We start from the raw sequence: 42,966 nt of genomic DNA on the forward strand, positions 1-42,966 counted from the left end.
GGCGTGTAGTGAATTCCCATTCCATCAGTGGGAATTCACTACACGCCGCTTTGCGGCGTCTACCGCTCGCAGTTCGTCACCGGGACCAGCAACGGTGGACTTACCGCCTATCCAGGTGGTGACCGGTGGCGCTGGGAGAGCCGGATCTTCAACGGGACGTACGACGAAGCACCTGCTCATGAGCGGCCGGTCTACGGGGCGTTGAACTACCGCCGCAAGCCAGGCGGCGGGGCGCCGCGGTTCGGTTCCGCCCATTTCCGGCTGACGGCTGACGTGCTGGTACGGACCACGTTCTGCTACCCGGACAGCTCCGCTGACCCCACGGACTTCGGTGTCGCGGACCGCATGGGCCTCATCGAGCTTGCCCTCGCCGATCGCCAGGACGATCTTGACGACCACATCGAGGCGCAGGTGCACGGGCCGGTGCGGCCGGGCAGCCATGTGGAGGCGCTGGTCCTGGACCCCTGCTACCGAGGCACGCCCGTCGAGGCCACGGCCCTGCGCCTTGGCTGCCCCGTGGAATGGCACCCCGGGTTCCGTCTCAGCGTCGAGGAACTTCGCCGTCATCCCGGCTACCGCGGCCAGGAGTACGTCGAACTGGGCGCGCAGATCGCGGTCGACGGCGTACTCGATCCCCGCATCGTCGGAGATGCCGCACGCGCCGGCCACCATGACCCTCAGGCGGTCAAGAAGGTGTGGCACTACCTCGCGCGTTTCGGGGCGCTCCGGAAGGACGCCGGCGCATACCCGGCCAGGGCGGCGGCGCCGTCGTCAACCGCTTCTCCCTCGCCGGAATCTCTGGTCGCCCCTCGGACAAGGCGCGGCCCAGGAGTGGTTTGCCTCCGCCGTGACCGGTGGTACCGATGAGCCACTGCTGACGGAAGGCCGCACTGTCTCCGGGACCCGGGTGCGGAGAGGGAGGAACGATGACATCTGCTGCGGACGAGGCGCGCGATGTGGTGCTGGTGGTCGGAGCCACGGGGCAGCAGGGAGGAGCGGTGGCACGGCATCTGCTGGCGGCGGGTTGGCCGGTGCGGGCGCTGACCCGCGACCCCGGCAAGCCGGGTGCCCGTGCCCTTGCGGAACAAGGCGCGCAGGTGGTGGCCGGGGACCTGGCGGATCGGGAGTCACTGCGTCGGGCCTTGGCGGACACGGGCGCGGTGTTCTGCGTGACGCAGTTCTTCGAGGCGGGCTACGACGGAGAAGTGGCGCAGGGGAAGCTCATGGTCGACCTTGCGGCAGAGGCCGGGATCGGACACTTCGTGTTCAGCTCCGTGGGCAGCGCCGATAAGGACACCGGCATTCCGCACTTTGACAGCAAATACGAGATCGAACGGTATCTCGCGCGGAGCACGGTCCCCTTCACGGTGCTGCGGCCGGTGTTCTTGATGGAGAACTGGGAGGGCTCCCGGCAGCAAATCACTGACGGCTCTCTGGTAACGCCCCTGTCGCCGGAGCGCCCCGTACAGCAGGTCAGTGTCGAGGACATCGGTGCCTTCACTCTGCTGGCCCTGAATGACCCTGATCAGTGGAAGGACCGATCAGTGGATCTGGCCGGGGACGAGCTGTCAATGGCACAGACCGCCGAGACGTTCACTCGTGTCCTGCGGCGACCGGTCGCGGTTCAGCACATCTCCTGGGACGACTTCCGCGAGCGACAGGGTGAGGAGATGTACGTGATGAACCGATGGTTCGAGACCACCGGCTACGAGGCAGACCTGGGCCGGTTGCGTGAATCGCTTCCCGGGCTTCTGTCGCTGGAAGACTATCTTCGGCTGCGTCGCTGGCAGGCATGAGGGAGGGGAGCCAGGGGTCCGGCCGTGCTGCGGTCACCCGGTGTCCGTGGTCCAGCAGCGGTGGAATGACCCTCGGCCACACCCAGCCGTCGAACCATGCTCCGTGCACGAGGACCAGGTGAGTCATTCGGTCTCGCTACTTCGGGCGGGTCGACAGCCTGCGGTCGCTCACGCGGCGGCGCCCCGGCGGAAGCGTTGCCAGCCGACAGCCGGCCTCTCGCCCGGCAACCCATTCAACGACGTCGTGGAAACCGACCTGCCAGGGCGTTCCGGAGCGCTGCTGACGACGTTTTCCGCCACCGGTCCTGCCACTTTCCACGCTGGCGACGAGCATGGGTACACGGACTACCTGTCCCTTGACGGGCCATCGAGCGCCGTGCGCGGGCCGTGCGGTGCTAAGACCTGACGGCTAAGACCTGACGGCTTACCGGCCGTGCGGGCCGGAACGTCGCCGCACGGGCCCTGGCCGAACCGAGGAGCGGGCGTGAGGACGTTCGCTCCACGCTTCCTTCAACCTCGGACGGAGTGCAACAACCATGGGAAAACTCACTGGCAAGGTCGCCCTCGTCACCGGAGCCGGGCGTGGCATCGGCAAGGCCGTGGCCGAACGCCTGGCAGCGGACGGAGCGGCGGTCGCGATCAACTACCGCAGTAGCGCCGCGGACGCCGAACAGCTGGTCGCGGAACTCAGGGAGAACGGCACCGACGCGATAGCGGTCCAGGCCGACGTGTCCGACCCGGAGCAGAGCGGACGCCTCGTCGACGCGGTCATCGAGCACTACGGCAAGCTCGACATCCTGGTGAGCAACGCCGGGATCGAGCACTTCGGCCGCCTAGACGAGATCACACCAGAGGACTTCGACCGGGTCTTCTCCGTCAACACCCGCGGCCAGCTCTTCGCCGTACAGCACGCGGCCCGGCACCTGCCCGAGGGGGGACGGATCGTACTGACCTCATCGGTCAGCGCCAGCCGGGCGATCTTCTACCACACCCTGTACGCCGCCAGTAAGGGAGCCGTGAACAGCATGGTTCTCAACCTTTCGCCGGAGCTCGGTGCGCGCGGCATCACGATCAACGCCGTCGCTCCCGGCGGAACGGTCACCGACATGGCCAACACCCACGCCCTCAGCTACAAGCACCCGTTGCTCGACGTCCCGCTGGACGCCTGGTTGAAGACGCACGGCGCCCTGGGCCGTCTCGCCCGTCCGGAGGAGATCGCGGCCGTCACCGCCTTCCTCGTCTCCGACGACGCCTCGTACATCACCGGCCGCACCATCGAGGCGGACGGCGGCTTCTTCTGACCCACCGCACCGGTCTCTTCGTCTGACCTGGGCAGGCGCGGGCGTCGTCCATGTATCTGCTGGTGGAAGGGGCGACACGCGGCGGCAGTGAGCGGGGCCGATGAGGCGCCCCGCCGGGCGGTCCCTCCCGGCGAGGCGCCTCTGCCTGCGACCGCGCCGGCGATGCGCTCGGCGTTCTGTGGGGCCGGCAGCGGCGGACGTCGGCTGTTCAGACCCCCTGACAGGGCCTCTCCCGTTTCCGATCCACAGGCAGCGGCCGGTGGACTTGTCAGGGGGTGCTGCCGTTGACCGCTGAAGGGTTCAGTGACGTCAACAGCTTCATCAGCAGCGAGTGCGCGCGTTCCTGCTCCTCAGGCGTCAGTACCCGCAGGGCTTCCGCGTGGGCGGTGTCGACCGCTTCGCCCGCCTCGCGCGCGAGGCGCCGGCCCGCCTCCGTGGCGTGCAGTCGGTGAGTGCGTCGATCACCCGGAGTGCTCCGACGCTCGATGAGTCCCCGTTCGACCAGCCCGTTGACCGCGGTTCCCATGGACTGCGGCGTGATCGCCGCTCGGCGTGCCGCGGTGGCGCTGGTGACTCCTGGATCAAGGGTGACCTGCGTTAGAGCGCTGTTCTGGGCGAGTGTCAACCGGAACGGGCGCAGGGTGCGCTCGATCCGCGACGCCATGATCTGGCCGATCTGCCAGGCGACGTAGCCGGTGCGCCGGTCGAAGGGGTTCACGTGGCAAGCCTCGTTTGTCAGTCAACTGATTATGCTGTACAGATATTATCAGTTAACTTCCAATCGGAGAGCCTTTTCCATGTCCCAGCGAGTCGGCACCCGCCCACCACACAAACACGCCCTGGACGTGGCCCATAGGCCTCCTCGTCCAGGCGTTCCACGCGCCGTTCTGCTGCCCGTGGCGGTCGTTCTGCTGATCGGCACTGTGTTCGTCAGTGTCTATCTCGCCGCCTTCCACGCGCCGCGCCCTCATGAGCTGCGCGTGGGCACGACGGAGGTCGGCACGCACCAGGCGCACATGCGTGAGGGCCTGGCCCGCGCGATCCCGGGCGGCTTCACGCTGGAGACCTACCCCGACGAGTCGGCCGCCCGGCGAGCGGTCCAGGACCGGTCCGTGTACGCCGCCTACCTCGGCCGGGGCCGCCTGCTCTACGGCAGCGCCAACGGAGCCTCCGTCACCGCGACGGTGACCACCGCCTTCGGCTCCGTGGCACACGCGGAGCACCATGATCTCTCCGTGCAGGACGTGGCCCCGGCCGCGGCGGGAGACACACGGGGACTGTCGGTGTTCTACGCGGCTTTCGGTCTGGTCCTGGCCGGCTACCTCTTCGGGATGACGACGTACCAAGTGGCGCCCCAGCTGCAGTACCGCTGGCGTATGGCCAGCCTTGCACTGTTCGGTGCCGTGGGCGGCGTTCTGGTCACGACCATCGCGGGAAGCACCGGCTTCGGCGCGCTGCCCGGCCCCTTCCTCCCGCTCGCCCTCGTCGCCGCGCTGACGGGCGCAGCGGTGGGTGGCACGACCATGGTGCTCCTGCGCCTCTTCGGCTCCGCCGGAGTCAGTCTCGCCTCGATCCTCCTACTGATCCTCGGCAACAGCAGCAGCGGCGGGATCATGCCCGCGGCCTACCTGCCGGGCTGGCTGCGCCCGTTGTCCGAGATCCTGCCTGTCGGTATAGGCGTCCGCGCGATGCAAGGTCTGTCCAGGTTCCAGCACGACGGCCTGACCCGCGCCCTGGTCATCCTCCCGGTGTGGGTCCTGGGCGCCGCTCTGGTGCTCTACCTGAAGGACGTGTTCCGGCGAGCGACTCCGACCGTCGTGGCGGAGCAGGCCGAGCCGCAGCCCGCCGCCACCTGATGCTGAGGGCTTGCCCGTCCGGAGCGATCCGGGGTCCTTGTCGGCACGCGACCTTCCTGGCGGCCTGTGGGGCGGCTGGTCGACCGGGACGACTGCGATGATGCCGCCGAAGTGACTCTCCAGGTCGGGCCCGAGAACGCCAACGTCCGGCACGAGCGGGAGTACGTAATGCCAGGGCGGCTGAAACACCTGACTCCGTGCACCAGCCGCCCCGCGTGCCTGCGATCTGCTTCTTCCTGCTTCACCGCCCGCTCCGCCCGGCGCTTGCCCTCACCCTGCCCGGCGCCCCGCGCACCGGACTCCGCACAGCACCGATCCGCCTGCGGACCGTACTGGCTGACGGATGATCACGCCTGCCTGCCGCCCGTAAGAGATCTCCCTACTGCACGAGCAGGGTGCACCAGATCTCGTTGCCGTCGCCGATACCGCAGTCGGCGATCTCTCCGCTGCGGATCTTCGTCCACACGCCCTTCTGGCGCCAGTGCCAGGTGCCGACGCGGGAGAAGCGCTCGTGGTAGCCGTAGGACGCGAAGGTGAAGGCGTCGACGTCCACGCCCGTGCCGTTACCGCCCTTCGTTCCGTTACCGATCGTCTTCTGGTCGCATCTGGCGTGCTTGAAGCTTTCCGAGGTGCCGCCGTCCCAGTTCCAGACGTCGCAGTAGCCGCCGCCGGCACCGAGGTTCAGCGTGTAGCTCATGGTGCGGCCGCTGCGGTTCTTCGCCGCGCCGCACAGGTAGTCTCCGGGGCCGCCGCACACGTCCGCGGAGGCGGTCGGCGCGCCCGCGACCAGCGCTCCCGATGCCAGGGCCAGGACGGCGGCCGCGCTTGCCGCCCTACGGCTCAGATGCCTTCGACTCATGCTTGTTCTCCTTCGATCTCACCGCATGGCGCATCCCGGTCGGTCTGTCCGGGTGCGCGCGAGAAGCGCGAGGTCCGCCTGCCACTTCGCGGCCCGTCGCGGACATGGCGTCGTCACAAGCCCCGTGCTCCTCCCTGGAGAATCGAGAATAGGCCAACTTCTCTCTTTGGCAACCGAGTTGATGGCTACTTCATGCGGACTGGCGCGGTCCCCGGGCCGGGGGCGTGCAGGACTTCCACGCCTTGGTTCCGCTGCTCCTACGGGATGAGTCCCGCCGCGTGCGAGACCCGAGAGGTCCAGGAGAGACGGCCTTTTGCCCCGCCGACTCGGAGGACGCGGCAGGTCGAGCGCTCAGTCGAGACAGAACTCGTTGCCCTCCATGTCCTGCATCACGATGCATGACTCGTTCTCGCCGTCCGCAAGCATCGTGCGCACATGTACCGCGCCGAGCGCGACCAGCCGTGCGCATTCGGCTTCGAGCGTGGTCAGGCGCTCCTCGCCGACGAGCCCGATACCGGCCCGCACGTCGAGATGCAGCCGGTTCTTGACGACCTTCCCTTCAGGGACGCGCTGGAAGAGCAGGCGCGGGCCCACACCCGAGGGATCACTGCACGCGAAGTAGACCACCTGATCCTCGGGCGGAAGCGAGCGATGGTAGTCATCCCAGGTGGCGAACCCCGTCGGGATCGGAGGTACGACATACCCCAGCACCTCGCACCAGAAGCCGGCGAGACGCGCGGGGTCCGCGCAGTCGAAGGTCACCTGGAACTGCTTGATCTTTGACATCGGCGCACGATAGCAAGGGCCCCGCTCATCTCCCGGACGGGTGGGGCCACCCGCCGTCGGGAGGACTGCCCCTGCCATCCGCGTACGGGGGCCCGGCACCCCACCCCGGCCAACGACTCTCGTGTCATTCGCGTGAGCCGAGCACCCGCGCCGCCGCCTGAGTGGCCTGCTGCTCCCTCTACCGCCTGGTGGGAGGGGGGACAGCGTTCTCGGGCGGTCGTGGGAGGAGTTCGTCGCGTGCCAGCGCCACGGCGGTGCGTGCGGCGACCGCCAGGTAGGAAAGAGAGATGACGATCAGAAGTGCGTACACGTAGGCCTGGTGGCCGGGGGGCCGCTGCTGGTCGATCCAGTGCAGCGTCGCGTTGACGACGGCTGCCCAGGAGAAGGTGAAGGCCCAGAAGCCCGGCATGAAGGGGAGTCGGGCGAACAGGGGGATCAGTCTGATCTGCGCGGCGACCATCAGCGCGCCGTATCCGGCGAGTCCCGCCGCCACCCCGTCGATGCGGGGGCCGTGGAGGGCGAAGTAGGCGACACTCGCCACCGCGGCGGGTGCCACCTCGATGGCCAGGGTGGGCACCAGAGGAGTGGGCAGGGGCGGTCCGAAGAACAGCCGGCCCAGGATCATTGAGCCCAGGATCACCCAGCAGACTAGGCCGAGGCCGAACATGACCCACGCGAGCCGATGCTGCCCGACGGCTCCCGCACTCCCCGCGGCCACGAAGCCGCCCGCCACGGTGGGGAGGAAGTAACCGGGGTGGAGGTTGTCCACAGCGAGGGGGCCGTAGATCCACTGGCCGGTGAACCACGCGCCCAGGACGAACGTCAGCGCGAGAAACACGTCTACGAGGACGGTGGCGGGCGGGCGCGCGTAAGGGGTGAGGGCTTCCGCGGCGAGCAGCATGGGGGTGACGGCGAAGAGCGCGGCGAAGGGTGAGAGGACCGGGTCGGTCAGATCCGTGCGCAGGGCCCGGGGCGCGCCGCATACGTAGCGGACGTAGCAGACGCTGACCACCACCCAGGCGACGGCGCTCAGGCCGGCGAGCACCTCGCCGACCACGACGCTCGCGTACTGTTCGTCCGCCGCCGTCAGCCACACGCCCGCGAGGCCGGCGAGGCCGAAGGGTATGCCGTAGAGGTTCAGCGGGATACGTCGAGCGGACATCGCTCCTCCACGCGCGGCTCACCGGGTGGGCGCCGGGGCCCGGGACGCGCGGCGTGCGGTGGGCCCCCGCCTTGCGTCAAGTCTGTGAGTGCCGAGCCGTCCGTGCCACTCGTCGGCGTCCGTGGTCCCGAGGGCGCTGACATGCACCCCCATGGATGCGTGCGTAACGTGGCAGGGGTGGGGCCGGTGCTCTGTCCGGGGGGACATCCGGACCGAGCGGGCCGGTCATGTCGGCGCCGCGACGGGCCCTGGGGGCAGGTCACGCAGCCGATCACCCGGAGGTTTCGCCATGGGCACGGTGACAACACCCGACGGCATCGAGATCTTCCGCATCGGCCAGTTGTCGAGCGGGCACGAGATGGACACCTACGCCGCCGACGTCATCCATTACCTGGCGCGGGCGAAGCCACACCGTGTGTCCAAGGCCGTCATCTCCGACGCCGCACCCCCGGTCATGGTCAAGAAGGACAACAATCCGTTTACGGGTTTTCGATGCTGGGAGCCTTTGTCATGGAACGTAGGACGAAGAACTCGGGGAAGGTCGCGATAGCTTCGATGCTGGCGGCGTGCACACTGGGCGCGTCACCCATGCTCGCATCGGGCAGCACACATTCATCCAGCGCCCATGAAACCACGTCGCCGCGTTCGCTCCAGTCGGGCAGTACTCCGTCGCCCAGCGAACCGCACAAGCAGAGGAATCCCTACACTGCGATCAATACCGCCGCTGCCCGCGATCCCATCACCGTGACGCCGCTCCGGGGCGGCGTGTATCTGCTCCAGGGATCGGGCGGCAATATCGGTGTGCTGCCGGGCAAGGGCGGCGCTCTCATGGTGGACGCCGGTGTGACCGTGTCTCGCCACAAGCTGGAAGACACCCTGAAAAAGCTCAGGGCTTCCCGCGTCAGGTACCTCGTGGACACCCACTGGCATTTCGACCACACAGGCGGAAACGGCTGGGTCCACGAGCACGGAGCGGAAATCATCTCCACCCCGAACACGCTGGACAATCTCAGCAAGACCATCCGGGTGAACGAATGGTCGCACACATTCACCCCACTCCCAGCCGCCGCTCGTCCCACGGTGACCGTCTCCTCGGAAAAGACGCTCACCGTAAACGGCCAGTCGGTGCGACTACGCACTTACAGCCCCGGCCACACCGACGGCGACCTGTCCGCTGATTTCACCAGGGCGAACGTGCTGTTCACCGGTGACACTTTCTGGAACAATCTCTACCCGTTCATCGACTACGAGGTCGGCGGCAGCATTGACGGAATGATCCGGGACGCAAACCAGAACATCGCCATGGTGGGCGGCGGCACGATTGTCGTTCCTGGGCACGGGCCGGTCGGACGGCGTGCCGACCTGGTGGAGTTCCGTGACATGCTCGTCGGCATTCGCGCCCGTGTCGCCGACCTGAAGCACAAGGGCCTCACGGTTGACCAGGTCATCGCGGCCAAGCCCACCAAGTCCTTCGACGCCAAATGGGGACAAGGACTCATCGGACCGGACCTCTTCACCAAGCTCGTCTATCGCGGCGTATGAGGCAGGTCGGGGAAGCCGCACCGTAGCAGCCACCAGGCGTGCGATGGAGTGCGGCTATCCGCTGCGTAGGCCAGTCCGAGCGAGACTGGTGGAGGTCTCTTGAGATGGGCCCGCCGCGGATGCGTTCAGCGCACTCGCCCTCGTGGGTGGCTAGCGCCTTGGACATGTGGTTCGTGTGCACCGTCCTGTACGGACTTCGAGACCTCAATCCGATACGGCGCCCCATGCTGGGCGTGGGCTTCAGGTCACCCTCGGCTGCCACCTTCCCTGTTCGCTTCGGCGCTTCATCGTGGCGGTGTCGGGCCCCTTGGATGCCGTACCAGATGTTCGGCCGCGCCTTTGCCGGGATGCGAGCACGTTTCTTCCCCGGGGCCGCCGGGAGGTCGTTCTGCTGGCCGGCTACGGGTCGGTCTCGATCTGCTCTTTCGGCCTCCCGAACCCACCGGGGACTCCGAGGTCAGCGCGAGCACGCCGATCGGCGAGGCGTGCTGGACGTGCGTGCCGCCGCACAGTTCGCGCGACCAGGCGCCGCCGATCTCGACTACGCGCACCATGTCGCCGTACGTCTCGTCGAACAGGGCCAGCGCGCCGAATTCCTCCGCTTCCGGCAGAGTCATCCAGCGTACGTCGACGGGGAGGCCCCGGCGCAGGGCCGCGTGCAGGACCTGGGTGCCGGAGTGCGTCTGACGGGCGCCGAGTTGCCACCGGCGCATCGCTCTGCTGGTAGGTCGCACGTCTGGTCGGGTGCCGGCCGCATCCGGTGCAGGCTCCCTTCCATGCACGCTGCGGAACGGCAGCCCCACGCAGTGCGAGTCCTCCTCGACCACTCCACCTGCCAATGCCTTCGTTCCCGTGCCGGGCTGTTGGATCGGTGCCTTTTTGACGACCGTTGCCCGCGAGGCAGGGCACACCACGGAACGGCGTAGTGGTGACGAAACGGCTCCGCCGGCCAGTTCGACGAAGGTGGAGAGCCGCTGCGACTTGCTTTACCCGCCGTGTTCCGCGACCACCCGTACGGTCTTCAGGCCGGGGGCGGCCGCGTCCGGCAGGTTCATGCCCGCCCGGACGCCGGTGACGAGGTAGCGGAGTACGGGCTCGGTGAGCCGTTCACCCGGCAGGACGGACGGGATGCCCGGCGGGTACGGCGTGATCATCTCGGCGGCGATGCGCCCCGCCGCCTGCTCCACCGGTACGTCGGTGTGGTCGTCGAAGTAGGCGTCGCGCGGCAACGCGGGCTGGTCCATGCGGAGTTCGTCCGGGACGGGCACGTCGATCCCGGGTGCGTCGTGCAGGCCGTCGGCGTGCCGCACCACATCCTTCAGTGCCGTCAGCAGCCGGTCCGCGGCAGGGCTCCGATCGAGGCCGGCTGGTCGACCATGACCAGCACCGTCCTGTGCACGTGTCGACCGGTCCGGTGGAGGGCGTGACCGGTCCTGAACGTGCGTACCCCGGATATCGTCCGCGCGTCCCATGTACCGTCAAGCCACCCGCCGATCCTCGCGGTCATCCCCGCAGGCACGAGCTGCGTGCCACCGGTCCGGAGTTGGCTTTTGTCGATGTCGCCATCGGAACAGGAGCATGTTTATGCGTCTCTACGCCCAAAGCCCAGCGCGCCGGGGTCGTCAGCTGATCGCGGATCTGATCGCTCTGCTCCTGATCGCGAGCACGGTGAAGTTCGCCCTGGTCGTCCGTGATGCGATCCTGACGTTGGCCGAGCCCGGCCGGAAAGCCGAGAGCGCGGGCGACAGCCTTGCCTCCAGTCTCTTCGATGCGGGCAACGCGGCCTCGAAGGTCCCGTTCGTCGGTGACTCGTTGAAGAAGCCGCTCAAGTCCGCGGCCGAGGCCGGCACGAGTCTCTCCGCGGCCGGACAGTCGTTGCAGGACACCGTGGGCCATGTCGCCACGCTCACGACGATCGCCCTGATCGTCCTTCCGACCGCCCTGATCCTGGTGTTGTGGCTCGTTCCACGGCTGCGGTGGATCCGGCGGAGCGCCACCACTCGTCGCCTTTTCGATGCTCCCGGTGGCGCCGACCTCCTCGCGCTGCGTGCGCTCACCGGGCCGCAGCGGCCGCTGGTCGCGCTTGCCACGCCGCTGGGCGGCCTGGCCGACGCCTGGCGTCGCGGGGACCCTGACGTCATCGCCGACCTGTCGACGCTGACGTTGCGACGCGCGGGTCTTCGACCCTGACCGGGGGCGGTGAGCAAGAGGCGGAACCGGTCGCACCTGTGCACCTGGTCCCTGGAACATCATCCAGGACGCCGTCGGGACTCGGTCGGCGTCACCGGCCAGAACGTCTCCTGCGTGGCCGCCAGGCACGCTCCTACCTCGCCGACGTCGCCCACGCTCTGCGCGCCCGCGGCTGGGCCCCCCCGACGCCCTCGGCGTACTTCACCGCCTGCCACGCGAAAGGCAGCACAGCGGAGAGCTACACCCTCTGTCCGGGGTCCGGGGGGCGCGTTGCTCCTGGACCAGATTCGCTGTCCAGCAGACGAGGGAGTCGTGGAATCCACCGAGACCACCCAGTTGAGGTCCTCATCGGTGTCGGCTACGGCCATCAGCGCGGTGAAAACCCCCTCGCGGGTGCCGTCGACCGCCCACATCCCCAGCCGGTTGCAGACACCCCGCCAGTGCCGTACCTCTCAGGCAGACGCACCCGCTGAGTGCCGGTCCGGAACGTGAAGGAGATCGCGTTGATCACCTCCCGGTCATCACACCAGCGACCACCCCACTGCGGCGTCCGGTTCGGGAGCAACGACGCGATCCGCGCTCACTGCACATCATTCAACGGCACACCCGCACCAACGACCAACTGATCCACACGAGACTGCCGAGGTGTCGAGCGCGGTCGTCGGTTCCCCGCGCGCAGCCACCTCCGGTGAGCAGGCGGTGGACCAGCTGACCGTCGTGTGGCTGCGACGCCGGGGACCGGCTACTTGAGTTCCGCGACAGCGGCCGAGGCGAGCGTGCGCGCGGCCTTGGACCGGTCGGTCTTCTTCGCCTTGGAGTCGCTCAGGGTTTTGGCCGCCTGTGTGAGGGTCTTCTTGCTCGGCTTCTTCGCGGGCGTCTGGGAGAGCGCGCTGGCCGCGGCCTTCTTCTCCGTCTTGCTCGCGCTCCTCGCGGCGACGGTCTTCCCGGCCCCGGTGGCGGCCTTGCTCTTGGTCTTGCCCGATGTGCCCTTCTTGCCGGGTGCCTGTGACAGGGCACTGGCCGCGGCAGCCTTGGACGATCCGGACTTGCCCTTCTTCGTGGCCTTGGCGGCGGCCGAGGCGGCCTTGGGCTTCGTGCTCTTCTGCGTTGCCATGTGCGTCTCCACTCTCCTGTCGCCACCAGTTGTGCGACCTTGGTGCTCCGCCTACCCCAACCACCGCTGAATGCACGGGGTATGGGCATTGACTGATCACTTCCTTGCCGCAGCCCTGGTGCGATCTCTCGGGTTGGTGTCGGTGGTGGTGAGAGTCGGTCCAGCGGGCCCAGGGGGTGGTGTTGCGCGGCTGGTCAGTGGGTGTTTGCGGGTGGCCGGCCCGCTGTCATGAGATGAGAGGTTGAAGGGTGGGATCGCTGTCGTAGGGCTTTATCGCACAGCGGCCGATGGTGTCTCAGCTTCGTGAATGCTTATGCGGTGAGGTGGGCCCGGTGGATGTGATCGTGGGGTGGACCGAGAGGTAAGGGCCGGTCGTGGGCCTGTGCTACCCAGGGGGTTGGTGGTGCGTCGTCTGCTAGAGCGGCAGCGGACGGGGGAGCCGGCCATGCGGCATGTGTGTGCGGCCGCTGAGACGGTGGGTGTCTCGGAGCGTACGGTCTGGCGCTGGCTGGAGCAGGCCAAGACGACCGGGCAGCAGGAGGCGCCGGTCCCGCAGGGATACGCGGTGTCGGACGAGGTGTAGGCGCTGCTGGGCGACGTGGGAGGGAATGTCGCTGAGCTGAGGCGTCGGCTGGCCGCTGTCAGTAACGGGGCCTCGGTTCCGTCGGCGTCGACCTCGCACCGGGTGATCCGCAAGGACCGCCGGGCGGGCCTGGCTTTGATGGTCGGTCGGGGGCCTGTGGTGGCCGGGCCGCGCAGGCCCGATCCGCTCAGCGAGCTGAGCCTGAACGTCGTGGCCGGCCACGGTACAGGCGGGCAGGCTTTTCTGCGTGAGCAGAAGCATCCGGCGCAGGTCCCGGCCCTGGTGCCGGGTGCGCAGGTGGTGCACACATCCGCTGTGCGGTCAGTGCTGCGGACGGTCGCGCACGCGGCTGCGGTCGGGGCGGTGGTGTGTCTGTACGGCGACGCCGGCTTCGGCATGACCCTCGCCGTCAACACCTGCCTGCACGCACTCGAACCCGGCGAGGACGTCCGCCGAGTCGCCTTCCGGGCCCGGCCCACCGCCCGCGCGGTGCGCTACGAACTGTTCACCGCGCTCGACCTGGCCGGCGAACCACCGCGCCACCCCAGCGAGTTCGACCTTCGCCGGCCCGGCCCAGGTGGGCCGGGCCGGATGTCTTCCCATCTGCCTGTATCAGCCCTGGCGGGCCTTGAGACGTGGGTTCTTCTTGTTCACGACGAAGACCACGCCACGCCTGCGCACCACCTGGGCGCCGGGCTTGGACTTCAGTGAGCGAAGCGAATTGCGTACCTTCATGGTGGCTCTCTTCCTATCGAACGCGACGTTCTGGGGTGACTCAGGTCCGGCTCGTCGCGGTCCGGTTGTAGCGGCGCTCGAAGCGCTCCACGCGGCCAGCGGTGTCCAGGACTCGTGAGGTCCCGGTGTGGAATGGGTGACTCGCCGACGAGATCTCTACGTCGATGACGGGGTAGACGGCGCCGTCCTCCCACGCGATGGTTTTCGTCGACTCGGCCGTTGATCGCGTCAGGAAGGCCGTGTCCGCGGCACGGTCACGGAAGACGACCGGACGGGATGCGGGATGAATGTCGGTCCTCATGGGTTCTCTCCTCGGGTGCGGCAGAAAGTTCTGCGAGAACGCCGGCCACGCGTGGCCGGCATGAGGTCAGCGCTCCTCGCGGAATGTGACGTGCTTGCCCGCCTTCGGGTCGTACTTGCGCAGGACGAGGCGATCGGAGTCGTTGCCGCGGTTCTTGCGTGTCGCATACGTCGCGCCGGTACCGGCCGTCGATTTCAGCGTGACCACCAGGCGTGCGGTGCTGCGTGCCATGAGGTCCTCCTCCACCCACCATGCGTGAGCCTTGACTCGCGCATGCCAATCAGTTACGTGTGGTGTAACAGCACACCCCCCGTCTGCATTCCGCGGGCCATGAACAACTTTGTGAGCTGCGCCACCGCGGACCGGTCCAGGCCGCAGGAACAGTCCGACGAGCCGGGCGTCGGTCGCGACGACCTCTGCGTCTCAGCAGCCATGAGGGGGCACAAGGCGTCCCGCTCTCGTAGCCTCCGTGCTGCACAAGCGAGGTCGAGCCGCAGCGGCACTGCCGAGGTCGACATCGCCCATCCACACCATCCCCGTGATCTGCACGTGCAGGATGCATACGTCTCGATGCTCCAGCGCGCTCCTCAGTACAACTGCCCGGTGGAATCGGGAGATCCCCGCCCTGAGGATCCACCCGGCAAACTGTGGAGGACAGGCAGTTGGCCGCACCTGCTTCGCTGTCCCCGGCCATGACGTCCGGCCCCGAAAGATCGCGAGTAGTCCCGCGGGCGCGTGGCGAACCGTCGTACCCCAGAAGATCGGGGGCACATGCTCCAGGCGGTACCGGCGGCGCACGGTCCTCTCGTACGGAATGGACCGCGACGTTCCAACCACTGGGCGACCACACGGCAGGGGATGACGCGGTGACGATATCCGACGGGGTGTTCATGGCGCTGGGGGTCGGCGCGCTGCTTACTGCGGCCCTGCCCCGGCTGGTCGCCGGCCGCCCGCTGTCGATGCCTCTGGTGTTCCTGCTGTGCGGGATCGCTGTGTACCTGCTGCCGCTCCCGCTGCCCCGCATCGACCTGATGGCGGACCATGGGATCACCGAGCACCTCACCGAGGTATGCGTGATCATCGCTCTGATGGGTGCCGGTCTGGCGCTCAACAGGCCGGTGGGACTGCACCGTTGGGGGACTACCTGGCGGCTGCTGGGGATCACGATGCCGCTGACCGTGCTGGTGACCGCCGCCGTCGCCTGGTGGTGGCTCAACTGGCCGCCGGCGGCCGCGCTGCTGCTCGCCGCGGTCCTCGCCCCGACCGACCCGGTGCTTGCCGCGGAGGTCCGCGTGGGCGAGCCGACGGAGGAGGAGCACGACGAGGACGAGGTGCGGTTCGCCCTCACCAGCGAGGCAGGGCTCAACGACGGGCTCGCGTTCCCGCTCACGTACGCGGCCGTCGCGTTGGCCGCCGCGGCCGGTGCGGGATGGTCCGCGGACTGGGTCGGCGGGTGGGCGGCCGAGGACGTCGCGTACAGGGGGGTGACCGGCGTCCTGTCCGGGTTGCTGGTCGGACGCGGACTCGGCTGGCTGTTCTTCCGCACCGGTTCGCCCGTTCTGCGGCTGTCCCGTCACCGGGAGGGGTTCGTGGCACTCGCCGCGACCTTCCTCGCGTACGGGCTCACCGAACTCGTCGGCGGCTACGGCTTCCTGGCGGTGTTCACCACCGCCTGCGCGATCCGGGCCGCGGAGCGCGCGCACGGCTTCCAGAACGTCCTGCACGACTTCGTCGAGCAGATCGAGCGGCTGCTGACGGCCGCGATCCTCTTCCTCCTTGGTGCGTTCATCGCCCAGGGTGGCTTGGCCGCGCTGACGTGGCGGGGCTCCGCCACCGCTCTGGTGCTGCTGTTCGTGATCCGCCCGATGGCCGGCTGGGTTGGGCTGACCGGTTCCCGCATCCGGGGGCGGGAGCGCTGGGTGATCGCCGGGTACGGCATCCGCGGCATCGGCTCGCTCTACTACCTCGCCTATGCGCTCGACCAGCAGGAGTTCCCCGTCCCGCCGCGCGAGATATGGGCCGTGGTCACCTTCACCGTGCTGGCCTCCGTGGTGCTGTACGGGATCACCGCAGGACCCGTCGTCGGCCGCCTCGACCGGCTCCGGGACAGGGGTGACACGCCGGACGCGGCGAGCGAGAAGCGCGAGGCGGCCGAGGCCCGGACAAGCGCTCGCAGAGACGGCGCGAATGGGGGCGGGACCTCCGGCGGCAGCGACGGCCCCGCCGAGGACCCGACCCCGCGCACCCGGACCTACCTGCGACGGGAAGCCGAGGACGGGACCGGGTGACCTGCAAGCGGGTCTCCTCGACGTACTCTGGCTCACGCCGCGCATGCCGTCAGGTAAGCAGCCCCTCTGGCGACCCTCGCCCTGGACCCAATGCCGCCCCCTCCCCGGATCTCGAGGCCGCCGCCCCCGGCACACCAACCATTTTCGGCACGGAAACGAGCGCCGGCGGAGGCAAGCCCATGGAGGGCGCGCCGCGTCCCGCTCCTCCAAGGGAGTCCTCAGGCATGTCGATCGTCGAGTCGCCGACATTCACAACGCCATGATGGGCCTGCGGGCCTAACGCCAGCGCCGCCTCCACCTCGCCGATCGCGTACGACGGCTCGCGGCGGCACGCGCCAGCGCGAAGCCACCATGCCCGCCGTACTCGACTTGCCGTGGGTGCCCATCACGGCCACCGACCTGGTGTGCGCCTCCATCAGCGCGTTCAGGACGGCGGACCGGTGAACGACGGGCAGACCGAGTTCGCGTGCGGCGACGATCTCAGGGTTGTCCTCCGCGACGGCGTGCTTGAACACGACCGCCGACGCGTCCGCCGGGACGTGCCCGGCCCGGTGACCGGCATGCACCCGCACACCCAGGCGGGCCAGCTCTTCCAGCCCCTCCGGCGACCGGACGTCAGAGCCGGACACGGTGTAGCCCTGCTCGGCGCACACCCGCGCCACCGGCAGCGTTCCGATGCCGCCGGTGCCGACGAAGTGCAGCCGGCTCAGGTCGAGCGCCCGCGCGGACAGGTCCGGCCTGATCGTGGGGACTGCGGTTTCTGCCATGGAACAGCCTCCTTCAAGACAGCTCTCGCCGCCTCGTCTGACGGTCATCGCCCCCGAGTTGAAGGGGGCGCCACAACCGTCGCGCGACTGCCCGCACACCGTCTACGACCTGCGGGGTTGCGAATCGTCTGCCGCTGTTCGCGGTTTCTCTTTGCGCAGCCGCCGCGGTTCCTCGCACTCCGCGCTGGTCAGCTCGCCCGGGGCGCCCTCACCCTGGTCGGCCTTGGCCCGGCGGTACCAGCCGCGCAAAGACTCCGAGCTGATGCCGAGTTCCCGGGCGACCGCAGTGACCGTCTTCCCTGAGAAGTCGACGAGCGCGATCGCGTCTCGCTTGAACTCCTCGGTCTACCTCTTCGCGCACTTGCTTCCCACCCGGTGCTACTTCCTCTGGAACCTCAAGATCCCAGTCTCCAGGTGTCCACGATCAAGGGGAAGCTTCAATGAGCGAGTACCCCCTTCCGCAAGAACCTGACTGAATGTCAGGAAAGTCGGCATTGGGTCAGCATCAGTCCGAGCAAGGGTAATTAAGCCTGGCGAGACTTGCGCTTCGGGGATGGGTGGAACGAGTGGCCGGATAGATGTTTGCTTATGCACTGTGAACGGGCCGGGTGGGCGGCGTGTCCCCTCACCCGGCTGCGCGTACCCCCGCTCGGGAAGTGTCAGTTCAGCGCACTCGACCCCGTGGTTTCAGTGGCACGGACGGCAGTTCAGGCGCGAGCAGTCGATCCCCCTCATACTCCTTCACCTCCCCAAATCGCGAACCCCTCATCCACTCCTCCCGAGCCCCCTCGATCTCCTCCTGCGTCCGCCCCACGAAGTTCCACCACATGATCAGCTCCTCCGCGAACGGTTCGCCGCCCAGGAGCATGAGCGAGGCGGCGGAGTCGGCGTGGAGGGGGAGGTCGGTGCGGCCGCAGCCCAGGTAGAGCATGGAGCCGGGGGTGACGGGGACGCCGTCCACGTGGACCTCGCCGGACATCGACAGGACGCCGTACTCGAAGTCGGGGTCCAGGGGGAGCCGGGTCCGGGTGCCCTCGGTGAGGGTGAGGTCGGCGCCGACGATCGGGGTGTACGCGGTGCCGGGAGACCTCGTGCCGTCCAGCGAGCCCAGGATCACCGTCGCTGTCAGGCCCGGTGCGGTGACCGTCGGCAGGTCCGCGTGGTACTCGAAGTGCGGGTCGGTGTGGCGGTGCTCGTCGGGCAGTGCCACCCACAGCTGGGCCCCGTGCAGATAGCGTGCGTGGGGCCGCGGGCTCTCCTCGGAGTGGCTGATCGCCCGGCCCGCCGTCATCAGGCCCAGCTCGCGCGGGCGGATCGTCCGCAGGCTGCCGGTCGAGTCCCGGTGCAGCACCTCGCCCTCGTGCAGCCAGCTCACCGTCTGGAGGCCCATGTGCGGATGCGGGGGCACCTGCATACCGGGCTCGTCCGCGATGTCGTCCGGGCCGTAGTGGTCGACGAACGCCCACGCGCCGATCATGCGGCGGCCCAGGTTCGGCAGCAGGCGGCGGACCTCGGTGGACTCCCCGAGCTTCACGGTACGGGGGCTCAGCAGTTCGCGGACCGGTTCGGCGACGACGAAGCCACGGCCGCCGCACGCGCTCGGCTCCGGCGCGAGGTCAAGGTTGCTCATGCGGCCAACCTAGCGCCCTGTGGACCGGTCGGCGGGGTTGCGTCCCTCACCCCGCCGGCTCACGCGCCCCTTCGACGGCCGAGTCCCTCACCCCGCCACCACGTCCGCCGTGCCCCGGAGCACCTGGCCGGTCATGACCAGGGCGTCCGCCGGGGTGAGGCCCGCCCCCTGCGCTAAGTCCGTGGACGACCGGGCCGGCTACGCCACCAGGGCCGGGCCGCTGCCCTCCCTTCGGATACCGGCAGCGGTACCGAAAGGGGCAGGACGGCCCCCGTACGGGTCACCACAACGCGCCGACCCGCTGCCCCGGCCGGTGCAATGGACGGGTGACCGCCGCCCCCGACGACTGCCTCGCGCGCAACGAGTGGATCTGCGGCGACTACCTGAGCACCCGCCGACAGATCCTCCTCGACGCGGTCGGGCAGCACCTGGAGCTGACCGCGCTGTCCGTGTTCATCGGGCTGGTCATCGCCGTGCCGCTCGCCGTGCTCGCCCGCCGCTGGGGCTGGGCCGCCGGGCCGGTGCTCGCCGTCACCACCGTCCTCTACACCATCCCGTCCCTGGCGATGTTCTCCCTGCTGCTCCCCGTGTACGGGCTGTCCGCCACCCTCGTCGTCGCCGGGCTGGTGCTGTACTCGCTCACCCTGCTGGTGCGGAACATCCTCGCCGGGCTGCGCGCCGTGCCCGAGGAGACCCGGCAGGCCGCGCGCGGGCTCGGCTTCGGGCCCGTACGGCTGCTGCTCACCGTCGAGCTGCCGCTCGCCCTGCCCGCCGCGATGGCCGGGCTGCGCATCGCCACCGTCTCGGCGGTCTCCCTGGTCACCATCGGCGCGATCGTCGGCTTCGGCGGGCTCGGCAACCTGATCTACGCGGGCATGAACACCTACTTCAAGGCGCAGGTCCTCACCGCGTCCGTGCTGTGCGTACTCATCGCCGTCGCCGCCGACCTGCTCCTGCTGGGCGTGCAGCGGCTGCTCACCCCCTGGGCGAGGAAGGGCCGTACATGAACGTGCTCGGCTCCACCTGGGACTGGCTCGCCGACCCCGCCCACTGGTCCGGCGACGACGGCGTCCGGCACCGGCTGCTGCAACACCTGCTGCTCACCGTCGTCTGCCTCATCGTCAGCTGTCTCGTCGCGCTGCCCGTCGCACTGGTCCTCGGCCATCTCGGAAAGGGCGGCGCGCTCGCCGTCAACATCTCCAACGTCGGCCGGGCCGTGCCCACCTTCGCCGTGCTGGTGCTGCTCCTGCTGACCCCGGTCGGCAAGTGGGGGGAGGGGCCTACCGTCGTCGCGCTGGTGCTGTTCGCCGTGCCGCCACTGCTCACCAACGCCTACGTCGGGATGCGCGAGGTCGACCGGGGCGTGGTGCGTGCCGCGCGGGGCATGGGCATGACCGGATGGCAGACGCTGGTCCGGGTCGAGGTGCTGCTCGCGCTTCCGCTGATCCTCAACGGGGTGCGGATCGCCGCCGTCCAGCTCGTCGCCACCGCCACCATCGCCGCGCTCGCGGGCGGCGGCGGCCTCGGCCGGATCATCACCGCGGGCTTCAACCTGGCCAGCACCCCGCAGGTCGTCGCGGGCGCCATCCTCGTCGCGGTGTTCGCGCTGCTCGTGGAGGGCGTCTTCGAGGTCGTGGAGCGGCTCGGCCCCGCCTGGGCACGGGGCGGACGGTGAAGCCGCGCGCGGGCGAGCGGCGCCCGGTCGTGCCCTGGCTGGGTGAGGGGCGCCTGGCTGCGCCCCGGCCGGGCGAGCCGCGCACGATCAAGCCCAGACCGGTGGCACGGCCGCCGCTGCGAGTCCGCGCCGCCCTCGCCGCCGCCACCCTCGCCACCCTCACCGCCTGCGCCTCCGGTCCCTCGCTGGAGAACCAGGGCGCCGTCACCGCGTCACCGGGTGACAGCCATCACCTCGTCATCGGCTCGGCCGGCTTCACCGAGAGCGACCTGCTCGCCCAGCTGTACGCCCAGCTCCTCGACCAGGCCGGTTACCGGACCTCGCTGATCACCGTCGCCAACCGGGAGCTGTACGAACCCGCCCTGGAGTCCGGGCAGATCGACGTCGCCCCCGAGTACGCCGCCACCTTCGCCGACTGGCTGAACGCCAAGGAGAACGGCCCCGACGCACCCCCGGCCGGTTCGCCGGACCTCGCCGAGACCATGAAGAACCTGCGTGCCCTGGCCGCCCCGCGCGGACTCACCGTGCTCCCGCCGGGCCGGGCCGTCGACCAGAACGCCTTCGCGGTCAGCGCCTCCTACGCCCGCCGCCACCACCTCAAGACCCTCAGCGACCTCGGCGCCTCCGGACTCGAGGTGCGCCTCGCGGCGGGCGACGAGTGCGTGCAGCGGCCGTACTGCGCGCCAGGCCTGAAGAAGGTGTACGGCATCGACATCACCGCGGTCGATCCCAAGGGCGTCGGCACCACCCCGGCCAAGCAGGCAGTGCAGTCCGGGCGGGACCAGCTGGTGCTGACCACCACCACGGACGCCACCCTCTCCGCCTTCGGCCTGGTCCTGCTCGCCGACGACAAGCACCTCCAGAACGCCGACTACATCGTCCCTGTCGTCAACCGCGCCCGCGCCGGCGGCGAGCGCGTAGCCAAGGCGCTCGGCAAGCTCAACGACGTACTCACCACCCAGGACCTCGCCGACATGAACCGCCAGGTCGACAGCTGGCGCCGGCTGCCCTCCGACGTGGCCCGCACCTACCTGAAGGACAAGGGGCTGACCGGGTAGCTCAGGCGTCCGACACCGAGTCGAAGGGCACCTGACCCCGCGCCACCCCCAGCACGTCCGCGTCCACCGACCGCCGCAGCGCCTCGTGCAGCTTGGCCGGGGTCAGCACGCCCAGCAGCCGGGAGCCGTCCAGCACCGCGACCCACCCGGCGTCGTACTGGAGCATCACCCCGAACGCCTGCTTCAGCGGGGCGCCCACCGGCACCCAGGCCGTCATCCGGTGGGCCAGCTCGCCGACCGTGCCGCCCGCCGCCAGCTCCTCCAGGCCCACCCAGCCGTGCAGGTCGCCGTCCGCGTCCAGCACGACCGCCCAGCGCGCGCCCTCCTCGCGCAGCCGCCGTGCCGCGCTCCCGGCGGGCTCGTCCGGGCGGGCCACCGGCGGCTGCTCCAGATCGTCCGGCTCGATCGCGGTCACCGACAGCCGCTTCAGGCCCCGGTCGGCGCCGACGAACCCGGCGACGTACGGGGTCGCGGGGGCGCCCAGCACCGCGCCGGGGGTGTCGTACTGCTCGATGCGGCCCTCGCCGTACACCGCGATACGGTCGCCGAGGCGGACCGCCTCCTCGATGTCGTGCGTGACCAGCAGCACCGTCTTGCGCACCGCCTGCTGCATGCGCAGGAACTCGTCCTGCAACTGCTCGCGCACCACCGGGTCGACCGCGCCGAACGGCTCGTCCATCAGCAGCACCGGCGGGTCCGCCGCGAGCGCCCGCGCCACCCCGACCCGCTGCCGCTGGCCGCCGGAGAGCTGCTCCGGGTAGCGCGCGCCGAACGTCCCAGGGTCCAGGCCGACCAGGTCCAGCAGTTCGGCGGCGCGCGCCCGCGCCCTGGCCCGCTTCCAGCCGAGCAGGGACGGCACGGTCGCGGTGTTGTCGAGCACCGTGCGGTGCGGGAAGAGGCCGACCTGCTGGATGACGTACCCGATCCGGCGGCGCAGCCGGACCGGGTCGACCCGCGCGATGTCCTCGCCGTCCACGACGATGCGGCCCGCGGTGGGCTCGATCAGCCGGTTCACCATCATCATGGTGGTCGTCTTGCCGCAGCCGGACGGGCCGACCAGGGTGACCAGTTCGCCCTCGGACACCTCGAAGGAGAGGTCGTCCACGGCCGTCGTACCGTCCGGGTAGCGCTTGCTGACCTGCTCGAACCGGATCATTCCCCCACGCTAGCCGGGGTCCCGTCCGGCCGCCCGGCCCCGCCGACCGAAGGGATGACCCCGGCGAGCACGACCCCCAGCGTGCGCGGCGCGTGCACGCCCCCCACCCGGTCCAGCTCGATGCCGCTGGTCGCCGACGGGCCCGAGATCCAGGTCAACGGGCGGGTGGCGGAAAGGCGTTCGAGGGCCTGCGGTACGGAGGCCACGACCTGGTCGGGGACCCGGACCACGCGGATGTGACGGTCGGGCACGAGGGTGATCCGGCGGCGGCCCTGGCCCGGCCCGCCGTCGAGCACGAACGTGCCGGTCTCGGCGACGGCCACCGCGCAGCCGGTCACCACGCTGTCCACGGCGTCCAGCTCGTACGGGGTGCTGTCCGCGAGATCGGGGACCGGCACCGGATCGGCGGCCGCGAGCCATGCCGACCGGTAGCCGGGTACAGCGTGTCGTTGACACAGGTCAGGAACAGGCGACCCGCATCGCGGCTCCTCGGGCTCGAAGATCGGACAGGGGCAGCGTGGCCGGTGCACGTACCCTGGCCACGATGTCTGATCACATACCCCTCCTGCGTGCCGACTGCGCCGACTGCTTCGGTCTCTGCTGCGTCGCCCTGCCCTTCGCCCGCTCGGCCGACTTCGCGCACGACAAGCCCGCCGGGAAGCCCTGCGCCAACCTGCGCGAGGACCACGCCTGCGGCATCCACACCGAGCTGCGCCCCAGGGGCTACGCGGGCTGCACCGTCTACGACTGCTTCGGCGCCGGTCAGCGCGTCTCCCAGGTCACCTTCGGCGGCCGGGACTGGCGCACCGGTGGCAAGAAGCACGCCCGGCTGATGTTCGAGGTGTTCCCGGTCGTCCGGCGCCTGCACGAGCTGCTCTGGTATCTCACCGAGGCGCTCGCTCTCGACGCCGCCCGTCCCCTCCACCCGGAGCTGCGCCGCGCGCTGGAGCACACCGAGCGGCTCGCCGCGCGGCAGCCCGAGGAGCTGGCCGCGCTGGACCAGGCCGAACACTGGCACGAAGTGACCGAACTCCTGCTGCGCGCATCGGAGTCGGCTCGCAGAGGCCGCAAGAAGGGCCGGGACCGGCGGGGTGCGGATCTGGCGGGCGCGAAGCTCAAGGGGGCCGACCTGCGCGGGGTCAGCCTGCGCGGCGCCTGCCTGATCGCGGCCGACCTGACCGGGGCCGACCTGCGGCAGGCCGACCTGATCGGCGCGGATCTCCGGGGCGCCGAGCTGACCGACGCCGACCTCACCGGCGCGCTCTTCCTCACCCAGCCGCAGGTCAACGCCGCCCGAGGAGGACCCGGTACGCGGCTGCCGGGGTCACTCGTCCCTCCCGTGCACTGGGCAGCGGCCCGCTGAACCGGCCCCCGGCTCGGGGGTGCCGGCCGGTGCGGCGGCGGGGGCCTTCCGGCGCTCCAGACCGAGGCGCAGACCCTCCGGCATCAGCGTCAGGCGCTCGGTGACCTTCAGCCGGTAGCCGGGGTCGGGGATCAGCTCGTAGCGGCGCAGCAGCAGGCCGAGCACCAGGACGGCCTCGTGCAGGGCGAACTGCCGCCCCACGCAGGCCCGCGCCCCGGTCCCGAACGGCTTGAAGGTGTGCGGCGGGCGGGCCCGTACCGCCTTGGCGTCGAAGCGGTCCGGGTCGAACCGCTCGGCGTCCCCGCCCCACACCTCGGGGTCGCGGTGCAGCATCGGGGTCAGTACCAGCGCCCAGCCGCCCCGGCGCATCGGGTGCTCCCCGGCCAGCACGGTGTCCTGCGTGGCCTCGCGGGCGAAGGCGGGCGCGGTCGGCCACAGCCGAAGCGACTCGTCCAGCACCCGGCGCAGATAGCGCAGCCGGGCCACCTGGTCGTAGCCCGGCTCCGGGGTGTCGCCCCAGACGCGGTCGACCTCGGCGCGGGCGCGGGCGGCGATCTCCGGGTGCTGGGCCAGGTGGTGCAGGGCGAAGGAGAGGGCGCCCGAGGTGGTCTCGTGGCCCGCCACCAGGAACGTGATCACCTGCTTGCGGACGTTCTCCGCCGACAGCCGCTCCCCGGTCTCGGGGTGCGCCGTGTCCAGCATGCGGTCCAGCAGGTCGCCGGCCCCGCCCCCGGAGCGGCGGCGCTCGGCCACCAGCGCGTCGACCGTGTCGTCCAGGCAGGCGATGTCGGCGGCGTTGCGCCGGGCGGCGCCCCGCCCGAGCAGCGGGGGCATCGGCACGCCGTTGAGCCGCTGCGCGTACGCGAGGGTGCCGACCATGGCGGTGACGAAGGGGTGCGGCCGGTCGCGTTCGAAGGAGCCGAAGTCGTGCCCGAAGCCGGTGCGGGCGATGGTCTCCAGCGTCAGCCGGGTCATGTCACCGGGCACGTCCACCGTGCGTCCGGCGCCCAGCTCGCGGTCCCAGTGGGCGGTCAGCCGGCCGGCGACCGCCAGCATCATCGGGTGGTACCCGGCCATCGCCTCCCGGCTGAAGCCGGGCGCCAGCACATCGTGCGCCAACTGCCAGTTGGGCTCGTGGTTGTACGCGGTGAACAGCCCGTCCCCGGCGACCGGGCGCAGGTTGGCCACCCCGAGCCCGACGTGCTTGGCGAACCGGGTCTCGTCCGCCATGTCGGCGGCCAGTCTCGCGCCCCACAGGAACACGAACTCCCGGTTCAGCACCCGGCGCCGGAAGATCGGGCCCAGCTCGCGCGCGAGGCGCATCGAGTCCTGGAGCGGGGTGCGCCGGTCGACGCCCAGTACGTCCCCGAGCAGCGGCAGCCGGCGCGGCGGGCGCGGGATGCGCTCCAGCTCCGGCCAGCCCCGCTCGGCACCCCGGAACCCCTTGGGCAGCCCCGCCCCCGTCGTCTCGGCCATGACGCGATCTCCCTTGATCCGGTGCCCTGCCGACCGTTCCGCCACGCACGTGTTGAACGCGAGTTCAATAGTGTCGGCAGTCTGGTCCGCCTGCTGAACCCACGTCAAGCAACGGGTCCCGTAGGGTGATGGCATGCCCGCGAACCAGGGGGAACGCGCCCGGCGCAGCAGACTGAGCACCGAGGAGCGCCGCGGGCAACTGCTGGCGGTCGGGGCCCGGTTGTTTTCCGAGAGCCCGTACGACGAGGTCTGGATCGAGCGGGTCGCCGAGATCGCCGGGGTCTCCCGGGGGCTGCTGTACCACTACTTCCCGACGAAGCGGGACTTCTTCGCCGCCGTGGTGGGGCGGGAGAGCGAGCGGATGCTGCGGATGACCGCGGCCGTCCCCGGCGTACCGGTCCGCGAGCAGCTAGGCGCCGGTCTCGACGCCTACCTCGGGTACGTCGAGACGCACGCCCACGGCTTCCGTGCCTTCCACCGCGCCGACGCGGCCGGTGACCAGGCCGTGCGCCGGGTCTACCGGCGGGCGCTGGCCGCGCAGGAGCGGCAGATCCTCGCCGCGCTGGCGGCCGACCCGGAGTTCGGGCCCGCCTTCGAGAGCGCCCCGCAGGCCCGGCTGGCCGTGCGCGGCTGGCTCGCCTTCACCACCGCCGTCTGCCTGGAGTGGCTGCGCGAGGGCGAGCCCGGCCGGGACCAGGTGCGGGAGCTGTGCGCGCGGGCGCTGCTCGGCGCCATCGCCTGACGTCTCGTTCCACGGAACCCGGTCCGGCCGCAGAGACTGCACGCCGTGACCCGGGTGGCGCCGCTCGCGGTGGACCGGTACGGGTTCGCCCTGCGCATCGAGCGCACCCGGGCGCACGGCGACGTACGGCCGGCGTTCCACACGCCCGCCGACGATGTCTCGCGGCTCACCGAGCGCATGCACGCGCTGCTCGCCCAGGCCGGTGCCGCCGCCTGCCCGCGCGCCCTACAGCGGCACCGCGCAGACGGCGACGGGTGACGCGTACGGCTCACCCGCGCTGCTGAGCGCTCCGGTGCCGGTGTCGACGTGGAACACGCTCACCGTGCCGGAGCGCTGGTTCGCCGTGAACAGCAGGCGGCCGTCCGGGGAGAGCGCGAGCTGGCGGGGGAAGTTCCCGCCCACCGGTACCGTGCCCAGCAGCCGCAGCCGGGCGCCGTCCCCCTCGACGGCGTAGCGGGCGACGCTGTCGTGCCCCCGGTTGGCGAGGAACGCGAAGCGGCCGTCCGGCGTCACCGCGAACTCCGCCGGGTAGTTGGTGCCGGTCCCGGCCGAGCCCGAGGGCTGCGGCTCGCCCACGGTCAGCCGGCCGCTGGCCGGGTCGTACGCGCAGACGGCCACCGTGTCGTCGACCTCGTTGGCGAGGTACGCGTACCGCCCGTTCGGATGGAACGTCAGCTGGCGGGGGCCCGCGCCCGGCCGGGTGTGCGCCTGGGACACCTCGGTCAGTGTGCCGTGCTCGGTGTCCAGCCGGTAGGTGTAGACGGTGTCGGTGCCCAGGTCGACGGCAAGGACATGGCCGCCGTCCGGGCTGGTGATGAACTGGTGTGCGTGCGGCCCCTGCTGGCCCGGTCCGGGCGCCGGGCTCGAGTGCGTCACCAGCGCGGTGCGCTCGCCGGGAGCGCCCGAGGCGTCGACCGGGTGCACGGCGACACTGCCCGAGCCGTAGTTCGCGCTCAGCAGCCAGCGGCCGCCCGGGTGCACCGACAGATGACAGGGCCCCGAACCCCCCGTGCTCCGGCTGCCCAGCACCGTCCGGTCGGAGAGCCGTACGGCGCTGACCGCGCCGTCCGCGCGCTCGTCGACCGCGTACAGCGTGTGCCCGTCCGGATGTACGGCGAGGTACGACGGGTCGGGGAGGCCGGCCAGCGACTCCGCGCCGGTGATCGCGCCCGACACCGGGTCGTACGCCGCCACGGACACGCCCTTGCCGCCGCCTTCGACGGAGGTGTACGTGCCCACGTAGAGCGGCCGGGGCCCCGGATCGGCCCGGTGACGGCGGGGCGCCGGTACGGGGTCCGGGGGCTGCCCGGCAGGTGCCGGCACCGTCACTACGGCGGCCGTGCCCGCCACGGCGCCGACGAAGCGCCGCCTGCTCCAGCCGTCCCGGTCCGCCTGCGCCGCGTTGTCCATGTCGCCCCTTGAACGCTCACCGTCACCGTGGTCCCGGCCACCCTGTCGCGGACCGGCCGCCTAACGCAAGGCCGGGCCGGCGAGCGGTCACCAGTCCCCGTCCGCCACCGGGCCGCCCGGCGCGTCCCCGAGCGGGACCACCTGCCCCGGCGCCGGCTGCTGCCCGGGGTCGTGTTCCGGCACCGGTGCCGCCCGGTGTTCCCCTCACCCAGAACGCCGGCCGGCCCCCGTGCGGTTGCGCCACAGGTCCTCCTGGATGCCCAGCCGCTGGCGGAGCCGGTTGACCCGGGGCATCTTCGCGCGATGCTGGCGGGACACCCGGTCCAGCTCCTCCAGCAGGCGCCGGCTGCGGTGCTCGGTGTCCAGCTCGTCGATGATCCGGCTGACCTCGGTCAGGACCGCGCCGAGCAGCTGCCAGTCCTCCCAGTCCTCCCCGACATGCTCCTTGAGCTGTTCCGCGAGCCGGTCGCGGGTGGCGGCGGCCGTGTGCAGCTCGGCGGTCAGCCGGGACTCGGCCGACTCGGCGTTCGCGCTCAGGTCAGTGGTCACCAGCACCGCGAAGCTCACCACCGCGTCCGCGACCTCGGACAGCACCTGTTCGACGGTCTGCCCGATGGGCGGCGGGAACAGCTCCTTGGTGCCGCGTGACTTCGCCAGGTCGGTGAAGGAGCGGGCCAGCACCCGCAGGACGACCGTGCAGATCTCCAGCGTGTCCAGACCGGTGCGCAGCACCACCCGGTGCAGCAGGCCCTCCTTGACACGCGGGTTGAGCCGCAGACTCTCCTCGGCCTGCCGCAGGGCGGCGTCCACCTGGATGACGTCGTGGTCCAGCCGGCGCGCCTCGTGCAGCCGCTCGGCCGCCCGCTGCCAGGGGATGGCGCCCGCCGCCTCCTCACCCATACGGAGCATCAGCTGACGCACCCGGCGGGCCAGCCACTCGATGGACCGCCCGGCCGCGTCCACCCATACCGGGGGCGGGAGCAGCAGATTGCAGGCCATACCGATGATCGCGCCGATCAGGGTCTCCACGATCCGCGCCCACGCGGTGTAGCCGACCGTGGTGACGCCGAGCACCAGCATCGCGCTGATCGCCACCTCGTTCACGTACTCGTCCACGCGCACCAGATGACCGACGCTCAGCGCGGCCACCAGCAGCAGGGCCAGGCTCCACCAGGTCAGGCCGACCAGGAGGCTGAAGACGATGGCGACCAGGACGCCCGTCACCACCGAGTTCACCCGGCGGATGCCGTTGGTGAGCGTGGCGAAGAAGGTGACCTGGACGACCAGCAGGGCCGTGAGGGGCGCGGTCAGCGGGGCCGGTTCGGGGCTCAGCCGCAGCGCGATCACATAGGCGACCGTGGCCGCGGCGGCCGACCGCAGTGTCTGGACGACCACCGGTTCCCGGCGCCGCGCGACCAGGCGCCGCAGCGCGCCGGCCCACCTGCGTCGCTGCGGCCCGTCCATCCACTTCCGTACGTCTGGCATCCTCTGGCGTCTTCCCTTTCCGTCACCGCGCCGAACGGGGCCGTTCGAGCAGCGCGTACGCGAAAGGGCTCCCGTCAGGCGTAGAGCTGATCGACGAAGGCCGTCAGGTTGCCGCCCGCGCGGGCGATCTGCTCCTCCGTCGTGAGGCTCTCCTCGAACCTGCTCCCCGACTCCGGCACCTTCTTCCCCCGCAGATACAGGGAACACCCCAGGTCGGCGCACATGTACACACCGACGGAGTTGCCGTCGCGGCCCGCCGGGCCCACCTTGCGGGCGGTCATGAGGGAGACCCCGCCGCCGCGATGGGTGGTCAGGCACACCGAGCACATGCTGCGGTGCTGGAACCCGCGCCGGACCGTCGGGGAACGCAGCGCGACGCCCACCAGCCCGGCGTCGCGTTCGAGCACCAGACAGCCCCGGTCGGGCGCGCCCGGATCGCGCCAGCCCAGGAAGTCGAGGTCGTCCCAGGGGCGTTCGGCCAGGTCGCGGGGGACGGCCAGCCGCTTGGCCTCACCCTTGGAGCAGTTGACGAAGGAGGCGCGGATGTCCTGCTCGGTGAGGGGTCGCATCGGGAATGTCCTTCTGTTGTAGCCATAAGCCTAGGGGGTCTAGGTTTACGAGGGTACAGAGCGCCTGCGCGCGAGCCAAGGCCTTTTCCGAGGCCGGCTGAGCCGTACCGGCGCCTCCTGGAAATCTCACAGCATGAATTAAGGGGGCGCGTGAAGTCGTGTCCGGCCTGTTCCGAGAGGTATGTTGCAGGCCGGGCACGGTTCGGAAGGGGCCACATGGCGGAGCGGAACGGGCGCACGGTACGCGATCTCAGGCGGGGCAACCGCACGGCCGTGCTGCAGAGGCTGTACTTCGACGGCCCCCTCAGCCGCTTCGAACTGGGACCGGCCACCGGACTCAGCTCCGGCTCGGTGAGCAATGTCGTCGCCGACCTCATCGCGGACGGGCTCGTGGAGGAGGCCGGCAGCGTCGACTCCGACGGAGGCCGCCCCCGCACCCTGCTCCGGGTCGCCCCGCACAGCGGCCAGATGATCGGCGTCGATGTCGGCGAGACCCGCGTCCGCGTCGAGCTGTTCGACCTCGCCCTCACCGAACTCGCTCGCTCCGACCGCCCGTTGACCCGTCCCGGCTACGACGTCGACGACATCACCGGCCATGTGCGCGACGGTGTCGCCGAGGTGCTGGCCGCCGCGGGCGCGCGCCCCGAGCGGCTGCTCGGCGTCGGGGTGGGCGTGCCCGGCATCGTGGAGCACACCGCCGGCCGGGGTGCCGTGGTGCACGGCCAGACCATCGGCTGGGACGCCGTCCCGCTGGAGCGGCTGCTCCGCTCGACCTCCGGGCTCCCCGACACCGTGCCGTACTTCATCGACAACGGCGCCAGGACGCTCGGCCAGGCCGAGATGTGGTTCGGCGCGGGGCGCGGTGCCCGCAACGCCCTGGTCGTGCTCTTCGGCTCCGGCGTCGGCGCCTGCCTGGTCACCCCCGAGGTGGAGCACGGCCGCGCGGTGGAGTGGGGACATCTGACGGTACGGGTGCGCGGGCGCCGGTGCCGCTGCGGGGCGCCGGGCTGCCTGGAGGCGTACGCGGGCGCGGAGTCGCTGCTCGCCCGCTGGCGCGAGGAGGGCGGACGCCCGCCCGAGGGCACCGACGAGGAGACCGCGCTCACCGCGATGCTCGCCGCCGCCTACCCGGCCGGGGACACGGAACCCGACCCGGTCGCGCTGGCGGTGCTGGAGGAGACGGCCGAGTACCTGGGCGCGGGCCTCTCCGACCTGATCAACCTCTTCCAGCCCGAGCGCATCCTCATCGGCGGCTGGGCCGGACTCCAGCTCGGCACCCGCTTCCTGCCCGCCGTACGCCGGCACGCGGCCACCTACGCGCTGCGGTACCCGGCGGAGCAGGTCACCATCGAGCTGGGGCGGCTCGGGCCCGACGCGGTCACCGTCGGCGCGGCCATCCTGCCGCTGGCCGACTTCTTCGGCCGCGGCGGCCGGCGCGCGGAACCGGCCCCCGAGGACCGTCCGCCCGCCTGGCGCGCCGCCCTGGAGGAGCGCACCCCGCGCTGACCCGGGTTCCGGACACGAGGATGCCCCGATCGCGACGGGGGAATCACGACCGGGGCGGTCACGCAGTGGACGGGGTCCGGGTCAGGTCGGGCCCGTGTCCACGTCCGTATCAACGGACGACCACCGGCGGGCGTTCCCGGCGGGTACGGTGATCCGGGTCACGCGAGGTCAGGGCGCCGGGACCCGGCCCTCACGGGTCCAGTCCAGCAGTTCGTCAGCCGTCCAGGTGTTCACCACTCGCCCGGCGGGCACCCCGCACTCCTCGGCGCGGGCGCAGCCGAGGATCTGCCAGTCCAGCTGGCCCGGCGCGTGCGCGTCGGTGTCGACGGAGAACAGCGTCCCCGCGGCCACCGCCGCACGCAGCAGCCGCCTCGGCGGGTCCAGCCGCTCCGGACGGCTGTTGATCTCGACGGCGGTGCCGGCCCCGGCGCACGCGGCGAACACCTCGTCCGCGTCGAAGGCCGACTCGGGCCGCCCGCGGCCGGTGATCAGCCGGCCGGTGCAGTGGCCCAGGATGTCGGCGTGCGGATCGGACACGGCGGCCACCATCCGGCGGGTCATCGCGGCGGCGTCCATCCTGAGCTTGGAGTGCACCGACACCACCACGACGTCCAGCCGGTCCAGCAGCTCCGGCTCCTGGTCCAGCGTGCCGTCGTCCAGGATGTCGCACTCGATGCCGGTGAGCAGCCGGAAGGGCGCCCAGCGCTCGTTCAGCGTCTCGACGAGGTCGAGCTGCTCACGCAGCCGCTCGGGGGAGAGGCCGCGGGCCACGGTGAGGCGGGGGGAGTGGTCGGTGAGCGCGGTCCACTCGTGGCCCAGCGCGGCCGCCGCCCGGCCCATCTCCTCGATCGGGCTGCCGCCGTCCGACCAGTCCGAATGGGTGTGGCAGTCCCCGCGCAGCAGGGCCCGCAGCTCCGTGCCGCCCTCCGTCGTCAGCGGGCCCCCCGCGTCCTCCTCCAGTGAGGCGAGATACGCGGGCGTCTCTCCGGCCACCGCCTCCGCGACCACCTTCGCGGTCTTCGGGCCGATCCCCTTCAGCGTCTGGAGTGTCCCGGCCGAGACGCGGCGGGCGATCTCGTCGTCGGGGAGCTTCCCGAGCACCCGCGCCGCCGTGCGGAACGCCCGTACGCGATAGGTGGGCGCGAGGGAGCGTTCCAGCAGGAAGGCGATCCGGTCCAGCGCCGCGACGGGTTCCATGGCCACCTCCCGGCTCCGCACGGACCTCCAGGGTTGCCCACCGGCGCGGACTCCGCACGGCGGCGTCCCGGACGGCCCGTGCGGACGAGCCGTCCCCGTACCGTGCGCTCTAGGCTCGGATACATGACCGAACAATCAGCTCCGTACATGTCCAGTCCGCGCATCCGGGTGCTCGGGGTCTGTCCGGGCAGGCCGGGTTCGCCGCCCTTCCGGGTCATGGAGATCGACGGCGAGGTCATCGGCGAGGTCACGTCCATCACCGGGGTACTGGAGGCCGCCGCCGCCCGCGGCATCGTCATCCACGATCTGGACGACCCCGACGTGGTCCGCTGGGTCGGCGGCGACAAGTTCACCTGGCGGGTGCGCGGTGCCAGGCGAGGCCAGGGATAGCTAGCCCACCGTCCACTTCTGGGCCGCGGTGCCGTTGCAGGTCCAGAGCTGGAGCCGGGTGCCGTTGGCCGGGTTGGCGCCCGTCACGTCCAGGCACTTGTCGGCCTGCGGGTTGACGATGTCGTTGGCCGAGGAGACCACCCACTTCTGGTTGGGGCTGCCCGCGCAGTCCCACAGTTGCAGGGGCGTGCCGTCCGCCGTGCCGTTGTCCTTGAGGTCGAGGCACTTGCCGAGCGCGCGGATCGTGCCGTCCGAGCCGACCGTCCACTGCTGGGCGGCCGAGCCGTTGCAGTCGTAGAGCTGTACGGGGGTTCCGCTGGCGGAGTTCGCCGCGGCCACGTCCGCGCACTTGCCGGCCAGGCCCCGAATGGCCTTGCCGCCCGCCGGGCCGCCGCTCGTGGTCACCGACACCGAGTCCACGACCAGCTGCGCCGGGAACTGGGTCGAGCCGTCCGGGTCGCCGGGCCAGTAGCCGCCGACCGCGAGGTTCAGGATCAGGAAGAACGGCTTGTTGAACACCCAGGTCCGGCCGCCCAGGTCGGCCGGGGTGCGCCGCTGGTAGACGTTGCCGTCCACGGTCCAGGTGATGGAGTCCGGCGCCCAGTCGACCGCGTAGGTGTGGAAGGCGTCCGCGAACGCCTGCCCATTCGGCAGCGAGTAACCGGCGCCTATGCCGCCCGAGCCCGAGTAGCCGGGGCCGTGGATGGTGCCGTGCACGGTGGAGGGCTCGAAGCCGACGTTCTCCATCACGTCGATCTCGCCCGAGTCCGGCCAGTTCACCGGGGTGCCCAGCATCCAGAACGCCGGCCACATGCCTTGTCCGCGCGGGATCTTCATCCGGGCCTCGACATGCCCGTACTGCGCGTCGAACTTGCCCGAGGTGTTGAGCCGGGCCGAGGTGTACTGACAACTGCCGTACCAGCACTGGTAGTTCGCCGGGTTCTCACGCTTCGCGGTGATGACCAGGTGGCCCTGGCCGTCCAGTGCGGCGTTCCTGGTGCCGGAAGTGTAGTACTGCCGCTCGTGGTTGTTGACGTTGTCTCCGGTCTCCAGCGTCCACTTGGAGCCGTCCACGGCGGAGCCCGCCGGGCCGTCGAAGGAGTCCGAGAACGTCGCCGCCGCGACGGCCGGGGCGGCGGCCGTATCGGCCCTGGCGGGACCGACGGCCGCCGCGCCGACCAGCGCGGCGGAAAGAGCGGCGAGGAGACATCTGCGGAGCAGGCGTGGGGATGCCATGACTCTCCGTTTCACATGGGGGGAGTGACGCCTCCTGTTGTAGAGATCGGGACCGGGACCGTCAATACCTTGGTACAGACCAGTGATCGGGCCCTCGGACAAACCGGCCGAGGCCGCTCACTCCGTCACGGGCTTGGGCCGACGCGCGTGCACCGCCCGCCCCAGCCGGCGCCCCAGCAGCAGCCAACCCAACAGCGCACCCGTGGTGTTGAGGATGACGTCGTCGATGTCGAAGGCCCGGCCGGTGATCAGCGCACCCTGGGTCAGCTCCACCATCAGCATCACCAGCGCGGTGAGGAGCAGGACTTGGAGCACGCCCCGCGCCCGGGGGGCCAGCACCGGCACCAGCACGCCGAACGGCACGCCCAGCAGGATGTTCCCCCCGACCTGCTTCAGGGTCTCTCGCACCGTCCCGTAGTCGAAGTACGCCTTCAGCGAGTTGCCCGGATGCATGTTGCTGTGCGTCAGCGCCTCCGACGCGGGCGACGGTTCCAGCGTGACCCGGGCCAGCGCGATGGCGAACGCCACCATGAACACGAACGCCAGCACCATGATCGGCAGCCGGATCGGCAGCGGCAGCGGCCTGCGCTCCGCCACCACGGGCGCCGGCCGGGGAGCCTGCTCGGGCTCGGTCTTCTCCAGGTGCTCCCGCCGCCAAGGAGTGCGCAGTACGGTCGGCAGGCGTAGGGCGGTACGGGCCATGCGGTGGTCCTCCAGTCGTGAACATCCCCGTGCGAAGCAGCGAGTGCCCCGTGGACGGCCGGTGATGCCGCCCACGGGGCAAGGCGTCAGGAGTCGTACGACACGCGCACGTCCTTGAAGCCGAGGGAGCGCAGCAGACCCTGGAGCATGCCGGTGGTGTTGGACTCGGCGCGCTTGGTCAGCTCGCTGTCCCGGGCGGCCTCCCCGATGTGCTTGACGGCCAGTTTCTGCACCGCCTGCTCGCCGTTGGGGTTGTCCGAGAACAGATCGCCGAGCCGGTCGAGCAGACCGCGCTGCTTGGACACGGCGTAGGAGCGGTCCGGGTCCAGCGCGGGCTTGCCGAGCTGCGCGTGCGGCAGCTTCAGCACGGCGGAGGTGCGGTCGTCGTTCACCGTCACGTCCTTGTCGCCGACCTTGCCGAGGTCCACATAGGCGTCCACGGTGCCCGCGCCGACGTACAGCGTGCGGGTGCCGCGCAGCGCGTCGGGCAGGTACTTGGCGTTCTTCTCCAGATCCACGACGACCTGGAAGTTGCCCGAGGCGGCCTGGTAGCGGCTCATGTCCTGGATGGACTGCAGCAGCGCCGGGCCCGAGCGGTCCCGGGACTCGGTGCCGAACAGGTCCTTGATGCCGGGCAGCACGGCCAGCCGTATCCCGGCGAACAGCAGCACGAGCACCAGGGCGATGCCCGCCAGTACCTTGACCCAGAACGGCGTCCGCCGCCGGGGCCGCTGCTGGACCGGTGTCGTGCCGCCGGCCGTAGTCGTCTTCTCCACGGTTCTCCCTTCCCCCTCCTCGGATGCCCACCAAGTAAGCGAACAGGCAAGCGAGGTGACCACCCCGTCCTGCTGATGTACGTACCCCCGCCGTACCCGTACGAGACCCGCCACGCCAGGCGTCCGGGCCGGGCCGGGCGGCCGGTAGCATGGCCGCCCAGCCCGTACCGATCATGCGAGGAGCGGATCGTGCGAGACATCGCCGTCTTCAGCGGCAGCGCCCATCCCCGGCTGGCCGAGGAGGTGTGCGCGCACCTGGGCGTCCCCCTCAGTCCGGCCCGGGTCAGCAGGTTCGCCAACGACTGCCTGGAGGTACAGCTGCGGGCCAACTGCCGGGAACGGGACGTGTTCCTGCTCCAGCCGCTGGTCAGGCCGGTGCAGGAGCACCTGGTGGAGCTGCTGATGATGTGCGACGCGGCCCGCGGTGCCTCGGCGGCCCGGATCACCGTCGTCATGCCGCACTACTCCTACGCCCGTTCCGACAAGAAGGACACGCCCCGCATCTCGCTCGGCGGCCGTCTGGTCGCGGACCTGCTGGTGGCGGCGGGCGCGAGCCGGGTGCTCACCATGACGCTGCACGCCCCCCAGGTGCACGGCTTCTTCTCGGTTCCGGTCGACCATCTGCACGCGCTGCGCGAACTGGCCGTGCACTTCCGGCAGTACGACCTGTCCCGCACCACGGTGGTCTCCCCGGACCTCGGCAACGCCAAGGAGGCCGCCGCCTTCGCCCGGCTGCTCGGCGCCCGGGTCGCCGCCGGTGCCAAACAGCGGTTCCCGGACGACCGGGTCAGCATCAGCTCGGTGATCGGCGACATCACCGGCCGGGATGTGATCGTGCTGGACGACGAGATCGCCAAGGGCAGCACGGTGCTCGAACTGCTGGACCGGCTGCGCGAGTTGGGTCCGCGCTCGATCCGGGTCGCCTGCACCCACGGGCTGTTCGCGGCGGGCGCCCTGAAGCGGCTGGGCGAGCAGCCGGACGTGCTGGAGATCGTCTGCACCAACACCGTCCCGGTCCCGGAGGACGAGCGCACCGACAAGCTCCGGGTGCTGTCCATCGCCCCGGCCCTGGCGGAGGCGGTCCGGCGCATCCATGACGGGGAATCGGTGAGCGCCCTGTTCGAGCAGCCGGCGGAAGGATAGAGGCCGTCCCGCAGTGCCGACTCCGGGACCGGGTGCGGGGGCAGGATCTGGTGCAGGTCCGTGGCCGCGAGGACGCGCGGGGTCGGCGGATGGACGCAGACCAGCCGGAGGCGTCCGCCGCCTGCCGGTACCCGGCACCGGGCCCGGTGCACCAGGCGCAGCCCCGGGCAGTCGAAGAACCCCACCGGACGCGGGTCCATGACGACACGGGCGGGCCGGCGGCCGGTGAGCCGGTCCAGCAGGGGTGAGGCCTCCACCGCCGAAGCGATGGCGATCTCACCCCGTGACTCCAGCACGCTGTACCCGTCGCCGGCCGGGTGGTCAGCGCCTGGCCGGGGCCGTGCCCGGGTAGGGCCAGCTGCCCGTGGAGCGCGCGACCGCCTTGGCCCGCGTACGGTCCACCACGCTGCGCGCCACCGCGAAGATCGCGCCCTGCACCGCCGCCGCCAGCAGGATCTCGCCCCAGCCGCGGTCCGGGTCCAGCGGGTCGGGCGCCTCCTCCTCGTGCCGGATCACCGCCCACGCCTTCCGGAACGCCAGCCCGGCCAGCGCACCGCCGGCCCAGCTGATCGCGAAGCCGACCGGTCGGTGGAGGAGGGGTGCCTTGATCCTGCTGACGTTCCTGCTCTTGTTCGCCATGTGCCACTCCTTCCTCACCGGGCCCGAGTCCTCTCCCGGGAGCCCCCGACCTCCCCCGTCCGGGCCCGTGTGATCCTCTCCGCCGGGGGCAGTCGGCGACAGGTGAGCGCTACTTCGGAAAAGCAGCCGGAAACGACGACCGGCGACAGTGACGGCCAGGAGGCCGCCAAGAGCGACGGAAACACCCGCGTCACCGTGCTCGTGGCCCTCGGCGCGAACCTGGTGATCGCGGTGGCCAAGGCCGTCGGCGGGATCTTCGCGGGCTCGCCCGCCCTGCTGTCGGAGGCCGCGCACTCGGTCGCCGACAGCTTGAACGAGGTATTCCTGCTGGCCGCGCTGCGCCGCAGCCGCCGTCCCCCGGACGCCCGTCATCCCTTCGGCTACGGCAAGGAACGGTTCTTCTGGTCCCTGCTGGCCGCGGTCGGGATCTTCGTCATGGGCGGCTGCTTCTCCTTCTTCCAGGGCTTCGAGGCGATCAAGAGCGGTGGCGACGAGAAGTTCAGCGGCTATGTCGCGGGCCTCGTCGTGCTCGGCGTCGCCCTCGTCGCCGAGGGCCTGTCCCTGGTCCGGGCGGTACGCCAGGCGCACCGGCAGGGTGTCGGCGTCGGCGACGTACAGGACCCCGCGCTGCGCACCGTGCTGGCCGAGGACGGCACGGCGGTGCTCGGCGTGACCTTCGCCGCCATCGGCATGGTGCTGCACATGCTCACCGGGCAGGCCCTCTGGGAGGGCTGCGCGTCCATCCTGATCGGCGCCCTGCTGGTCTACGTCGCCTACCGGCTCGGCCGCGACGCCCGCGACCAGCTCATCGGCGAGGCCGCCGACCCGGAACAGACCGCCCGGATACGGGAACTGCTGCGGGCCCAGCCGGAGATCGACAGCGTGGAGGCGCTGTTCACGATGAAGACCGGCATCGACTCCGCCCTGGTGGCGGCCCGGGTCGACCTGGTGCCGGGCATGGACAGCGAGGAGGTCGAGGAGGTCGCCGTACGCATCAAGCGGTCCGTCGCCGAGATGTTCCCCGACACCGGGCAGATCTTCCTCGACGTGACCGACCGCGACGCGAGCGACCGCCCGCCCGGCGAGGCACACGAAAGCCCCGCCGCGACGGGGGAGCGCGGCGGGGCCTGACCCTCACGTGCCCGCCGGGGGACGGTTCACACCCGCCGTGCGCGGGATGTGCGCGAACCGTCCCCCGGCGGCCGCTCAGCCCGCGGCCGCTTGCTCCAGGACGAAGACCGGGATCTCCCGGTCGGTCTTCTCCTGGTACTCGGCGTACGGCGGGAAGGCGGCGACGGCCCGCTCCCACCACTGCGCCTTCTCGTCGCCCGTGACCTCGCGGGCCCGCATCTCCCGCTTGACCGGCCCGTCCTGGAGCTCGACCTCGGGATCGGCCTGGACGTTGAAGTACCAGACCGGGTGCTTGGGCGCGCCGCCCAGGGACGCGACCGCGGCGTACGTCCCGTCGTGCTCCACCCGCATCAGCGGCGTCTTGCGGATCTTGCCACTGCGGTTGCCGCGCGTGGTTAGGATGATCACCGGCATCCCGGTGTCCCGCAGCGTCGTCCCCTCCGTCCCGCCGGACCTCTCGTACTCCTCGACCTGATCGCGCACCCACTGCTCCGGGCTCGGCTCGTACTCGCCCTCAAGAGGCATCGCTTCGTCCCCTTCATCGTGTTCGTCGTGTTCGTCGTGTCGTCGTGCTCGGCCGGCCTCACGCCCGCGGTCCATCGCGGGCACCGGGGGCCGCCGGGATCATCCGTACCGCGTACCCGCTCGGCCATGCGCGTGAACGGCCGGATCTCGCGGCCGGTCCGGGGCCGGGGTGGGCGAAAAGGGGCGTACGCGACGACACTGGGAGGACCGATGTGCGTCGGACGAGCGGATTCCGGTGCCCGGACACCTCCGGCGGACGCGCTTGTCCGGCCAGATCCGGCGGTTCACCGATCTGGCCGAACTTGGCGTCGCCCTATAGGTGCCCTGGGCATCTAATGGTGATCGGTTCGAGGCACCTCTTCGTCTGCGAGGTCTATCCCATGACGGAACTGACGGACACCACCGTCCCGGCGAAGGCGACCGACCCCGTCGCCTTCCCGCAGGACCGCACCTGTCCCTACCACCCGCCCACCGGGTACGGCCCGCTGCGCGAGGGGCGGCCCGTGTCCCGCGTCACCCTGTACGACGGCCGGCAGGTCTGGGCCGTCTCCGGGCACTCCGCGGCCCGCGCGCTGCTCGCCGACCCACGCCTGTCCAGCGACCGGCGCCGCCCCGAGTTCCCCATGCCCACCGCCCGGTTCGCCGGGGTCCGGGACCGCCGGGTCGCCCTGCTCGGCCTGGACGACCCCGAGCACCAGATCCAGCGGCGGATGATGATCCCCTCGTTCACCGTGAAACGCGCCGCCGCGCTGCGGCCCGCCATCCAGGGGATCGTCGACGACCTCCTGGACACGATGATCGAGCACGGGCCCGGGGCCGAGCTGGTGTCAGCCTTCGCGCTGCCCGTGCCGTCGATGGTCATCTGCGACCTGCTCGGGGTGCCGTACGCCGACCACGAGTTCTTCGAGGAGCAGTCCCGCAGGCTGCTGCGCGGGCCGACTGCCGAGGACAGCCAGAACGCCCGCAAGGAGCTGGAGACCTACCTCGGCGCCCTCATCGACACCAAGGTCGCCCACCCCGAGCCCGGCGAGGGGGTACTGGACGACCTGGTCCACAAGCAGCTCGGCGAGGGCGCGCTGGACCGGGCCGAGGTCGTCTCGCTGGCGGTCATCCTGCTGGTCGCCGGCCACGAGACCACCGCCAACATGATCTCGCTGGGCACCTACACCCTGCTCCAGCACCCCGAACGGCTGGCCGAGCTGCGCGCCGACCCCGCGCTGCTGCCCACCGCCGTGGAGGAGCTGATGCGGATGCTCTCCATCGCCGACGGCCTGCTCCGGGTGGCCGTCGAGGACATCGAGGTCGAGGGGGTGACCATCCGCGCCGGGGACGGCGTGATGTTCTCCACCTCGGTGATCAACCGCGACGACTCCGTGTACGCGGACCCCGACGCGCTCGACTGGACCCGCTCCGCCCGCCACCACGTCGCCTTCGGCTTCGGCATCCACCAGTGCCTGGGGCAGAACCTGGCGCGCGCGGAGCTGGAGATCGCCCTCGGCACCCTGCTCGCCCGGCTGCCCGGCCTGCGCCTCGCGGTACCGGCCGAGGAGATCCCGTTCAAGCCCGGCGACACGATCCAGGGGATGCTGGAACTCCCCGTGACCTGGTAAGAGGCTTCTCGCCATGCACACCGACATCGAGATCGACCAGGACCTCTGCATCGGGGCGGGCCAGTGCACACTGGCCGCGCCGAGCGTCTTCACCCAGGACGACGACGGCTACAGCACGCTGCTGCCGGGCGCCGAGGACGGAGCGGGCAGCCCGATGGTCCGCGAGGCGGCACGCGCCTGCCCGGTCGGCGCGATCACCGTCACCGAGAGCTGAACCGCCCTTGTAGGGTTTCCCGGTGACCGATCCCGCCGGGAAACCCTTCCTCTATGTCGTCGTCTGCGCGGCCGGTGTCGCCTCCGGCGTCGGCACGCTGATCGCCGGCGCCCAGGAGCGGGGCTGGGAGGTGGGCGTGATCGCCACCCCGGCGGCCATGAACGGCTTCTTCGACGCGGCCGGCACCGAGTCCCGCACCGGCCGCCCGGTCCGCTCCGCCTGGCGTTCACCGGCCGACCCGCGTCCCTTCCCGCCGCCGGACGCGGTCGTGGTGGCCCCGGCGACCTTCAACACCGTCAACAAGTGGGCTTCGGGCATCGCGGACACCCTGGCCGTCGGCACCCTCTGCGAGGCGCTCGGGCTGGGGGTGCCGATCGCGGTGCTGCCCAGCGTGGGCGATGCGCTGGCCGCCCACCCCGCCTACCAGGAGAGCCTGACCCGGCTGCGCGGGCTCGGCGTCCGCTTCGGCGACGGCCGGGTGCCGGACGGGTTCGCCTGGACACGCGGGCTGGAGCTGCTGGAACGCCCCTGAGGCGTCAGCCCGTCCGGCGCACGTACCCGGCCTCGCCCGGGGTGGAGACGCCGAGGTCGCGGCGGACGATGCTCAGCCGTGAGCCCCATCCGGCCACCGCCTTGCCGAGGCCCGTGTCGGTGTACTCGATGTCCAGCACCCGGTCGTCGTAGGCGCGGGCGTAGGTCCCGCACTCGTCGTACTGGCCGCACTCCTCGGCCACCGCGAAGTCCAGCCCCGCGCGCTCGCGCTCGCCGGCCAGCTCCGGGGTGTTCTTCTGGCCGACCGCCAGCCGGCGGGCGTGGGCGTGGCCGGTGAGCAGGCGCATGTAGGCGGTCGCGTCGGCGGGGGTGAGCAGGTCGCGGGAGCGGGTGTAGCTGTCGTAGTTGTCGGGCTCGACGGCGTCGTAGCCCCGGTCCGCGCAGCCGTCGATCCAGCGGTCCACCCGCCGCGCCACCCGTTCCCGCTTGCCCGGGGTGCCGATGTCGAGCAGGGGCTCGTCCCAGTCCTCGTCGACGACGACCCGGCCCGCGCGGTCGCGCAGCAGCAGGTCGGCCGGCCAGTCGGCGCGCTCCTGCGGCTGGACCTGGAAGGCGTTGACGTAGCAGACGTTGTACAGCCCCGGCGCGGGGGAGTCGGCGCGGTCGCGGGTGACGACGCGGACCCCGGCGGGCGGGGGATAGGCGCCCCCGATCTGGTAGTCGAACCCGGCGTGCCGGGGCGGCAGCCGGGGAGCCCTCGGTGCCGGGTCCCCGGTGTGGCAGCCGGCCAGGAGCAGGGTGAGGGCGAGGAGGACGGCTCGGCACCCGCCGCGCGGGCTCGTCTCGGTCAGCATCCGCACGATCCAACCCGGCGGCCCGGACCGCGTCAACTCGACGACGGACCGTGCCCGTAATTGTCCGTCCGGATTCTTTTTGGTGCGTCTAGGATTTCGCGTCGGCTGAATGCGGGTCAAGTTCTCGTGCGGACCTGCCTTCCCACGGGAGCTCTCTTGTTCCGTGCTGTCGCCCTGTGCGAAAGTGTGCCTTCTGGTGGCGTGAGCGATTTCCCTCCGCGGAGCAGGAGTTGGTGTCGCCTCGTCCGTCGTCCTGTCAATTGGTACGGACCTTATTCCGTGTGGATTCTGGAGGAATAGCGCGTGAAGGGCGAAGGGCCGTCGAATTCCGAGGATTCCGCGGGGCCGTTCGGTATCTCCGACGGCGAACTGAGTGCGGAACTCCAGAAGTGGACGGTATCGGCGTCCGCCCTCCATCCCGTCGGTGAACTCCTCGACCGGCACTGGGCCGCCGCCTTCGCCTACGCCCGGCTGTGCGCCGACGGGTCGCGCGCGGCGGGCATGCTGACCACGGCCGCGTTCACCCGGCTTTTCGGCGAGTCGCTGCGCCAGGCCGGGCCCTCCGCCGCCTGGCGCCCCCAACTCCTGGTCGCGATAAGGCGGATCGCCGCCGAATGGGACACCGACGGCCGGCAGGAACTCCTGCACCCCGCGCTGCGGCCCGAGCCGGGAAGCGGGGAGCGCGCCGCCGCCCGGCTGCTCCCGGC

43 protein-coding genes and 9 pseudogenes are annotated in these 42,966 nt (G+C 71.0%); 24 read left to right on the plus strand and 28 right to left on the minus strand.

Annotated features, from left to right (window positions below):
* The first annotated feature begins 27 nt into the window (after positions 1–27).
* The 3 genes from ACFWN1_RS09355 (at position 28) to ACFWN1_RS09365 (ending at position 3,097) form a co-directional block, all read left to right on the plus strand.
* A complete protein-coding gene (locus ACFWN1_RS09355; RefSeq protein WP_384359518.1) occupies positions 28–867 on the plus strand; it encodes a DUF3626 domain-containing protein in 840 nt (279 codons plus the stop codon).
* A gap of 59 nt (positions 868–926) precedes the next feature.
* On the plus strand, positions 927–1,796 hold the full coding sequence (locus ACFWN1_RS09360; protein ID WP_384359519.1) for an NmrA/HSCARG family protein: 870 nt from the start codon (positions 927–929) through the stop codon (positions 1,794–1,796).
* Positions 1,797–2,332: 536 nt separating this feature from the next.
* On the plus strand, positions 2,333–3,097 hold the full coding sequence (locus tag ACFWN1_RS09365; protein ID WP_384359520.1) for an SDR family NAD(P)-dependent oxidoreductase: 765 nt from the start codon (positions 2,333–2,335) through the stop codon (positions 3,095–3,097).
* Between the two features lie 268 nt (positions 3,098–3,365).
* On the opposite strand, the gene ACFWN1_RS09370 is transcribed toward ACFWN1_RS09365, so the two are convergent.
* Positions 3,366–3,815, minus strand: a complete 450-nt coding sequence (locus ACFWN1_RS09370; protein WP_384359521.1) for a MarR family winged helix-turn-helix transcriptional regulator — start codon at positions 3,813–3,815, stop codon at positions 3,366–3,368.
* A 178-nt stretch (positions 3,816–3,993) separates the two neighbouring features.
* Here ACFWN1_RS09370 and ACFWN1_RS09375 point away from each other — a divergent pair, with 178 nt between their 5' ends.
* Complete coding sequence (locus ACFWN1_RS09375; protein WP_384359522.1) at positions 3,994–4,953, plus strand: ABC transporter permease; 960 nt, start codon at positions 3,994–3,996, stop codon at positions 4,951–4,953.
* A 379-nt stretch (positions 4,954–5,332) separates the two neighbouring features.
* Here the strand turns inward: ACFWN1_RS09375 and ACFWN1_RS09380 are convergent, their stop codons facing one another.
* From ACFWN1_RS09380 to ACFWN1_RS09390, 3 genes are all read right to left on the minus strand, one after another.
* Positions 5,333–5,812: a hypothetical protein gene (locus ACFWN1_RS09380; RefSeq protein ID WP_384359523.1), complete on the minus strand. Its 480-nt coding sequence runs from the start codon at positions 5,810–5,812 to the stop codon at positions 5,333–5,335.
* A gap of 351 nt (positions 5,813–6,163) precedes the next feature.
* A complete protein-coding gene (locus tag ACFWN1_RS09385) occupies positions 6,164–6,598 on the minus strand; it encodes a VOC family protein (RefSeq protein WP_384359524.1) in 435 nt (144 codons plus the stop codon).
* Positions 6,599–6,776: 178 nt separating this feature from the next.
* Entirely contained in the window at positions 6,777–7,760 is a 984-nt protein-coding gene (locus ACFWN1_RS09390) for a TDT family transporter (RefSeq protein ID WP_384359525.1), read from the minus strand.
* Between the two features lie 289 nt (positions 7,761–8,049).
* Here ACFWN1_RS09390 and ACFWN1_RS09395 point away from each other — a divergent pair.
* The 3 genes and pseudogenes from ACFWN1_RS09395 to ACFWN1_RS09405 form a co-directional block, all read left to right on the plus strand.
* Positions 8,050–8,238, plus strand: a pseudogene (locus ACFWN1_RS09395) (hypothetical protein); the annotation flags it as partial.
* A 32-nt stretch (positions 8,239–8,270) separates the two neighbouring features.
* The gene (locus ACFWN1_RS09400; protein ID WP_384359526.1) at positions 8,271–9,302 is read left to right on the plus strand and encodes an MBL fold metallo-hydrolase; all 1,032 of its coding nucleotides are present in this window, start codon (positions 8,271–8,273) and stop codon (positions 9,300–9,302) included.
* Positions 9,303–9,531: 229 nt separating this feature from the next.
* A pseudogene (locus tag ACFWN1_RS09405) lies at positions 9,532–9,732 on the plus strand (ECF transporter S component); the annotation flags it as partial.
* Here the strand turns inward: ACFWN1_RS09405 and ACFWN1_RS09410 are convergent.
* Together ACFWN1_RS09410 and ACFWN1_RS09415 are read right to left on the minus strand one after the other, a co-directional pair.
* A pseudogene (locus ACFWN1_RS09410) lies at positions 9,725–10,006 on the minus strand (alanine--tRNA ligase); the annotation flags it as partial. The pseudogenes ACFWN1_RS09405 and ACFWN1_RS09410 sit on opposite strands and share 8 nt — an antisense overlap.
* Before the next feature lie 282 nt (positions 10,007–10,288).
* Positions 10,289–10,660: pseudogene (locus ACFWN1_RS09415) on the minus strand (ornithine decarboxylase); the annotation flags it as partial.
* 226 nt (positions 10,661–10,886) lie between these two features.
* Between ACFWN1_RS09415 and ACFWN1_RS09420 the strand changes: the two are divergent.
* A complete protein-coding gene (locus tag ACFWN1_RS09420) occupies positions 10,887–11,492 on the plus strand; it encodes a hypothetical protein (RefSeq protein WP_384359527.1) in 606 nt (201 codons plus the stop codon).
* Positions 11,493–12,234: 742 nt separating this feature from the next.
* Here ACFWN1_RS09420 and ACFWN1_RS09425 read toward each other — a convergent pair.
* Positions 12,235–12,606 (minus strand): hypothetical protein, encoded by a 372-nt coding sequence (locus ACFWN1_RS09425; RefSeq protein WP_384359528.1) that lies wholly within the window; start codon positions 12,604–12,606, stop codon positions 12,235–12,237.
* Between the two features lie 445 nt (positions 12,607–13,051).
* Between ACFWN1_RS09425 and ACFWN1_RS09430 the strand changes: the two genes are divergently transcribed.
* A complete protein-coding gene (locus ACFWN1_RS09430) occupies positions 13,052–13,189 on the plus strand; it encodes a helix-turn-helix domain-containing protein (protein ID WP_384359529.1) in 138 nt (45 codons plus the stop codon).
* Positions 13,190–13,510: 321 nt separating this feature from the next.
* Here the strand turns inward: ACFWN1_RS09430 and ACFWN1_RS09435 are convergent, their stop codons facing one another.
* The 4 genes from ACFWN1_RS09435 to rpmG all read right to left on the minus strand — a co-directional run bounded on the left by ACFWN1_RS09435 (position 13,511) and on the right by rpmG (position 14,456).
* Positions 13,511–13,792, minus strand: coding sequence for a hypothetical protein (locus ACFWN1_RS09435; protein WP_384359530.1), 282 nt, complete (start codon positions 13,790–13,792; stop codon positions 13,511–13,513).
* Between the two features lie 9 nt (positions 13,793–13,801).
* Positions 13,802–13,924 (minus strand): type B 50S ribosomal protein L36, encoded by a 123-nt coding sequence (ykgO, locus tag ACFWN1_RS09440; protein WP_081220789.1) that lies wholly within the window; start codon positions 13,922–13,924, stop codon positions 13,802–13,804.
* A gap of 40 nt (positions 13,925–13,964) precedes the next feature.
* Positions 13,965–14,225 carry a type B 50S ribosomal protein L31 gene (locus tag ACFWN1_RS09445; protein ID WP_384359531.1) on the minus strand — a complete coding sequence of 87 codons (261 nt, stop codon included), beginning with the start codon at positions 14,223–14,225 and terminating at the stop codon, positions 13,965–13,967.
* A gap of 66 nt (positions 14,226–14,291) precedes the next feature.
* Positions 14,292–14,456 (minus strand): 50S ribosomal protein L33, encoded by a 165-nt coding sequence (gene rpmG, locus ACFWN1_RS09450; protein ID WP_384359532.1) that lies wholly within the window; start codon positions 14,454–14,456, stop codon positions 14,292–14,294.
* Positions 14,457–15,091: 635 nt separating this feature from the next.
* On the opposite strand from rpmG, the gene ACFWN1_RS09455 reads away from it, so the two are divergent.
* Positions 15,092–16,513, plus strand: a complete 1,422-nt coding sequence (locus ACFWN1_RS09455; protein ID WP_384359533.1) for a cation:proton antiporter — start codon at positions 15,092–15,094, stop codon at positions 16,511–16,513.
* A gap of 218 nt (positions 16,514–16,731) precedes the next feature.
* Here the strand turns inward: ACFWN1_RS09455 and ACFWN1_RS09460 are convergent, their stop codons facing one another.
* The 3 genes and pseudogenes from ACFWN1_RS09460 to ACFWN1_RS09470 form a co-directional block, all read right to left on the minus strand.
* On the minus strand, positions 16,732–17,280 hold the full coding sequence (locus ACFWN1_RS09460; RefSeq protein WP_384359534.1) for a Mur ligase domain-containing protein: 549 nt from the start codon (positions 17,278–17,280) through the stop codon (positions 16,732–16,734).
* Positions 17,281–17,382: 102 nt separating this feature from the next.
* Positions 17,383–17,613 (minus strand): annotated as a pseudogene (locus ACFWN1_RS09465) (transposase); the annotation flags it as partial.
* Positions 17,614–17,944: 331 nt separating this feature from the next.
* Positions 17,945–18,910: a pirin family protein gene (locus ACFWN1_RS09470; RefSeq protein ID WP_384359535.1), complete on the minus strand. Its 966-nt coding sequence runs from the start codon at positions 18,908–18,910 to the stop codon at positions 17,945–17,947.
* A gap of 326 nt (positions 18,911–19,236) precedes the next feature.
* On the opposite strand from ACFWN1_RS09470, the gene ACFWN1_RS09475 reads away from it, so the two are divergent.
* From ACFWN1_RS09475 to ACFWN1_RS09485, 3 genes are all read left to right on the plus strand, one after another.
* Positions 19,237–19,917 (plus strand): ABC transporter permease, encoded by a 681-nt coding sequence (locus tag ACFWN1_RS09475; protein WP_384359536.1) that lies wholly within the window; start codon positions 19,237–19,239, stop codon positions 19,915–19,917.
* On the plus strand, positions 19,914–20,585 hold the full coding sequence (locus ACFWN1_RS09480; protein WP_384359537.1) for an ABC transporter permease: 672 nt from the start codon (positions 19,914–19,916) through the stop codon (positions 20,583–20,585). The genes ACFWN1_RS09475 and ACFWN1_RS09480 overlap by 4 nt, the downstream gene beginning before the upstream one ends.
* Before the next feature lie 116 nt (positions 20,586–20,701).
* A complete protein-coding gene (locus ACFWN1_RS09485) occupies positions 20,702–21,643 on the plus strand; it encodes an ABC transporter substrate-binding protein (RefSeq protein WP_384359559.1) in 942 nt (313 codons plus the stop codon).
* A gap of 1 nt (position 21,644) precedes the next feature.
* Here ACFWN1_RS09485 and ACFWN1_RS09490 read toward each other — a convergent pair whose 3' ends face one another.
* Complete coding sequence (locus ACFWN1_RS09490) at positions 21,645–22,799, minus strand: betaine/proline/choline family ABC transporter ATP-binding protein (protein WP_384359538.1); 1,155 nt, start codon at positions 22,797–22,799, stop codon at positions 21,645–21,647.
* A pseudogene (locus tag ACFWN1_RS09495) lies at positions 22,796–23,218 on the minus strand (lactate utilization protein C); the annotation flags it as partial. The pseudogene ACFWN1_RS09495 and the gene ACFWN1_RS09490, both read right to left, overlap by 4 nt.
* A 125-nt stretch (positions 23,219–23,343) precedes the next feature.
* Here ACFWN1_RS09495 and ACFWN1_RS09500 point away from each other — a divergent pair.
* Complete coding sequence (locus ACFWN1_RS09500) at positions 23,344–24,162, plus strand: pentapeptide repeat-containing protein (RefSeq protein ID WP_384359539.1); 819 nt, start codon at positions 23,344–23,346, stop codon at positions 24,160–24,162.
* On the opposite strand, the gene ACFWN1_RS09505 is transcribed toward ACFWN1_RS09500, so the two are convergent.
* Positions 24,124–25,638 (minus strand): cytochrome P450, encoded by a 1,515-nt coding sequence (locus ACFWN1_RS09505; protein ID WP_384359540.1) that lies wholly within the window; start codon positions 25,636–25,638, stop codon positions 24,124–24,126. The genes ACFWN1_RS09500 and ACFWN1_RS09505 overlap by 39 nt on opposite strands.
* Positions 25,639–25,771: 133 nt before the next feature.
* On the opposite strand from ACFWN1_RS09505, the gene ACFWN1_RS09510 reads away from it, so the two are divergent.
* Both ACFWN1_RS09510 and ACFWN1_RS09515 read left to right on the plus strand, forming a co-directional pair.
* Positions 25,772–26,380, plus strand: a complete 609-nt coding sequence (locus ACFWN1_RS09510) for a TetR/AcrR family transcriptional regulator (protein WP_384359541.1) — start codon at positions 25,772–25,774, stop codon at positions 26,378–26,380.
* A gap of 21 nt (positions 26,381–26,401) precedes the next feature.
* Positions 26,402–26,638, plus strand: a pseudogene (locus ACFWN1_RS09515) (DUF2470 domain-containing protein); the annotation flags it as partial.
* Here the strand turns inward: ACFWN1_RS09515 and ACFWN1_RS09520 are convergent.
* The 3 genes from ACFWN1_RS09520 to ACFWN1_RS09530 all read right to left on the minus strand — a co-directional run bounded on the left by ACFWN1_RS09520 (position 26,606) and on the right by ACFWN1_RS09530 (position 29,844).
* Positions 26,606–27,790 (minus strand): lactonase family protein, encoded by a 1,185-nt coding sequence (locus ACFWN1_RS09520; RefSeq protein WP_384359542.1) that lies wholly within the window; start codon positions 27,788–27,790, stop codon positions 26,606–26,608. The pseudogene ACFWN1_RS09515 and the gene ACFWN1_RS09520 overlap by 33 nt on opposite strands.
* A 204-nt stretch (positions 27,791–27,994) precedes the next feature.
* On the minus strand, positions 27,995–29,275 hold the full coding sequence (locus ACFWN1_RS09525; protein WP_384359543.1) for an aromatic acid exporter family protein: 1,281 nt from the start codon (positions 29,273–29,275) through the stop codon (positions 27,995–27,997).
* Between the two features lie 74 nt (positions 29,276–29,349).
* The gene (locus tag ACFWN1_RS09530; protein WP_384359544.1) at positions 29,350–29,844 is read right to left on the minus strand and encodes an FBP domain-containing protein; all 495 of its coding nucleotides are present in this window, start codon (positions 29,842–29,844) and stop codon (positions 29,350–29,352) included.
* Between the two features lie 216 nt (positions 29,845–30,060).
* On the opposite strand from ACFWN1_RS09530, the gene ACFWN1_RS09535 reads away from it, so the two are divergent.
* Positions 30,061–31,350 carry an ROK family protein gene (locus ACFWN1_RS09535; protein ID WP_384359545.1) on the plus strand — a complete coding sequence of 430 codons (1,290 nt, stop codon included), beginning with the start codon at positions 30,061–30,063 and terminating at the stop codon, positions 31,348–31,350.
* 168 nt (positions 31,351–31,518) lie between these two features.
* On the opposite strand, the gene ACFWN1_RS09540 is transcribed toward ACFWN1_RS09535, so the two are convergent.
* The gene (locus tag ACFWN1_RS09540; RefSeq protein ID WP_384359546.1) at positions 31,519–32,547 is read right to left on the minus strand and encodes a PHP domain-containing protein; all 1,029 of its coding nucleotides are present in this window, start codon (positions 32,545–32,547) and stop codon (positions 31,519–31,521) included.
* Positions 32,548–32,670: 123 nt separating this feature from the next.
* Here ACFWN1_RS09540 and ACFWN1_RS09545 point away from each other — a divergent pair, with 123 nt between their 5' ends.
* Positions 32,671–32,937, plus strand: a complete 267-nt coding sequence (locus tag ACFWN1_RS09545; protein WP_384359547.1) for a hypothetical protein — start codon at positions 32,671–32,673, stop codon at positions 32,935–32,937.
* On the opposite strand, the gene ACFWN1_RS09550 is transcribed toward ACFWN1_RS09545, so the two are convergent.
* The 3 genes from ACFWN1_RS09550 to ACFWN1_RS09560 all read right to left on the minus strand — a co-directional run bounded on the left by ACFWN1_RS09550 (position 32,938) and on the right by ACFWN1_RS09560 (position 35,651).
* The gene (locus ACFWN1_RS09550; RefSeq protein ID WP_384359548.1) at positions 32,938–34,173 is read right to left on the minus strand and encodes an RICIN domain-containing protein; all 1,236 of its coding nucleotides are present in this window, start codon (positions 34,171–34,173) and stop codon (positions 32,938–32,940) included.
* 117 nt (positions 34,174–34,290) lie between these two features.
* A complete protein-coding gene (locus ACFWN1_RS09555) occupies positions 34,291–34,875 on the minus strand; it encodes a VanZ family protein (protein ID WP_384359549.1) in 585 nt (194 codons plus the stop codon).
* Between the two features lie 86 nt (positions 34,876–34,961).
* Entirely contained in the window at positions 34,962–35,651 is a 690-nt protein-coding gene (locus ACFWN1_RS09560) for a DUF4230 domain-containing protein (RefSeq protein WP_384359550.1), read from the minus strand.
* Positions 35,652–35,840: 189 nt separating this feature from the next.
* Here ACFWN1_RS09560 and ACFWN1_RS09565 point away from each other — a divergent pair, with 189 nt between their 5' ends.
* Complete coding sequence (locus ACFWN1_RS09565) at positions 35,841–36,794, plus strand: ribose-phosphate diphosphokinase (protein ID WP_384359551.1); 954 nt, start codon at positions 35,841–35,843, stop codon at positions 36,792–36,794.
* A 41-nt stretch (positions 36,795–36,835) separates the two neighbouring features.
* On the opposite strand, the pseudogene ACFWN1_RS09570 reads toward ACFWN1_RS09565, so the two are convergent.
* Both ACFWN1_RS09570 and ACFWN1_RS09575 read right to left on the minus strand, forming a co-directional pair.
* Positions 36,836–37,090, minus strand: a pseudogene (locus tag ACFWN1_RS09570) (STAS domain-containing protein); the annotation flags it as partial.
* A gap of 25 nt (positions 37,091–37,115) precedes the next feature.
* Positions 37,116–37,433 (minus strand): DUF4235 domain-containing protein, encoded by a 318-nt coding sequence (locus ACFWN1_RS09575; RefSeq protein ID WP_384359552.1) that lies wholly within the window; start codon positions 37,431–37,433, stop codon positions 37,116–37,118.
* A gap of 102 nt (positions 37,434–37,535) precedes the next feature.
* On the opposite strand from ACFWN1_RS09575, the gene ACFWN1_RS09580 reads away from it, so the two are divergent.
* The gene (locus tag ACFWN1_RS09580) at positions 37,536–38,564 is read left to right on the plus strand and encodes a cation diffusion facilitator family transporter (RefSeq protein ID WP_384359553.1); all 1,029 of its coding nucleotides are present in this window, start codon (positions 37,536–37,538) and stop codon (positions 38,562–38,564) included.
* Between the two features lie 75 nt (positions 38,565–38,639).
* Here the strand turns inward: ACFWN1_RS09580 and ACFWN1_RS09585 are convergent, their stop codons facing one another.
* Positions 38,640–39,089 (minus strand): nitroreductase family deazaflavin-dependent oxidoreductase, encoded by a 450-nt coding sequence (locus tag ACFWN1_RS09585; RefSeq protein ID WP_384359554.1) that lies wholly within the window; start codon positions 39,087–39,089, stop codon positions 38,640–38,642.
* 380 nt (positions 39,090–39,469) lie between these two features.
* Between ACFWN1_RS09585 and ACFWN1_RS09590 the strand changes: the two genes are divergently transcribed.
* Genes ACFWN1_RS09590 through ACFWN1_RS09600 form a run of 3 tightly spaced genes read left to right on the plus strand, consistent with a single transcriptional unit; the run spans position 39,470 to position 41,445 of the window.
* Positions 39,470–40,699, plus strand: coding sequence for a cytochrome P450 (locus ACFWN1_RS09590; protein WP_384359555.1), 1,230 nt, complete (start codon positions 39,470–39,472; stop codon positions 40,697–40,699).
* A 13-nt stretch (positions 40,700–40,712) separates the two neighbouring features.
* Entirely contained in the window at positions 40,713–40,913 is a 201-nt protein-coding gene (locus tag ACFWN1_RS09595; protein WP_384359556.1) for a ferredoxin, read from the plus strand.
* Between the two features lie 22 nt (positions 40,914–40,935).
* A complete protein-coding gene (locus ACFWN1_RS09600; RefSeq protein WP_384359557.1) occupies positions 40,936–41,445 on the plus strand; it encodes a flavoprotein in 510 nt (169 codons plus the stop codon).
* Between the two features lie 4 nt (positions 41,446–41,449).
* On the opposite strand, the gene ACFWN1_RS09605 is transcribed toward ACFWN1_RS09600, so the two are convergent.
* Positions 41,450–42,259 (minus strand): endo alpha-1,4 polygalactosaminidase, encoded by an 810-nt coding sequence (locus ACFWN1_RS09605; protein WP_384359558.1) that lies wholly within the window; start codon positions 42,257–42,259, stop codon positions 41,450–41,452.
* A gap of 303 nt (positions 42,260–42,562) precedes the next feature.
* Here ACFWN1_RS09605 and ACFWN1_RS09610 point away from each other — a divergent pair.
* Positions 42,563–42,966: pseudogene (locus tag ACFWN1_RS09610) on the plus strand (hydrolase); the annotation flags it as partial.

Origin of the sequence: Streptomyces sp. NPDC058459 (genome assembly GCF_042721685.1) — a bacterium.
Lineage (GTDB): Bacteria > Actinomycetota > Actinomycetes > Streptomycetales > Streptomycetaceae > Streptomyces.

Coding starts and splice junctions, on each gene's coding strand:
- ACFWN1_RS09360 (WP_384359519.1), top strand. CDS start 927: ATGACATCTGCTGCGGACGAGGCGCGCGATGTGGTGCTGGTGGTCGGA.
- ACFWN1_RS09365 (WP_384359520.1), top strand. CDS start 2,333: ATGGGAAAACTCACTGGCAAGGTCGCCCTCGTCACCGGAGCCGGGCGT.
- ACFWN1_RS09380 (WP_384359523.1), bottom strand. CDS start 5,812: ATGAGTCGAAGGCATCTGAGCCGTAGGGCGGCAAGCGCGGCCGCCGTC.
- ACFWN1_RS09385 (WP_384359524.1), bottom strand. CDS start 6,598: ATGTCAAAGATCAAGCAGTTCCAGGTGACCTTCGACTGCGCGGACCCC.
- ACFWN1_RS09390 (WP_384359525.1), bottom strand. CDS start 7,760: ATGTCCGCTCGACGTATCCCGCTGAACCTCTACGGCATACCCTTCGGC.
- ACFWN1_RS09400 (WP_384359526.1), top strand. CDS start 8,271: ATGGAACGTAGGACGAAGAACTCGGGGAAGGTCGCGATAGCTTCGATG.
- ACFWN1_RS09420 (WP_384359527.1), top strand. CDS start 10,887: ATGCGTCTCTACGCCCAAAGCCCAGCGCGCCGGGGTCGTCAGCTGATC.
- ACFWN1_RS09425 (WP_384359528.1), bottom strand. CDS start 12,606: ATGGCAACGCAGAAGAGCACGAAGCCCAAGGCCGCCTCGGCCGCCGCC.
- ACFWN1_RS09430 (WP_384359529.1), top strand. CDS start 13,052: ATGCGGCATGTGTGTGCGGCCGCTGAGACGGTGGGTGTCTCGGAGCGT.
- ACFWN1_RS09435 (WP_384359530.1), bottom strand. CDS start 13,792: ATGGGAAGACATCCGGCCCGGCCCACCTGGGCCGGGCCGGCGAAGGTC.
- ykgO (WP_081220789.1), bottom strand. CDS start 13,924: ATGAAGGTACGCAATTCGCTTCGCTCACTGAAGTCCAAGCCCGGCGCC.
- ACFWN1_RS09445 (WP_384359531.1), bottom strand. CDS start 14,225: ATGAGGACCGACATTCATCCCGCATCCCGTCCGGTCGTCTTCCGTGAC.
- rpmG (WP_384359532.1), bottom strand. CDS start 14,456: ATGGCACGCAGCACCGCACGCCTGGTGGTCACGCTGAAATCGACGGCC.
- ACFWN1_RS09460 (WP_384359534.1), bottom strand. CDS start 17,280: ATGGCAGAAACCGCAGTCCCCACGATCAGGCCGGACCTGTCCGCGCGG.
- ACFWN1_RS09470 (WP_384359535.1), bottom strand. CDS start 18,910: ATGAGCAACCTTGACCTCGCGCCGGAGCCGAGCGCGTGCGGCGGCCGT.
- ACFWN1_RS09480 (WP_384359537.1), top strand. CDS start 19,914: ATGAACGTGCTCGGCTCCACCTGGGACTGGCTCGCCGACCCCGCCCAC.
- ACFWN1_RS09490 (WP_384359538.1), bottom strand. CDS start 22,799: ATGATCCGGTTCGAGCAGGTCAGCAAGCGCTACCCGGACGGTACGACG.
- ACFWN1_RS09500 (WP_384359539.1), top strand. CDS start 23,344: ATGTCTGATCACATACCCCTCCTGCGTGCCGACTGCGCCGACTGCTTC.
- ACFWN1_RS09505 (WP_384359540.1), bottom strand. CDS start 25,638: ATGGCCGAGACGACGGGGGCGGGGCTGCCCAAGGGGTTCCGGGGTGCC.
- ACFWN1_RS09510 (WP_384359541.1), top strand. CDS start 25,772: ATGCCCGCGAACCAGGGGGAACGCGCCCGGCGCAGCAGACTGAGCACC.
- ACFWN1_RS09520 (WP_384359542.1), bottom strand. CDS start 27,790: ATGGACAACGCGGCGCAGGCGGACCGGGACGGCTGGAGCAGGCGGCGC.
- ACFWN1_RS09525 (WP_384359543.1), bottom strand. CDS start 29,275: ATGCCAGACGTACGGAAGTGGATGGACGGGCCGCAGCGACGCAGGTGG.
- ACFWN1_RS09530 (WP_384359544.1), bottom strand. CDS start 29,844: ATGCGACCCCTCACCGAGCAGGACATCCGCGCCTCCTTCGTCAACTGC.
- ACFWN1_RS09535 (WP_384359545.1), top strand. CDS start 30,061: ATGGCGGAGCGGAACGGGCGCACGGTACGCGATCTCAGGCGGGGCAAC.
- ACFWN1_RS09540 (WP_384359546.1), bottom strand. CDS start 32,547: ATGGAACCCGTCGCGGCGCTGGACCGGATCGCCTTCCTGCTGGAACGC.
- ACFWN1_RS09545 (WP_384359547.1), top strand. CDS start 32,671: ATGACCGAACAATCAGCTCCGTACATGTCCAGTCCGCGCATCCGGGTG.
- ACFWN1_RS09550 (WP_384359548.1), bottom strand. CDS start 34,173: ATGGCATCCCCACGCCTGCTCCGCAGATGTCTCCTCGCCGCTCTTTCC.
- ACFWN1_RS09555 (WP_384359549.1), bottom strand. CDS start 34,875: ATGGCCCGTACCGCCCTACGCCTGCCGACCGTACTGCGCACTCCTTGG.
- ACFWN1_RS09575 (WP_384359552.1), bottom strand. CDS start 37,433: ATGGCGAACAAGAGCAGGAACGTCAGCAGGATCAAGGCACCCCTCCTC.
- ACFWN1_RS09585 (WP_384359554.1), bottom strand. CDS start 39,089: ATGCCTCTTGAGGGCGAGTACGAGCCGAGCCCGGAGCAGTGGGTGCGC.
- ACFWN1_RS09590 (WP_384359555.1), top strand. CDS start 39,470: ATGACGGAACTGACGGACACCACCGTCCCGGCGAAGGCGACCGACCCC.
- ACFWN1_RS09595 (WP_384359556.1), top strand. CDS start 40,713: ATGCACACCGACATCGAGATCGACCAGGACCTCTGCATCGGGGCGGGC.
- ACFWN1_RS09605 (WP_384359558.1), bottom strand. CDS start 42,259: ATGCTGACCGAGACGAGCCCGCGCGGCGGGTGCCGAGCCGTCCTCCTC.